Origin of the sequence: Streptomyces cellostaticus, from assembly GCF_023630175.1 — a bacterium.
GTDB classification, from domain to species: domain Bacteria; phylum Actinomycetota; class Actinomycetes; order Streptomycetales; family Streptomycetaceae; genus Streptomyces; species Streptomyces cellostaticus_A.
This window is the reverse complement of sequence record NZ_JALLIN010000002.1, coordinates 57,672-114,040: the sequence shown is the minus strand read 5'-3', so window position 1 is coordinate 114,040 and position 56,369 is coordinate 57,672. Positions and strand designations below refer to the sequence as shown.

Below are 56,369 nucleotides of genomic sequence, written 5' to 3'. Positions count from 1 at the left end.
AGGTGGTTCTCCGAGGGGATCGGCCGGTCCGGCGCCAGCTTCCCGGACGCGATCTGCCTCGCGATGACGTCGGCGAGCTGAATGTAAAGCGGCCTCGCGCTCATCGGGTCGAGAGCCGGCTTCGGCTCCTCTGTATCGCTCATACGTCCAACGTAGGCATGGCAACACCTACACGTTCGGATGGATCCCTCTGTACTTGTATGTAGAGGGCTACATGCTGGTATACGTTCTGGAGGGTAAGACCCCGGCGAGGTGGCTAGACCTCCCGGGGCGCGGCCAACGCTTACCAGGAGCGCCGACATGAACGACCTTATCCGCCGCCTCACCCATTGGCTGGCCCTTCTCCTCGGCCCGGGCACCGGAGCCCACCGAGCCGGCGGCCCCCGCCCTCACCGTCCCCCGGTCAGGCGCCGTACCGACTCCGTCCGCCTTCCCGTCCACCGCTCCCCGTACTGCCTCCACCTCTCCCTGGACGGCTCCGAGTCCCGGCTCGTCCGCCCCTACCTCACGGCCCACGAGCAGGAAAGGGCACGTCAACGGCATCGCCGCCGCACCCTCGTCCTCGCCGCCGACTTCGGTATCGATCTCGACCGACACGTGATCGGCGCGGAGAGGACGGCGGCCTGATGGACCCCCGCACCACGCTCAGGCTGCTCCCCTGGTCGTCACCGGAGGGCAAGCCCTGTTTCCTCGCCAACGCGAGCGAGGGCGGCTACCTCTCACGGCTGGCCGACGAGACGGAGGATCTGCAACTGTCCGAAGGCCTGGAGGTGCTGGTCGCTGCCCGGAAGCTGCTCGGTGACCCCCTGTCCCCGAACGTCGAGGTCCGCTACACCGCGATCCGACTGTCGGAATGCCTGGCCGACGCCCTACGCGTAGCCGAGTCCCGCGGCCGCCGCCTCCCCGCGCCGAGCGACATCCACCCTGGGGACGGCATCGGCGACGAGGCCGACCACGCCGCCCGTGCACTTGCTGCCGACCACTCCGCCGACTCTCCATCGGTACCGGGCCGTCCAGCACGCCCTGCGTGACTTGCAGTGGGCAGAGGACCAGCCGAATGGTGCGACGTGCTGCGTCCACCCGGCCCGGATGTTCGGGCCGTCCAGGGGTGACCTGTGACGGCCACGGACGACCGACAACGACCGTGGGGGTGCGGCCGGCAGCCACACCCCCATGTCACGTTTCCCCGGCTAGACCCAGGTGTCCAGCCATCTCATGGGTAGGCTGACGCCCAGCAGCGAGGCCGGAAGCGACACCGACATTCAGCCGTTGCCAATCACGAATCTCACCCGGTAGGTCAGAGGCGAGTCCCACTCCACCTCAATCAAACAATCGATCCTGCCGTTTCCCGGGATTATGTTCGACACCCGGATTGGCGCCTGGCCCTTGACGGGTGCATTGTTGAGAAGCTCCTCAGCATGTGCGACCACGACTGACGAGGTCGTGGTGAAGGGATCGGTGAATCCGACCCACGAGCGCCCCTCATGCCGAGCCGTACCAAACCGAAGCTGCACAGAGGCCGCTACAATTCCCGGCTCAGCCCCAGAAGATGACTCCGGCGTTGCCGCAGTAGTCGGCGAGTCAGGGAGCACACGGACCTCAGACGCGATACTCATGACAACTCCTTGCCGAAACAGCCCGGCGCAAGAGGGCGCCGATCTCAGGGAGCGTTCAGTGCTTCAGCGCTCTTCACTTCGCAATGCGGACCGCTGCCGAGATGTTCCGGCTCGGAAAGCTGCGGCGGTGTCAAATCCCCATTTCCCCCTGCCTTTTAGGCTACGCCGACGCCGTATCGCTCGCCACTCGTACGCTGAGCACGGTCCGGGATGACGTGCCCCACGACCACCGGCGCCGCCGCCCGTACGCTGGCGACGCATCAGCGGGTAGACGGCCCTCTCGACACGACCACCACGCCGGATGGCGGGCCCACGAACCCGGCCGATCGAGTCAATGAGATCGCTGGACGGTACAGACCGAGAAGCTTGATCGAGCAGTTCATCCGACGGGCCGATCCGGGGATCCGTGCTTAAGGCCGCGGGTCGCGTGGGAACTGGCAATCGAAGTTCTTTCATTGCCCGCTGCGGCCTAAGGCGGCGCCAATCGTTGAGACTGAGAGCGGCCCTTCATCCAGTCGGCCCACCCAACGCGCGCACTGATATCTGCCCGTCATAGGCTCGTTGCGCCAGACTCACGACACCGCAGAAAGGGCCTCGACATGGGTACAGACATAGGTGACTCCCTGGAAATTGGCGAATCGAACTCTGTGCGTCGCACCACTTACCTGCGAGGTAAAAGGCAGGACGACGCGCACGAGTACGTCGGAACTCAAATCTTGGTCGTTGAGCCAGCATCAGCTACCCCCGAGGGGAGCCTCGACGCAATAACCGGGACGGGTTTGCGCAAAGGAAATGGAGTCACTGGAAACGGGGGAAATGAAGGTGGATATGGCGTGGCGGGGATCGGAGGTGCTGGAAGCAACAGTGGCATAGCAGGGACAGGTGTTAGCGGGAAGGGGGGCAGCGGAAGGCAGAAGGGGGCGGACCTTGACTACCGTCCGGGCGTCGGCGCCTTCGCCCGCGGAGGTGAGCACGAAGTAACACCGCTGGGACCCGATGACATCAACCTTCGGCAGATGAATGGCGGCGGCCTTGTTGGTGTGGCTGGAGGGAAAGCCGACGCTCCAACTTGGGACGTTGTAGCCGGGGTCGGTGTACTGGGGCAGGGCGGTCACGAGTTCGCGCACACGGTCCCCGTTGGGCCCGTCGGCAGTACCGACACTGCCATCGTAGGCCCTCCGTCCCCAGGCGCTGGCGTCATTGGTCATGGTGGGGGGCGGAAGACCCAAAAGGGAACCGGTCCAGTGAAGACCGAACCCGGCGGTGGCCCGGGCGTTGTGGGCGTAGCTGGCGGGTCAGACCTGGGCGATGCTGCGCTGCAGCGCGACGTTGGCGTGGTTGGTTTTTCTGCTGTCGAAGATACTGGGCGAGGCGGAATTTTCATGACGACCGGCACGCCGCAACTACGGCTGCGCCCTGTGCGCATTACCAACCTTGATCAGCCCGAAGTGCCCGCCGTGCCGGGAGATTTTCTCGTCACGGTCTTTGGGGAGGGAGGTCGACAGCTTTTCAATCTGTGGTTCTGTAGATTGGAAAACTTCTGGACTAAGATCGTCTAACCTCGAAATTTCGTGACGGTCCGCCGACGGAGTTGGCGGGCCGTTTTCGTGTCGTGGGCTGAGGCTGTGCAGGCCGAAGACCCGAGTGCCGCCTCGGGATGGCGCCGGATTCCACTGCTCCGGGTGGTGAGGTGCTGTCGAAGGGCCGGGGAATCCGCTGGTCAGCCGGAGTCGGGCAGTTGGGTGAGCCGGTCGAGGGCTGTGGTGATGTGACCGGTCCAGGGCCAGTACCGAGCCAGGCGGAGGATTCGCCGACGGCCGGTGGTCACGAACTGTCCGGCCCCGGTGAACAGGCGGAGCCGTAGGCGGCGGGGCTCCCAGAGCCTGGCCTTGCCGGTCAGGGCGAGCATCGGCATCCAGGCCAGCAGGTCGAGAGCGATCTGCACGATCTCCAGCCAGATCCGGTTCTGGGCCGTGCGGTGCAGGGGCAGGTTGCGCAGGCCGGTGGCCCGGGCGGCGCGGATGCGGTCCTCGGCCCGTGCCCGCAGCCGGTGACGGAGCTCGAGCTCGGCGATCGGCCGGCCCAAGGTGTTGGTGGCGAAACAGGTCAGCCGCATGCCGTCCGCATCTGTGAGCCTGGGCCTCGGGGTGCGGCCGTTCCTTCCTGACGATCAGCCGCATGCCCTTGGGCCAGCCGTCCAGAACATCGCCGGTGAGTTCGGCGACCCAGGCGCCGTCACGGATCTCGCCGTCCGTCTCGACGGCCGCCGTCCAAGCCGATGCCGGAACCTTAAGCACATGCTGGTGGACCTGCTCGGTGATGACCAGGCCGACCGAGTAGGACAGCCACCGTCCCCGCCGGGCGAGCCAGGCGACGAAGTCGTGGGTGCCGCCCGCGGAGTCGGTTCGGATCAGGGTCCGGCGCCCGCGCCGGTACTTCTTCGGCAGCTGGGCCAGGGCCAGTTGGGCGACCGTGACGTGATCGGTGGCCGTGTTCGAGCCCGCGTTGCCTGGTCTGAGCAGGGCCGTGACCGGTTCACCCGTGCCGCCCGGTCCGTGGTCGACGAACCACGTCAGCGGGTGGTGGCCGTAGGTTCGCTTCCACGTGGGTGCGGCGTCCTCCTTGTCCGAGTGCGCGATCACCAGCACCCCGTCCAGGTCCATGGTCACCGTCCCGCCCGCATCAGGCGCTTCCCGGCGGGCCAACCGCCAGACATGCCGGTGGACTTCAGCCCGCGCGGCACGGATGGCCCGCAGGGCCTTCTCTCCGGAGGTGGCGAGGGTATCGATGAGGCGGGAGACCGTCGGGTCGGAGGCCACCGGCCCGAACACCGCCGGCTCGGCCCGCAGCATGGCGACATCCGCGAGGCAGTCCCCGCCCAACGCGACCGCCAGGGCCACGTCCAGCAGGATCTTGCCCGGATCGTGCACCGTCCGAGCCTTCCGCCACGGCGTCAGCGCCGCTGATATCGCGGTGTCCAAGCCGGCCTTGCGGACGGTCTCGACCAGCAGCACGCTCCCGGCCTGCGAGACCACTGCCCGGCCGCCGCCCTCGATGCGGGCACGCGGGTACGACCCGATACGCTTCTTCACCTGGAGAGTGCTTCTTCCGTGCAGCCAACAGGACCCTAGACAAGTCCCATCGTTGCGGGTCAGGAGCACTCTCTGCTTATTTGATCAAGCCTCGGACACCCCACCTCGTGAAAGCGCGAGGCTAGGGGTGAGTCGTTCCAACGAAGCTAAAGTGCTTCCCCCGGACATCCCCCAGAGGGGAGTTGGTACGGGGAATGACCTGTTCAGGGGTGGCGTACTCGGCCCGCTGTAAATCTGCCGCAGGCCTCCTCCGGGCCGTGCCTGGGCCGTCCGAGGGCGGCCAGCTATGACCGCCAACGACCACGAGGGCACGGCCGCCGGCCGTGCCCTCGTAGCGTGTCTTCCCAGCTAGACCCACGTGTCCAGCCACATCCGCGATCTCCAGTCGTCGATCGGGATCGCCGTGCCCGTGTACAGCGGCCAGAAGTAGATGAAGTTCCAGGCGATCAGCAGCACCAGCACGCCCGCCGCGGAGGCACCGATCATGCGGCGGGTGTCCGTGGAGCCCGGGGGGCCGATGATGGCGCCGACGAGCATGGCCAGGGCCAGGCAGAGGAAGGGGAGGAAGACGACCGCGTAGAAGAGGAAGATCGTCCGCTCCTGGTACATGAACCAGGGCAGGTACCCGGCCGCGACGCCGCAGGCGATCGCGCCGGCCCGCCAGTCGCGGCGGAACGCCCAGCGCCACAGCATGTACAGGAGCGCGGCGCAGCCCGCCCACCACAGGACGGGGGTGCCGATGGCGAGTACCTCGCGGGCGCACTTCTCGCCCGCGTCGGCCGGGCAGCCGTCGGCGCCGGGAGCGGGGGACTCGTAGAAGTACGAGACCGGGCGGCCCAGGACCAGCCAGCTCCACGGGTTGGACTGGTAGGTGTGCGGCGTCGACAGGCCGACGTGGAACTTGTAGACCTCGTGCTCGTAGTGCCACAGACTGCGCAGCCAGTCCGGCAGGAAGGTGAAGTGGCCGCCCCTGCCGTCGGTCGCCGCCCAGTTGCGGAAGTAGCCGCCGGTGCCGTCGGCCGGGGACAGGATCCAGCCGAGCCAGGAGAGCAGGTAGACGCCGATCGCCACGGGGACCGTCGCGAGGAACGTGATGCCCGTGTCGTGCCGCAGCGCCGCCCGGTAGGGGTGGTGCGCGCCGGCCACCCTGCGGGCGCCGACGTCCCACAGCACCGCCAGCACGCAGAACGCGGCCAGGATGTACAGGCCGTTCCACTTGGTGCCGATGGCCAGGCCCAGCATCACCCCCGCCCCCCAGCGCCAGGGCCGCCAGCCGAGACGGAGCGTGTCGGCCACGTCCGCGTCCGGCCGGGCCCGGCCGTCCGCGTCGACCGGCAACGCGGCGGCCAGCCGCGCGCGGGACCTGTCCCGGTCGACGACCAGACAGCCGAACGCGGCCACCACGAAGAACATCAGCACGCCGTCCAGCAGCGACGTACGGCTCATCACGAAGTGCAGGCCGTCGACCGCCATCAGCGCACCCGCCAGGCAGCCGAGGAACGTCGAGCGGAACATCCGGCGCCCGATCCGGCAGATCAGCAGCACGGAGAGCGTCCCCAGCAGGGCCGTCATGAACCGCCAGCCGAACGGGTCGAACCCGAACACCAGCTCGCCCAGGCCGATGACGTACTTCCCGACCGGCGGGTGCACGACGTACGCGGCGTCCGTGGGGATCGCGAGGTGCCCGTGCGTCTGCAGCACCGCGTCGTTGGCGTTCTTGTCCCAGTTGACCTCGAACCCGCGGTGCACGAGTGCCCAGGCGTCCTTGGCGTAGTACGTCTCGTCGAATATCACCGCCCGCGGGCTGCTCAGGTGCCAGAACCGCATCAGGCCCGCCATGAGCGTCACCAGCAGCGGGCCGACCCAGCCCGACCAGCGGGTGAGCCGCTCGGCCAGGACCGGCGGCACGCCCAGCGTCTGCCACAGGCGCGGGCTCGGCTCGTTGTACGGCGGAACCAGCCGGTCGCGCACGTCGCCCGCGGGCGTGTCCCCTGTCGGTGCGTACCCGAATCGGCGCAGCCGCTGCTGCCACGTCGGCCGCTGGTCGTGCGGTGCCTGGCCCGGCCGGAGGTCCATGGAGGACGCGGTACTGGTCACCGCGCCATCGTAGGGAAACGTTCTGTGTGAGTCCCGTGCATGGCGGTACCGGTCGGGACACGGTCGCCTTCCCGCCCGCTCCGCGGACCCTGCGAGGATGGGGACGTGACTGGAACCCTTGTCCTCGCAGGTACCCCCATCGGCGACACCTCGGACGCGCCGCCCCGGCTGGCCGAGGAGCTGGCCGGCGCCGACCTCGTCGCCGCCGAGGACACCCGGCGGCTGCGCCGCCTCACCCAGGCGCTGGGTGTCACGCCCAAGGGCCGTGTCGTGTCGTACTTCGAGGGCAACGAGTCCGCCCGCACGCCCGAGCTGGTCCAGGAACTGCTCAACGGCGCGCGCGTGCTGCTGGTGACGGACGCGGGCATGCCGTCGGTCTCCGACCCGGGATACCGGCTCGTCGCCGCCGCGGTGGCGGAGGACATCAAGGTCACCGCCGTGCCGGGGCCGTCCGCCGTGCTCACCGCCCTCGCCCTGTCCGGGCTCCCCGTCGACCGGTTCTGCTTCGAGGGCTTCCTGCCGCGCAAGGCGGGCGAGCGGCTGTCCCGGCTCCGGGAGGTGGCCGGTGAGCGGCGCACGCTCGTCTACTTCGAGTCCCCGCACCGGCTCGACGACACCCTGGCCGCGATGGCCGAGGTGTTCGGCGCGGACCGGCGGGCCGCGGTCTGCCGCGAGCTGACCAAGACGTACGAGGAGGTGCGGCGCGGCCCGCTCGCCGAGCTGGCCGAGTGGGCCGCCGAGGGCGTCCGCGGGGAGATCACCGTCGTCGTGGAGGGTGCCGCCGAGACCGGTCCCGAGGAGCTCGACGCGGGGGAACTGGTCCGCCGGGTGCGCATCCGTGAGGAGGCGGGGGAACGGCGCAAGGAGGCGATCGCGGCGGTGGCGGTGGAGGCCGGACTGCCCAAGAGGGTGGTGTTCGACGCGGTGGTCGCCGCGAAGAAGGACGGCGCCGTCTGACCGGGGCGGCCGGACGGATCGGCCTTGCGGGGCGGCGGTCCGTCCGGGAGCGGCCCGGCGGGCGGTCGGCCCAGGGGCGCGTTCACCCTCTGAGCAGGTCTCTTCTCCGCTGAGCGCGCGCCCCAACGCGGGGCAAAGGGGCGGCACGCCAGGCAAAGCCCCGGGGCCCCTCCGACCCCGTTCCGGCAAGGACAGTCCAAAACGCCTCCAACACTCGACAGGCCTGATGCGTCCGTTCCGGTGAGGGCGTCCACTGGTCGCGGGGACGCACCCGTCCCGCACCCCGGGACCACAGGGGGGAACCTCGCCGGGGTGCCTGTCCAGCGGACAACCGGAGCGGGCATGAGTGAGATCGCAGGACGGACAGGCCTTCGCGGCGCCGCCACCGCCGTCGTTCACGAGTCGTACGCCTTCGCCTGCATGAGGTGCGGGTTCGGCTGGGAGCAGTCGTACGAGATAGAGCACCACCTGGACGGCGACGGCCAGGAGTACGTGATGTACGTGGCCGACGGCCGGGTCGTGCCGTCCCCGCTGAGCCGCCCCGCCTGCCACAACTGCGACGGCCACGTCGTGCGGATCATGCGCGCCGGGCAGGTCTCGTCGGTGCGCGGCGTCGCCGCGGGACGCCGGCACCGGGTGCCGGCGGCGGGCCCCGTCGAGGCCCCCCAGGTGCCGGGGCAGGTCGCCGAGCCGCACCACTGGCACCTGTCCGACCTCTTCCACCCCTTCCAGCGCAGGGCGAGCTGAGCGGGCGGTGCCCGACGGCGAAGGCATGCCCCTTTCGTAGGATCGGTGCATGCCTTCGAACGCCGACAAGAACGCGGCACCGCCGCTCCCGCCGCCGCTGCGGGTGCCCGTGGCCGACTCCCACACCCACCTCGACATGCAGTCGGGCACGGTCGAGGAGGGCCTCGCCAAGGCCGCGTCGGTGGGTGTGACGACGGTCGTCCAGGTCGGCTGCGACATCAAGGGCTCCCAGTGGGCCGCGGAGACCGCCGCGGCCCACGACGGCGTCCACGCCACCGTCGCCCTGCACCCCAACGAGGCCCCGCGCATCGTCCACGGCGATCCCGACGGCTGGTCGCGGCAGGGCGCCCGGGGGCCCGGCGGCGACGCCGCGCTGGACGACGCGCTCGCCGAGATCGACCGGCTCGCCGCGCTGCCCCAGGTCAAGGGGGTCGGCGAGACGGGCCTGGACCACTTCCGCACCGGGCCGGAGGGCAAGGAGGCGCAGGAGCGCTCCTTCCGCGCCCACATCGAGATCGCCAAGCGGCACGGCAAGGCCCTCGTCATCCACGACCGCGACGCCCACGCCGATGTCCTGCGCGTGCTGCGGGAGGAGGGCGCCCCCGAGCGCACCGTCTTCCACTGCTACTCCGGCGACGCCGAGATGGCGGGGATCTGCGCCCGCGAGGGCTGGTTCATGTCGTTCGCCGGCAACGTCACCTTCAAGAACGCCCAGAACCTGCGCGACGCACTCGCCGTCGCCCCGCTGGAACTGGTCCTCGTGGAGACCGACGCCCCCTTCCTGACCCCGGCGCCGTACCGGGGCCGGCCCAACGCCCCGTACCTCGTCCCCGTCACGGTGCGCGCGATGGCGGCCGTGCGCGGCATCGACGAGGACACGCTGGCCGCGGCCCTGGGTGCGAACACCGCTCGCGCGTTCGGTTACTGATCACCCGGATACCCGCGTGTACGTTCGGAAGAGCGACGCTGCGTAGTCGCGTCGCTTTGGAGAGTGACGAACGCTCCGCTAGGTTCTGTGGGCCCGAACCGGACCCCTCTGGCCCCCTGGAGCGTGTCGGCGTGAGCAAGTCGCAGCATGAGACGTACGGCCCGAACAGCCATGACGCCTCCGTCCACGCGGCGGAGACACCGCCGTCCGGCGTGTACGAGGACACCTACCGGCCCGCCTACGAGGCCGAGGCACACCACGTCGACGAGCCGCCGCCGTCCCGGACGCCCACCGCGGTCGTGACGGTGAGTGACGAGGGTGCGGCGGCGCGCCGCCCGTCCGAGGCGCCCGCGCCGGGCGGCCGGCGGGCCGCCCGCCGGCGCCGGCGGCGCTTCGGCGAACGTCCTGACTCCGCCGTGCGCCGGCTGCTGCCGCAGGCCCTGGTCGTCGCGTTCCTCGCCGGCGGCACCACCGCCTTCGTCGCCGAGGACAAGGCGGTCGAGCTGAGCGTCGACGGCCGGCACCGCACCCTGCACACCTTCGCCGACGACGTCTCCGGGCTGCTCGCCGAGCAAGGCCTGCGGGTGGGCGGCCACGACGTGGTCGCGCCCGCCCCCGGCACGGCACTCGCCGACGGCGACGAGGTCGCGGTGCGCTACGGGCGCCCGGTCCGGCTCAAGCTGGACGGCCGGGAGCGCCGGGTGTGGACGACGTCCCCCACCGTGGACGGGGCGCTGCGCGAGCTGGGAGTGCGGGCCGAGGGCGCCTACCTGTCGTCCTCACGCTCCGGGAGCATCGGACGCGCCGGACTCGCCCTGGACGTGCGCACCGAGCGCGCCGTCACGGTCATGGCGGACGGCCGCGCCCGCCCCATCCGCACCAACGCGGCCACCGTGAGCGAGGCCGTCGCGGAGGCCGGCGTCGCCCTCCACGGCCAGGACACCACCTCGGTGCCGCCGGACAGCTTCCCGCGCGACGGGCAGACGGTGACCGTGCTGCGCGTGCACGGCTTCCGCGAGGTGCGCGAGGAGCGGATCCCGTTCCAGGTGAAGCGGGTGAAGGACCCCTCCCTCGCCCGGGGCACCGAGGTCGTCGAACGGCGCGGAAGGCCGGGGCTGCGGCAGGTCACGTACTACCTGCGCACCGTCAACGGCGTCCGGGAGGAGCCGCGCCGGGAGTCCTCGGAGGTGGTGCGCCGGCCCCGCACCCGGGTGGTGAAGGTGGGCGCCAGACCCCGCTCGCGCTCCGGCCGGGGCGCCGGCGGCCTGAACTGGCGCGCCCTCGCCGCCTGCGAGTCCGGCGGCCGGCCGCACGCCGTCGACCCCTCGGGCACGTACGGCGGGCTCTACCAGTTCGACACCAGGACCTGGCGCAGCCTCGGCGGCAGCGGGCGCCCGCAGGACGCGTCCGCGGCGGAGCAGACGAGCCGCGCGAAGAAGCTGTACGTGCGCCGCGGCACCAGCCCCTGGCCGCACTGCGGCCCCCGGCTGCACCGCGGGTGAGGACGCGGCCGCACCACCGGTGAGGACGGGGAGCCGGGCGTGGGGGCCCGGCGGCCCCGTACCCTTGTCCCGTGACCAGCCCCACCTCCGACGCCCTCCTCGGCCCCGCCGACATCCGCGAGCTCGCCGCCGCGCTCGGTGTCCGTCCCACCAAGCAGCGCGGCCAGAACTTCGTGATCGACGCCAACACGGTCCGCCGTATCGTCCGCACCGCCGGGGTCCGCCCCGACGACGTGGTCGTCGAGGTCGGACCGGGACTCGGCTCCCTCACCCTCGCGCTGCTGGAGGCCGCCGACCGGGTCACCGCCGTCGAGATCGACGACGTGCTCGCCGCGGCCCTGCCCGCGACCGTCGCCGCCCGCATGCCGGAGCGCGCCGACCGGTTCGCCCTCGTCCACCGCGACGCCATGCACGTCACCGAACTGCCCGGCCCCGCCCCGACGGCCCTGGTGGCCAACCTGCCGTACAACGTTGCCGTCCCCGTGCTGCTGCACATGCTCGACACCTTCCCCGGTATCGAGCGGACGCTGGTGATGGTGCAGGCCGAGGTCGCCGACCGGCTGGCCGCCGCGCCCGGCTCCAAGGTGTACGGCGTGCCCTCCGTGAAGGCCAACTGGTACGCCGAGGTCAAGCGGGCCGGGGCCATCGGACGCAACGTCTTCTGGCCCGCGCCGAACGTCGACAGCGGACTGGTGTCGCTGGTCCGGCGGACCGAGCCGATCCGGACGACGGCGTCGAAGAAGGAGGTCTTCGCGGTCGTCGACGCGGCGTTCGCGCAGCGCCGCAAGACCCTGCGGGCCGCGCTCGCCGGCTGGGCGGGCTCCGCGGCGGCCGCCGAGGCGGCCCTGGTCGCGGCCGGGGTCTCGCCGCAGGCGCGGGGCGAGTCGCTGACGGTGGAGGAGTTCGCGCGGATCGCCGAGGCCGCGCCGACGCGGGAGACGGCCCCCGCGGCCCGGAACGAGGAGTCCGGCAAGTGAGCGTCACCGTCCGCGTCCCCGCGAAGGTCAACGTCCAGCTCGCCGTCGGCGCCGCCCGCCCCGACGGCTTCCACGACCTCGCCAACGTCTTCCTCGCGGTCGGCCTGTACGACGAGGTCACCGTCACCCCGGCCGAGGAGCTCCGCGTCACCTGCGAGGGGCCGGACGCGGACCAGGTACCGCTGGACCGCACCAACCTGGCAGCGCGCGCGGCGGTCGCGCTCGCCGGACGCCGGGGCATCGAGCCCGCCGTGCACATCCACATCGCCAAGGACATCCCGGTCGCCGGCGGCATGGCGGGCGGCAGCGCGGACGGCGCGGGCGCGCTGCTCGCCTGCGACACGCTGTGGGGCACGGGCGCCTCGCGCGCCGAGCTGCTCGCCATCTGCGCCGAGCTGGGCAGCGACGTGCCGTTCAGCCTGGTCGGGGGCGCCGCCCTCGGTACCGGACGCGGCGAGCGGCTCACGGTCCTGGAGACCGGCGGCACCTTCCACTGGGTGTTCGCGATGGCCGCGCGGGGCCTGTCGACCCCGGCGGTGTTCCGCGAGTTCGACCGGCTCGCGGAGGGACGGCGCATCCCGGAGCCGGTGGCCCGGCCGGAGCTGCTGGACGCGCTGGCCAAGGGCGACACCGAGGCCCTGGCCGCCTTCCTCGGCAACGACCTCCAGCCAGCCGCCCTGTCCCTCTTCCCCGAGCTGGCCGACACCCTGGAGGCGGGCCGCGGCGCCGGCGCGCTCGCCACCCTGGTCTCCGGCTCGGGCCCGACGACGGCGTTCCTCACCCGTGACGCCGCCGCCGCGGAGAAGGTGGCCGAGGCACTGCGCGCTTCGGGGACGTGCCGGACGGTACGGACGGCGGCGGGGCCCGCGGCCGGTGCGACGGTGCTCTGAGACGGGCCGCGCCACCGTCCCCGCAGACCCGAAAGCCCGTCCGGCCGCCCTCCGGGCGACGACGCGAACGGTCGGACAGGCCCTAGGCTAGAAGGCTGACAGGCGGCGCGGCCGCGTGTCGACACAGTCCCGCGCACAGGAGTGAAATGGCCGTCAACCTGGTCAATGTCGAGAACGTCAGCAAGGTGTACGGCACCCGTGCCCTGCTGGACGGCGTCTCGCTCGGTGTGTCCGAAGGGGACCGGATCGGGGTCGTCGGGCGCAACGGCGACGGCAAGACCACCCTCATCCGGTTGCTGGCCAAGGTGGAGGAGGCCGACTCCGGACGAGTGACCCACTCCGGCGGGCTGCGGCTCGGGGTGCTCACCCAGCACGACTCCCTCGACCCGGCCGCCACCGTCCGCCACGAGGTCATCGGCGACATGGCCGACCACGAGTGGGCCGGCAACGCCAAGGTGCGGGACGTGCTGACCGGGCTGTTCGGCGGGCTCGACCTGCCGGGCTTCCCCAAGGGGCTGGACACCGTCATCGGACCGCTCTCCGGTGGTGAGCGGCGCCGTATCGCGCTGGCCAAGCTGCTCATCGAGGAGCAGGACCTCGTCGTCCTCGACGAGCCCACCAACCACCTCGACGTCGAGGGCATCGCCTGGCTCGCCCGGCACCTGCGCGAGCGGCGCTCGGCGCTGGTGTGCGTCACCCACGACCGGTGGTTCCTCGACCAGGTCTGCACCCGCATGTGGGACGTGCAGCGCGGCGACGTGTACGAGTACGAGGGCGGCTACTCCGACTACGTCTTCGCGCGCGCGGAGCGCGAGCGGATCGCCGCCACCGAGGAGGCCAAGCGGCAGAACCTGATCCGCAAGGAGCTGGCCTGGCTGCGGCGGGGAGCGCCGGCCCGCACCTCCAAGCCGCGCTTCCGGGTGGAGGCCGCCAACGAGCTGATCGCGGACGTACCGCCGCCCCGGGACAGCGGCGAGCTGATGAAGTTCGCCTCCTCGCGGCTGGGCAGGACCGTCTTCGACCTCGAGGACATCACCGTGCAGGCCGGCCCCAAGGTGCTGCTCAAGCACGTCACCTGGCAGCTCGGACCCGGTGACCGCATCGGCCTGGTCGGCGTCAACGGCGCCGGCAAGACCTCGCTGCTGCGGGCCATGGCCGAGGCCGCGCGCACCGAGGGCGAGTCCCAGCCCGCCGGCGGGCGGATCGCCGTCGGCCGGACCGTCAAGCTCGCCTACCTCTCCCAGGAGGTCACCGAACTCGACCCGACCTGGCGGGTCCTGGAGGCCGTGCAGCGGGTCCGTGAGCGGGTCGACCTCGGCAAGGGGCGTGAGATGACCGCAGGTCAGCTCTGCGAGACCTTCGGCTTCGGCAAGGAGAAGCAGTGGACGCCGGTCGGGGACCTGTCCGGCGGTGAGCGGCGGCGCCTGCAGCTCCTGCGCCTGCTCATGGACGAGCCCAACGTGCTCTTCCTCGACGAGCCCACCAACGACCTCGACATCGAGACCCTCACCCAGCTGGAGGACGTCCTGGACGGCTGGCCCGGCTCGATGATCGTCATCTCCCACGACCGGTTCTTCGTCGAGCGCACCACGGACCGGGTGTTCGCGCTCCTCGGCGACGGCGCCCTGCGGATGCTGCCGCGCGGCATCGACGAGTACCTGGAGCGGCGTCTGCGCATGGAGGAGGCGGTCGCCGCCCAGGCCGCCGCGGCGCCCAGGCCCGCATCGCAGGAGAAGAGCGCCGCCGACCAGCGCGCCGCCAAGAAGGAACTCCAGAAGATCGAGCGGCAGTTGGACAAGGTCTCCGAGAAGGAGTCCAAGCTGCACGCGCAAATCGCCGAGCACGCCACCGACTTCGCCAAGGTCGCCGAACTGGACGCCCGGTTGCGCGACCTGGCGGGCGAGCGCGAGGAACTGGAGCTGCGCTGGCTGGAACTGGCGGAGGACGCGTAGGCCGCGGGCAGGCGCTCTCCGGCGGCGCGCGCGGCGTGAAAGCACCGCGCGCGCCGCTGTCGCGTGCGCTGGGTGAAGAGGGCGTGAAGGCGCGTAACGGCGGCATCACGGCCCGGTTCTCCCTTGGGAACAGGCGTGGATCCAGGCCCCTGCGCCGTCGGTACCGGGTGATAGAAAGAGCCGTCTGAGAACCGTATGAGTACGACCTGGGTCCGTGAGCGAACCTCGGGGCGTGGCTAAAAATCAGTGAACGAGGGGGAAGAGCGCTGATGACCCAGCCGCCCGACCAACCGCCGCAGGGCGGCTTCGGAGCACCGCAGGACCAGCCGCCGCAGGGCGGGGGGTTCGGCGCCCCGCCGCCGCAGGCACCGGCCCAGCCTCCTCGGCCCCAGCCCGGTCACGGCTACCCGCAGCAGCCCGGACCCTATGCCCAGCCGGGCCCCTACGGCGCGCCCGGCGCCCCCGGCCCCTACGGGCAGCCGCAGCAGCCGGGCCCGTACGTCCCGCAGCCCGGCTACGGCTACCCGCAGCAGCCGCCCCAGTTCCCCGGCGCCCCCGGCGGCGGCCTCCAGGGCGGGCCGCGGCCGCCCGCCGGCAGGAGGAGGACCGCGCTGATCATCGGCGCCGCGGCGGCCGCACTGCTCGTCATCGGCGGCACCGTCTACGCCGTCACCGGCGGCGACGACGACGGCGGGAAGAAGCCGGTCGCCCAGCGGAGCGACGACGGCAAGAAGTCCGCCTCGGACGCGCCGGTCAACCCCGGTGACGGCAGCGGCGACGGCGGCGGGGACCCGGAGAACCTCAACGAGGGCCGCAAGCCCGGCGAGGCGAAGGTGCTCTGGTACAAGACGGCACCCGACGCCCCCGGCTCGGGCGCCGACGCCCCCGGCATGTGGATCACCGGCAGGACGGCGGTGAAGGCGGCGTACAAGCAGCTCTTCGCCTACGACGTCGGCGACGGCAACCCCACCTGGGCCCCGATCACCTTCCCGCAGAAGATCTGCTCGGTCACCCCGCGCAAGTCGGCCGACGACAAGATCGTCGTGGCCTACATGAGCGGCGTCAGCGACCGCGCCAAGTGCAACCGGCTCCAGCAGGTCGACCTGGCCACCGGGAAGAAGGGCTGGAGCACCGAGGTCGCCGACGGCGCGCTGTTCGACAGCGCGCGCAGCGTCGAGCTGACCGTCAGCGACAAGACGCTGATGGTGGGCCGCTCGCAGTCGGGCACGGCGTACGACCTCGACAGCGGCAAGAAGCTGTACGACAAGAAGAAGTACGGCGACGCCTGCTTCCCGACCGCGTTCGCGGGCGGCACCGGCCGGCTGGTGCAGGTGGCGTCCTGCAACGCCGGCGGCAGCGACGCGCACGAGGAGATCCGGGAACTCGACCCGGCCACCGGCAAGGTCAGGTGGACGCAGCCGGTCAAGAAGGGCTGGCGGGTCGCCCGGGCGTACTCCCTCGACCCGCTCGTGGTCTATCTGACCAACGAGAGCAAGAAGGCCTGGAACATCTCCACCTTCACCAAGGACGGCGAGTTCCGCTCCGAGGTCGAGGTGAACGAGAAGTTCGCCCCGCAGTGCGGCTGGGCGGTCGTCGAACGCGACCTACAGGGCTGCCAGGGCGTGGCCGTCGACTCCGACACGCTCTACCTGCCCACCAGCGCCACCGGCAGCGCCAACGAGATCGTCGCCATCGGCCTGGCCGACGGCAAGGAGAAGTGGCGCGTGAAGTCGCCGACGGACGAGTCGATGTCCCCGCTGACGGCGGAGGACGGCAGGCTCATCGCCTACGTGGACCCGTCCTACGACGCCGGCGGCCAGATCGTGTCCGTGCCCACCACCGGCGGTTCGCACACGACGACCAAGCTGCAGCAGAACCCCGCGGGCACGGCCCGGATCGAGAACGGCTTCTACGACGGTGCCATGAGCTGGACCGACGGGCGCTTCTACATCTCCACCACCCGGCTGTCCGGCAACGACGACTCGAAGGAGAAGCTGATGATGGCCTTCGGCAAGTGAGCCCCGGCCCTTCTCCCACCGTCCCCTCGCCGCCAGGCCCCGACAGCTTCACCGAGGTACCCCCGTCATGACCCAGCCGCCCCCGCCGCCGAACCAGCCCCCGCCGCAGGGTGGTTTCGGTCCGCCCCAGGACCAGCCGCCCGCCGGCCCGGAGACCCCGGGCGCCCCGGCCACGCCGCCCCCCGCCCCGGAGACCCCGGCCACGCCGCCCGCCGGGCAGGGCACCCCGGCCACACCGCCCGCCGGCCCGCAGGGTCCCCCCGCCCCGGAGACCACCCCTGCCGCCCCGCCGGCGCCCGCGGCCCCGCCCGGTCTGCAGAAGGGCCCGCAGCCCGGCTACGGCTACCCGCAGGCGCCCCAGGCGCCCCAGGCTCCGCAGCCGCCCCAGCCCCAGCCGGGCTACGGCTACCCGCAGGCCCCGCAGCCGGGTTACGGCTTCCCCCAGGCTCCGCAAGCTCCGCAGCCGCCCCAGCCGGGTTACGGCTTCCCCCAGGCTCCGCAAGCTCCGCAGCCGCCCCAGCCGCAGCCCGGCTACGGCTACCCCGGCGCGCAGCCGAACCCCTACGCGCAGCCGGCCCCGCCCATGGGCCCGTACGCCCAGCAGCCGGGCTACGGCTACCCGGGCGGCCCCACCGTGCCGATGCCGGCACCGCCCGGGCGGTCCGGCGGCGGCCGGAACACCACCGCCCTCGTCATCATCGTCGCGGCGGTCGTCGCCATCGCGCTGATCGTCGGCGGCGGCGTCTGGTACGCCAAGTCCACCGGCGGCGACGGCAAGAAGGACGAGACCGCCAGCTCCAGCGGCGGCAAGGGCGGCAAGGACGACACCACCGGCGGCACGTCCGCGGGCGGCACGGAGAAGGTGCCCTCGGACCCCGCGTCCAAGGTGCTCTTCCAGGTCGACATGCCCCAGACGAAGGACACCGTCGTCACCTCGGGCTCCTGGCTGACCGACTCCGTGTACGCCAAGAGCGGCGTGGCGGAGATCGTCGGCTACAACCCCGCGGCGGGCACCGAGATGTGGACCGTCAAGCTGCCCGGCCCGGTGTGCACGGCCAGCAAGCACGTCACCGAGGACAACAAGACCGCCGTCGTCTTCCAGCCGAGGATGCCCAAGAAGGGTTCCAGCGAGGGCTGCAGCCAGGTCGCCGCCATCGACCTCGACAAGGGCACCAGGCTCTGGACCAAGACGGTCAAGAACGGTGACTACGAGGCCAACCTGCACAACGTGACGGTCTCTCAGCACACCGTCGCGGTCGGCAGCAGCAACGGCGGCGCCGCGTTCGACATCGGCACCGGCAAGGCGCTCTGGCAGCCCAAGCCGGAGGACTCCTGCGTGGACGCCGGGTACGGCGGCGGCCCCAAGCTCGTCGCGGTGCGCAAGTGCGGCAGCTACGGCGACCGCCAGCTCCACATCCAGACCATCGACCCGACGTCCGGGAAGGTCATCTCGGACTACAGGATGACCGCGGGCATCGAGTACGCCGGCATCGTCTCCACCGATCCGCTGGTGGTGGCCGCCGACGTCGGTGACAGCGCCGACGACGGCAGCGGCATCTCGGACTACTTCTCCATCGACAACAAGACCGGCAAGCTGCTCACCCGGATCTCCGCGCCCTCCGACACCTACGCCGGCCGCTGCGACAGCATCACCCGGGTCGAGGACTGCCGGGAGGTCGTGGCCGGAAACGGCAGGCTGTACGTGCCGACCGAGGAGCACGACGGCGACGGCGACTACAGCAAGACCAACGAGATCGTCGTCTTCGACCTGGCCACCGGCAAGCAGACCGGCCAGCGCGCCGAGGCCGGTGACGGCTACACGCTCTCCCCACTGCGCATGGACGGCGGCAACCTGATCGCCTACAAGCACCCGCCGTACAACAAGGGCGGCCGGATCGTCACCCTCGGCGGTCCGTCCTTCAAGGCGACCACGCTGCTGGAGAACCCGGCCACCGAGAGCGTGCGGCGGGCCGAGGTCACGATGCTCCCCGAGTACGCGGAGATCCTGTACGGCAAGGGCCGCCTCTACATGTCGGCCGTGTACGCGCACAAGTCCACGTACGGCAAGGACTACCTGCTGCTCGCGTTCGGCGCGGGCGGCTGACCGTCCGTCCCGGCGCGCGCACCGGCACCGGGACGAATGCGAGGGATTACCAGGGAGTGCCCCGGATTTCACTATCCGGGGCACTTCTCCTTCATACGGGCAGCGCGACGTCGAACAAGCGTGTAGCTTCCGGGGGCATGAAGGGCGGGGTGCCGGGGGGCCCTCTGTCGTGGTGGACCGGTGGGCGTCCATAGTGGGGCATCCATGGGGGAGGGCTGGGGGGTTGCTCAATGGGAGTGCGGCTCATGGTCGTCGACGACCATCGCCTGCTCGCGGAGGCGCTGGCGTCGGCACTGAAGCTGCGCGGGCACCGGGTGCTCGCGGCGGCGGCGCCGGCCGCGGGCGCGGCGGACCTGGTGATCTCACGGGCGCCCGAGGTGTGCCTGCTGGGCACGGCGGCTCCCGCCGAGCCGGGCGCCTTCGACCCGGTTGTGAAGATCAAGCGGGACCGGCCGCAGGTGGCGGTCCTGGTGCTGGGCCCGGTTCCGTCGCCGCGGGGCATCGCGGCCGCGTTCGCGGCGGGGGCCTGCGGTTACGTACGGCACGACGAGCGCATCGAGGGTGTCGAGCGGGCGATCATGAAGGCCCGGGCGGGTGAGGCGGCGGTGGCACCGCAGCTCCTGCAGGGGGCCTTCGGCGAACTGCTGAACCCGGCGGCCCAGCCGGACGACGAGGGGCAGCGCCTGCTGGAGCTGCTGACACCCCGTGAGGTGCAGGTGCTGGTCCGGGTCGCCGACGGGGAGGACACCCGGGTGATCGCGGCCGGCATGGGCATCGCGCCGAGCACCGCGCGCACGCACGTCCAGCGGGTGCTGATGAAGCTGGGCGTCGGCTCCCGGCTGGAGGCGGCGGCCCTGGCCGCTCGCACCGGCCTGCTGGACCGGGCCGGTGCGTATCCGGACGCCGGTCCTGCCTGAGGACTTGTGCCGACGCACGGCTCGGCCGCGTGGGCGCGACCGGCTCCCACGCGGCCGCGGACGGGCGCGGCGGCCAGTGCTGCGACCGGAAGGGTTCACCGGCTCGCGGCGCCCGGCACGGCACCGCGCCGCGTTGTCGCATCACCCGAGTACGTCCGGTACGCGGGCGATGCTCCGCCTTGCGCTGCACCGCACCGGACGCCGCGAGCCTTCCGGTAGACCTTTCCGGTCACAGCACTAGGCCGGCTCCTCCTCCTCCGGCAGCCCCTCCGGGGGCGGCGGTGGCGTGGGCCGCAGCTTCAGCCAGGCCAGGAACACGCCGCCCAGCAGCAGCATGCCGATCCCGGTCCACAGGTTGATGTTGACGCCCTGGGCCTTGTCGATGGCGGACTGCGAGTCGGTGATGCCGACGACGGTCACGATGACGCCGTAGACGACGAACAGGCCGCCGATGATGCGGCGCAGGTCGAAGATGCGGGCGGCGGTCGCCGACTTGGCCTCCAGGTCGGTGACGTCACGCGCGACGTCGTCCTCGGTGTAGTGGTGGTGCCGGCCGGGGTGGTCGGGCTGTCCGGGCTGTTCGGTCATGATTTCCTCGGTCCTCCCGCGTCAGAACGAGAACGGGATGTAGCAGGCGGCGGCGAGCACGACCGCACCCCAGCCCAGCAGGGCCGGCTTGCGGTACCAGGCGTCGTCGCCCGGGGCGGGCGGCTCGGCCATGCCGGGGGAGCGGGTGCCGTAGACCAGGCCCCGCAGCTCCTGCGCCGGCTTGGGCCTGGTGAACAGGGACACGGCGAACATGACGATGGCACCGGCGACGAAACCGGCGATCGCGGAGACGAAGTTCGCGCCCTGGTCGGTGGGCAGGGAGACGATGCCCTTCTTGTAGAAGACGAAGTAGTTGACCATCGCGGTCACGGTGCCGGCGAGCAGCCCCCAGAAACCGGACTTGGCGGACGCGCGCTTCCAGAACATGCCGACGATGAAGACGACGAACATCGGCACGTTGAAGAAGGAGAACAGTGTCTGCAGGTACGCCATGATGTTGGAGAACGAGGACGCCAGGAACGCCGTGCCGACGGAGGCGCAGACCCCGATGACGGTGATCAGGCGGCCGAAGCGGACGTAGTACCGGTCCTCCCGGCCCGGCACCACGTACTTCTCCCAGATGTCGGTGGTGAACACCGTGTTGAAGGACGACACGTTCGCCGCCATGCCCGCCATGAACGCGGCCAGCAGACCGGTGACCGCGATGCCGAGCACCCCGTTGGGCAGCAGTTCCTGCATCAGGTAGGGGATGGCGTCGTTGTACTGGTAGCCGGAGCCCGAGGCGCCGAAGTTCGGGATGAGCGCCGCGGCCACCAGGCCGGGGATCATCACCAGGAAGACGATGAAGATCTTCGGGTAGGCGGCGATCAGCGGTGTCCGCTGCCCCGCCGAGAGGTTCTTCGCGGACAGGGCGCGCTGCACCTCGGCGAAGTTGGTGGTCCAGTAGCCGAAGGAGAGCACGAAACCGAGGCCGAGCACGATGGTCAGCCAGTTGGCGCCCAGCGGGTTGGTGCTGCCGATGCCGGTGCCGCCCCAGGCGGTGGTGAAGTTCTCCCCGTGGGAGGCGGTGAGCTTGTCGGTCAGGCCGCCCCAGCCGCCGACCTTCTTCAGGCCGAGGACGGTGATCGGGATGAGGGCGGCCAGGATCACGAAGAACTGGAGCACCTCGTTGTAGATCGCCGAGGACAGGCCGCCCAGCGTGATGTACGCGAGCACGAAGGCGCCGGCGACCACGATGGCGACCCACTCCGGCCAGCCGAGCAGGGCCTCCACCACGATCGCGAGGGCGTAGAGGTTGACGCCCGCGATCAGGATGGCGGCGAAGGCGAACAGGATCGAACTGAGCAGGTGGGCGGCCCGGTCGAAGCGCAGCAGCAGGAACTCGGGGACCGAGCGGACCTTGCTGCCGTAGTAGAAGGGCATCATCACCAGGCCCAGGAAGACCATGGCGGGGATGGCGCCGATCCAGTACCAGTGCACGGTGTACGCGCCGTACTGGGCGCTGTTGGCGGCCATGCCCAGGATCTCGGTGGCCGCCAGGTTCGCCGAGATGAAGGCGAGGCCGGTGATCCAGGCGGGCAGGGAACGTCCGGAGAGGAAGAAGTCGAGGCTGGTCCTGACGGACCGACGGGCCGCGAAGCCGATGCCGAGAACGACGATGAAGTAGATCGCCAGGATCGTGTAGTCCAGCCAGTTGGTGGGGAGCCGTAGCTCCGCCGCCAGATAGGTGGGGGCGTCTGTGGGGGTTTGCATGAGAACTCGCTTCGTCGCGCGAACTGATCCAGAGCGGAACCTACGCCTCTGTGCTCAGCAATTGAACACTTCTGATGGTGCTCTTTGTTTGATTGTGATCGTGCGAGGTGATGTCGGGTTGTGATCTGTTATGTTTGATTGTGTTGAGTGCATGGGACCGGGACGAGAAGGAGTCCGGCGTGAAGAAGACCTCGACCCGGCTGGCCGACGGCCGCGAGCTGATCTACTACGACCTCCGGGACGACACCGTGCGGGACGTCGCCGACCGCCGCCCGCTGGACGCCACGGTCACCACCTCCGAGATCCGCCGCGACCCGCTGCTCGGCGACTCGGTCGCCGTCGCCTCGCACCGCCAGGGCCGCACCTACCACCCGCCGGCCGACCAGTGCCCGCTGTGCCCGACCCGTGGCGAGCGGCTCAGCGAGATCCCCGACTCCTCGTACGACGTGGCCGTCTTCGAGAACCGCTTCCCCTCGCTCGCCGGCGACTCCGGCCGCTGCGAGGTGGTCTGCTTCACCTCCGACCACGACGCCTCCTTCGCCGGCCTCACCGAGGACCAGGCGCGGCTGGTCCTGGACGCCTGGACGGACCGCACCTCCGAGCTGTCGCATCTGCCCTCCGTCGAGCAGGTGTTCTGTTTTGAGAACCGGGGTGCCGAGATCGGCGTGACCCTGCAGCACCCGCACGGACAGATCTACGCCTACCCCTTCACCACGCCGCGCACCGCGCAGATGCTCCGCTCGCTCGCCGCCCACAAGCAGGCCACCGGCGGGCGGAACCTGTTCGACGACGTCCTGGCCCGGGAACTCGCCGACGAGCGGGTCGTCCTTGAGGGTGAACACTGGGCCGCCTTCGTGCCCCACGCGGCGCACTGGCCGTACGAGGTCCACCTGTACCCCAAGCGGCGCGTGCCCGATCTGCCGGCCCTGGACGAGGCGGCGCGCACAGAATTCCCCCAGCTCCATCTGGAACTCTTGCAGCGCTTCGACCGAATCTTCGGCGAGGGTGAACCTCCGACGCCGTACATCGCGGCCTGGCACCAGGCCCCGTTCGGCGCGCTGGAGGAGTTCGACGGCGTGACGCGGGACGACTTCGCCCTGCACCTCGAGCTTTTCACCGTCCGCCGCACTTCCGGCAAGCTGAAGTTCCTCGCGGGTTCCGAGTCCGGCATGAACGTGTTCATCAACGACGTGCCGCCGGAAGCCGCGGCAGAGCGACTGCGAGAGGTAGCGAGTTCATGAAGTACCTGGTGACGGGCGGAGCGGGGTACGTCGGCAGCGTCGTGGCCCAGCACCTGCTGGAGGCGGGCCACGAGGTCACCGTCCTCGACAACCTCTCCACCGGCTTCCGCGCGGGCGTGCCCGCCGGTGCCACGTTCGTCGAGGGTGACATCCGGGACGCCGCGAAGTGCCTCGACCCCTCCTACCGGGGCGTGCTGCACTTCGCCGCGTCCTCGCAGGTCGGCGAGTCGGTGACGAGGCCGGAGAAGTACTGGGAGAACAACGTCGCCGGCAGCCTGGCGCTGCTCGGCGCGATGCGCGAGGCGGGCGTCCGCAAGCTGGTCTTCTCCTCCACGGCCGCCACCTACGGTGAGCCCGAGCAGGTCCCGATCGCGGAGACCGCCCCGACGCGGCCCACCAACCCCTACGGGGCCACCAAGCTCGCCGTCGACCACATGATCACCAGCGAGGCGAACGCCCACGGCCTGGCCGCGGTGTCCCTGCGGTACTTCAACGTCGCCGGCGCCTACGGCGCCTACGGCGAACGACACGACCCCGAGTCGCACCTCATCCCGCTGGTCCTCCAGGTCGCCCAGGGCCGCCGCGAGGCGATCTCCGTCTACGGCGACGACTACCCGACCCCCGACGGCACCTGCGTGCGCGACTACATCCACGTCGCCGACCTCGCCGAGGCCCACCTGCTGGCCCTCGGCGCCGCCCGGCCGGGCGAGCACCTGATCTGCAACCTCGGCAACGGCAGCGGCTTCTCCGTCCGCGAGGTCGTCGAGACCGTCCGCAAGGTCACCGGACACCCGATCCCCGAGGTCGTCGCGCCGCGCCGCGGCGGCGACCCGGCGGTGCTGGTCGCCTCGGCGGACACGGCCCGCGAGAAGCTGGGCTGGAACCCGTCCCGCGCGGACCTCGCGGGGATCGTCGCGGACGCCTGGGAGTTCGCGCAGCACGTCTCGAGGGAGCGGTAGATGGGGGCAGAGCAGGTCACCGGGCGTTTCACCGAGCTGTACGGCGCCGCCCCGGAGGGGGTGTGGGCGGCGCCCGGCCGGGTGAACCTCATCGGCGAGCACACCGACTACAACGACGGCTTCGTGATGCCGTTCGCCCTGCCGCACCAGGCCACGGCCGCGGTCTCCCGCCGCACCGACGGCGTGCTGCGCCTGCACTCGGCGGACGTCGGCGACGAGGTCGTGGAGCTCAGGACGGACGCGCTCGCACCGCGGAGCGACCAGAACTGGACGGCGTACCCGGCGGGTGTCGTCTGGGCGCTGCGCGAGGCCGGCCACCAGGTCACGGGCGCCGACATCCATCTCGCCTCCACCGTCCCCACCGGCGCCGGCCTGTCCTCCTCCGCCGCCCTGGAGGTCGTCGTCGCCCTGGCCCTGAACGACCTGTACGACCTCGGCCTGCAGCGCCGGCAGCTCGCCCGCCTGTGCCAGCGCGCCGAGAACGTCTACGTCGGCGCGCCCACCGGGATCATGGACCAGACGGCCTCGGCCTGCTGCGAGCGGGGCCACGCCCTGTTCCTCGACACCCGCGACCTCTCCCAGCGGCAGGTGCCCTTCGACCCGGCCGCCGAGGGCCTGCGCCTGCTGGTGGTGGACACCCGGGTCGAACACGCCCACAGCGGCGGCGAGTACGGCAGGCGCCGGGCCGGCTGCGAGAAGGGCGCCGCCCTGCTCGGCGTCGACGCCCTGCGCGACGTCCCGTACGCCGACCTCGACGCGGCCCTCGCCCGTCTCGGTGACGACGAGGAGGTGGTCCGCCTGGTCCGGCACGTGGTGACCGAGGACGAGCGGGTCGAACGGACCATCAGCCTGCTGCGCTCCGGTGAGACCCGGGCCATCGGACCGGTCCTCACCGAGGGCCACGCCTCGCTGCGCGACGACTTCCGCGTCTCCTGCCCGGAGCTGGACCTGGTCGTCGACACGGCCCTGGCCTCCGGCGCCCTGGGCGCCCGGATGACCGGCGGCGGCTTCGGCGGCTCGGCGATCGTCCTGGCGGAGGTGGCGGACGTGGACACGGTGACGAAGGCGGTGCACGAGGCCTTCGCCGCGGCCGGCCGCACGGCCCCGCGGGTCTTCGAGGCGGTCCCCTCGCCGGGAGCGCGCAGGCTGGGCTGACGGCCGGCCGGGGCGGCGGCACCGGCCCGGATACGATCGGCCGGTTCCCACCCCGAGGAGCCAAGAACCGGTGACCGCCGTCCTTCCCCCGTCCGCCACGACCACCGGACCGCGCAGCGTGCGGCTGCTGACCCGCTTCGAGGACGGTGAGCGGCTGCACGCACTGCTGTGGCGGGCGGGCCCGGGGTGGCGGATGATCAGCAGCGCCGTTCTCGGCGGCGGCATCGGCGAGCGCGACTGGGTCCTCAACGCCCAGGTGGCGCACGGCTACCGGCGTACCGACCCGGACCGCCACCTCGCCGAACTGGCCGCCGGTGCGGGTGCCACCGGACCGGGCGTCGGCCTGATGACGGCCGCCGACGTCTCCCGCCCCGGCCGTGCGCGGGACGGCGGGGCGGAAGCGGTCGTCACGGCCGGAATCAGCGTGCGCGGCTGGGCCGCGACCCCGGCGGAGGGCACCGCGCTGCCCGCGCAGCCCGGCACCATCAACATCGTCGCGGTCCTCCCCGTGGCACTGACCGACGCCGCCCTGGTCAACGCGGTCGCGACCGCCACCGAAGCCAAGGTCCAGGCCCTGCTCGACGCCGGCCACGACTGCTCCGGCACCCCCACGGACGCCGTCTGCGTGGCCTCCCGCACCCCGGCTCCCGGCACCCCCCTCCACCCCTTCGCGGGCCCCCGCTCCCTGTGGGGCGCCCGCCTGGCCCGGGCGGTGCACCGGGCGGTGGGCGAGGCCGTGGCGACCGGGTGACGCCGACGGCAGCCGCCGAACCGGCCCCGGCGTTCACACCGGGGCCGGCAGGCCCCGTGACATCAGCGGCCCCTGCACCGGCGGTTGCGGGACCACCGTCACCGCATGACCCCGCCGCGGGGCTCCGCCCGGTCCGGGAGTCTTGACGGACGGCTCGTGACGAGGAGGCGGGGCGGCCGTCGTTGCGGCCGATCTCTCCACGGACCGGGGCGCCCGGAAGAGCGAATCCGCCGGCTTGCCCGATGCTGCGCCTGGGACGGGGGGACTGCTCATGAGCCGGGGCGGGCCGACTTTCGGCCATCGCGACTCGGCGCCGAAGCACGCTGCCCGGCCCGGCACTTGGGGCCGGTAAAGTGCACGGCCGTCACATCAGCCGGTGTGCGTGGGGAAGAACGGGGAGACCGGACATGGCTTGGGAGGAGTGGGACGACTTCGCCTACCAGCTCGCCGTGCACGCGTACGACCTGGCCGAATGCCGAACGCCCCGCCGTTTCCCCGCCGCGTTGCCGCGTTATGTGGACCGCGGATGAGGAACGACGAGATCCGGTCCCGCTTCGACGGGCAGGGGCAGGTCGAGATCAGTGGCGGGGCTTCGCTGCGGGCGCGGGCCGAGCCGATCGCCCACGCGCTGGGCTACGAGCTGATCCGCGCCGAGCGGACCCGGGGCCCGGGCCTGGTGTTCGGCCTTCCGGCTCCCGTCACCGTGCGGCTGGTCTTCCGGCGCGACGACGACCCCCGGGCCCGGCGCCGGGCCGAGCTGACCGTTGAGCGGCTGCGGGCGGGTGGGCCGGTGCTCGCGGACGGTGAGCCGCTGCCGCCTCCGCCGCCCCCGCCGGGTCCGCCGCCGCCCCTCGTCCACCGGCCGGCCGCGCCCCGGCCCAGGCGGTCGCTGGAGCCGCGGCCGCCCGGGCCGGTGGGGCCGCCCCGGCCCAGGATCCCGCCCCGGCCCGCGTATCCGCCTCCGCCCCCTCCGCCGCCGTCGGCCCACGGGTGACCCGGCGTCAGGCGAGCCGTTTCGTCAGGGTGTACTCCGTGAGGCCCGGGGGATAGCCGGGGATCACGCACACCACGTCGTAGCCCTGCTTCCGGTAGAAGTCCGGGGCCTGGAAGTCCCAGGTCTCCAGGCGGGCGGCGGCGCAGGCGCGGTCCGTGCGGGCGATGAGTTCGGCGTGGGCCAGCAGGCGGGAGCCGAGGCCCGCGCCGCGGTGGCGGGTGTCCACCCACAGATAGGTGACGTGCAGCCAGGTGGCCCAGGTGTGGCCGACCAGGCCGCCGGCCAGCTCCCCCGCCTCGTCCAGCGCCCACACGTGCAGCGGGGTGTCGCGCTCGCCGGGAGTCCCGCGCAGGGCCGCGAGGACCGGGGACGCCGCCGTGTTGGTGTCCCGCAGCCGGGAGCGGAGCAGATCGCGTCGGCCTTTGTCGACTTCCGCCTCAATACGAAACATGCGGCACACCATAAACGTGCCGGACGGCCAGTTCTGCAAATCCACTTCCGCTGCGTGCCCGCATCCGTACTCTGTGGAGCAAGCGCCGGTGGGGGCCGGTGCCGATCAGGGGGCGAGACGGACGGGTACGGCGCCCGCGGTGGGGGTAGCAGTGTCCGCAACGGCGGCGGCCGTGCGGTCGGCGTTTCGCACCACAGGTGTCGGGTCCGCGCGGGTCGTCGTTCTCCGGACCTTGGTTGTCCCCTGCTCCGAGCGGAGCCTGGGGAAGGGGGTTTCGTGGTTCGCATCCGAGTGCTGGTCGTCGACGACCACCGTATCTTCGCCGAGTCGCTCGCGGCCGCGCTGGCCGCCGAGCCCGACGTCGACGTCCTCGCCGCGGGCAGCGGCCCGGCCGCGCTGCGCTGTCTGGAGCGCGCGGCCGCCGAGGGCCGCCGCTACGACGTCCTCCTCGTGGACGCCGACCTGGGCGGCACCCTGACCGGCGGCCGCCCGGCCGTGCCCGTGCACGACGGTGACGCCGACGGGCTGGTCGACGGGATCACGCTGGTCGCGGGCGTCCGCTCGGCCCAGCCGGGGGTGCGGACGGTGGTCCTCGCCGAGAAGGACGATCCCCGGCGGGCCGCACTCGCCCTGCAGGCCGGTGCCTCCGGCTGGGTCGCCAAGGACTGCTCGCTGTCCCGGCTGCTGACGGTGATCCGGGGCGTGCTGCGCGGCGAGACGCATCTGCCGCCGGCGCTGCTCACCGGCGTCCTCAAGGAGCTGACGGCCACCCGCAAGCACCGCACCGAGAGCGAGCGGCTGGTGGAGTCGCTGACCCCGAGGGAGCGGGAAGTGCTGCGGTGCATGGTCGCGGGACTCGGCCGCAAGGCCGTGGCCGAGCGGCTGTTCCTCTCCCCGCACACCGTGCGCACACACATGCAGAACGTCCTGGGCAAACTCGGCGTCCACTCGACCCTCGCCGCCGTCGCCCTCGCCCGCCGGGCGGGAGTGGGGCCGGTCGACCTGGCACCTGCCGGGCGGATCGGGGTGGAGGAGAGCAGCAGTGCCTGATCGACTCGGGTGAGTCGATCCGCCCGGCGGGCCCTCAGCCGGGGATGTTGTCGAACGGGGCGGTCAACTGGCGGAGCAGGCCCGTGAGTTCTGCGCGCTGGGTGCGGGAGAGCTCGGCGAGGATGGCCCGCTCCTGCTCCAGCAGGCCCGCCAGTGCCTGGTCCGCGCGGTCCCGGCCGGTGTCGGTGAGCCGGACCAGCACGCCCCGCCGGTCGCTCGGGTCGGGCAGCCGCTCCACCAGGCCCTTCTTGGCGAGCCGGTCGATCCGGTTGGTCATCGTGCCCGAGGTGACCAGGGTCTGCGTCAGCAGTTGCCCGGGGGAGAGCTGATAGGGGGTTCCCGCCCGCCGCAGGGCGGTCAGCACGTCGAACTCCCACGGTTCGAGCTGGTGCTCGGAAAAGGCGAGCCGGCGCGCGCGGTCCAGGTGCCGGGCCAGTCTGCTCACCCGGCTGAGTACCTCGAGCGGCTCCACGTCGAGGTCCGGGCGCTCCCGGCGCCACGCTGCGACCAGCCGATCGACCTCGTCCTCCATGGAGATCAGTGTAGTGGTTGTGTCGACGTGAAGTCTCTTGATGTCGAGTCTCTTGACATCGAGACAAACTTCCCGGAAGAGTGAGGCGTATGACGACACCCGCCTGGGACCCCGCCCAGTACCTCCGTCACGCCGGCCACCGCGCCCGGCCCTTCGCCGATCTCCTCGCCCGTGTCCCGGACCTCCCCTCCCACCGGCCCCGCGTCGCCGACCTCGGCTGCGGCCCCGGCAACGTCACCACCCTGCTCGCCGGACGCTGGCCCACCGCCCACATCACCGGATACGACAACTCGCCCGAGATGCTCGACAAGGCGCACGTCGACCACGAGGGCCCCACGGCCGGTGGCGGCCGGCTCGACTTCGCCCACGCCGACGCCCGCACCTGGACACCCGGGGAGCCGTACGACCTGATCGTCTCCAACGCCACCCTGCAGTGGGTGCCGGGCCACGCCGACCGCTTCGCCGACTGGATCGCGGGCCTGGCGCCCGGCGGCACCTTCGCCTTCCAGGTGCCCGACAACATCGACGCCCCCCTGCACGCCCTGATGCGCGAACTCGCCGCCGGCCCCCGCTGGAAGCCCCTCCTCGGCGGCGTCCTGCGCCACGAGGACTCCGTGCACACCCCCGGCGCCTACCTGGACCGCCTCGCCCGCCTCGGCTGCGCGGCCGACGTGTGGCAGACGACCTACCTGCACGTCCTGACCGGGGAGGACCCCGTCCTCGACTGGGTCAGGGGCACCGGACTGCGCCCCGCCCTGACCGCGCTCGCCGACGACCCCGAGGCCCGCGACGCCTTCGTCACCGAGTACCGCGACCTGCTGCGCGCGGCCTACCCCAGCGCGCCGTACGGCACGGTCCTGCCGTTCCGCAGGCTGTTCGCGGTCGCCGTGAAGAAGGGGGAGTGACACCTGCTCGTCGCGGTCGTCCACGTCCACCGCGGTCCTCCGCGGGCCCCCGGGCCGCGCCGCGGGGCACGGCGGTCGGCCGCCGGGCGCTCCCGCCGGCCGGCGGGGCCGGGCGGGGCGAGGCCGGCACGGGGGCGGACGGGCAGGAAGGGGCCGCCCGCCCGCGCGGTGGCCGGTCACGGCCGGCGGCGGCCCGGAGGGGGAGTGCACCACGCGCGGGAAGGGCGCGCCCACAGCCGGTCACGTCACGCGGCCGACCCCGCCCGGGCCGGTGTCCACCGGCAGGTTCAGGGAGAACACCGCGCCGCCTTCGGGGCCGTGCGCCAGAACGGTCATCGTGCCGCCCAGCCGGCCGGCCAGGCGGTGCGCGATGGCCAGCCCCAGTCCTGTGCCGACCGGGCGCAGGCCGCGGTAGCGGTCGTGCAGCACGCCCCGCTCGAATGCCACCGCGACGTCGTCCTGCGTCAGGCCGGGCCCGCCGTCCCGCACCTCCACCCGCACACCGCCCTCCCCGGAGTGCAGCGCGAGCACCACGGGACTCCCCTCCGGAGTGAGACGAAGGGCGTTCGCGAGCAGGCAGTCCGCGAGCTGGCGGACCCGGAAACCGTCGGTCCGCAGCGTCACCGGCCGCCCGGGGTGCTCCAGCCGGAACTCGACGCCGTGCCGTGCGCAGCGCTCCTGCCAGGCCGTCGCCGCCTCCCGCACCAGCGCGTCGAGATCGACGTCCGCCACATCCAGCCGGAAGTCCCCGGCCTCCAGGCCCGCGAGGTCCAGCAGGTCGCCCAGGAACCGGTCGAGGCGCCGCGCCTCGGCCCGCAGGATCCGGCCCACCTCAGGCAGCCGCTCCGGCGGTACGACGGTGTCGGCGAGCGCTTCGGCGTATCCCAGGACACTGGTCAGCGGCGTGCGGATCTCGTGGGAGATCGACAGCAGGAAGTCCCGCTGCCGGCGCTCCTCGTGCTCCAGCGCCGAGTCCAGCACGCCCAGGGCGCGCCCCAGCTCCACCACCTCGGCGGGACCGGGAGCGCCGGCGGGGTCGGGGTCGGTCACCCCCCGCTCTCCGGCGGCCAACCGGGAGGCGATGCCCACCGCACGGCCGAGCGGCCCGGCGAGGCGGCGGGCCAGCGCCGCCCCCGAGACCACCGCGCCGACCAGTCCGACACCGAGCGGCAGGAGCAGGTTCCGGCGCATCCGGGCGGTCGCCGCGTCGACGTCGGTCAGCGGCCGCGTGAGCACGATCGCACCGCCGAGGCGGGCCGGACGGCCCTCGACGAGGACCTCCTCCCCGTCGAGTTCGCCGCTCGACGACAGCGGCCTGCCCGCCAGCAGGACGTCACGCTGGGCCGAGGTCAGCGCGGGGGCGGCCGGACCGCTCAGCACGCCGGTCCGGTCCAGCACGGCGATCTGGCCGTTGACCCCGGCGATCTGCTGCTCCTTCTCGTACAGGAGCGTCGACAGGGCGGGTACCCGGCCGAGCACCTTCGCCTGCCGGGCCATCTGGTCACGTTCCTGGGCCTCGGCGGCCTCCCGAAGCGTGTGCCAGGCCACCAGAGCGGTCAGCAGGACGGCCACCGTGGTCACGACCGCCGCCAGAGCGGCCAGTTCCCCGGCGAGCCCGCTCCTGCGGCGGATCCGTGAGCGGGTTCCGGTCATCCGGCGGTGTCCGTGGCGCCGTACCCGACCCCGCGTACGGTGCGGATGGGGCTCGCGTCGCCGAGCTTGCTCCGCAACTGGGAGACGTAGACGTCCACCACGCGAGGATCACGGTAGGAGTCGTCGCCCCACACCTGCGCCAGCAGTTGCCGCCGGCTGAAGACGCGGCCGCGGCGCTCCAGGAGGTACTCGAGCAGGTTGAACTCGGTGGCGGTCAGTTCCACCTCGTCCCCGGCGCGGTGCACCGTGCGCCGCGCCGCGTCCACCCGCAGGACGCCGACCACATGGGTACGGCCGCCGGGCGGACCCTGGGTGCGGCGCAGCACCGTGTGGATCCGTGCCACCAGCTCGCCCGGGGAGAACGGCTTGGTGATGTAGTCGTCGGCGCCGAGCTGCAGACCGAGTATGCGGTCGGACTCGTCGCCGCGCGCCGTCACCATCAGCACGGGCGTCCAGTCGTCGCGCTCGCGCAGCCGCCGGCAGAAGGTCACGCCGTTCAGCCCGGGCAGGGCCACGTCCAGGACGATCGCCACCGGACGCAGGCGCTCGACGGCGTCCAGGCCCCGCAGGCCGTCGGTCTCGACATGGGTGCCGAAGCCGTCCCGGGCCAGGTAGAGCTCCTGGAGCGAGGCGATGCTCCGGTCGTCCTCGACGATCAGCACGAGTCCGTTGTCAGCGCGCATGCCCGCCTCCGTCCGCCGCCGATCGTCTCCGGGCCCGCGCGCGGGGTCGGCCTGACGGCATCCTAAGCGGCGGGGCCCGTGTCCTCCCGGGAGCCGCCGGGCGGGGCGGGCCGCCCTAACAGTCCCCTAACACGGCGCCAACGATCCCCACGTATCCGCGGCCCATGATCGAAGCCGTACCCGGTGCGGTCCGCAGCCCGGTGCCGGAGCCGCGCAGCGTCCTCCGGCGCGGCGCGACGGCTGCTCCCCTCCCCCATCCCCGGGAAGAAGGCATGCGACTCTCCTGCAAGGCCCCCACGGCACAGCGCACCGGCGCCGGCCCGGCACGCGGCGGGCTGCTGTACGGCGTGGGCCGTGCCTGCGCGGCCCGCCCCTGGCGAGTGATCGCCGTCTGGCTCGTCGTCCTGCTGGCCGCGCTGGCCGCCGACCGCTCCTGGGGCGGTTCCTACGCCGACGACTTCAACCTGTCGGGCACCCCGTCGAGCACCGGTGCCGACCTGCTCGACGCCCACGGCGGGGCAGGACTGCGGGGCGTGGCCGCGCAGATCGTGGTCCGCTCCGACGAGGGCACGCTCACCGCGCACCGGGAGGAGCTGTCCGCCGCCGGACGGCGCCTCGCCGACCTGCCCGACGCCGTGTCCGTGGCGTCACCCCTCGACGTGCCCGAAGCGGTCACCGACGACGGCCGGACGGGTTACTACACCGTCCGGTTCCGGGAGAACCCCGCGCAGTTCGAGAAGTCGTACGTCGACCGGGTCGACGACGCGGTGCGGGGCCTGCGCGACGACGGCGTCACCGTGGAGTACGGCGGTCCACTCGGCCAGCTCGCCAGGCCCGCGGCCGCCGACCGCACCTCCGAACTCATCGGTGTCGGCACCGCGGTGGTCGTGCTGCTGCTCGGCTTCGGCAGTGTCGCCGCCGCCGGCTTCCCCTTGCTCACCGCGGTCGTCGGGCTGCTCACCGGGCTGAGCGCGCTCGCCCTGCTCGCCGCCGAGTTCTCCTTCGGGACGGCCGCGCCGACCCTCGCGGTGATGATGGGACTGGGCGTCGGCCTGGACTACTCGCTCTTCCTCGTCACCCGGCATCGCAAACTGCTGCACACCGCCGACAGCCCCGTCGAGGCGGCGGCACGAACCGTCGCCACCAGCGGCCGCGCCGTACTGGTGGCGTCGCTCACGGTGACCCTGTCCCTCGCCGGGCTCTTCGCCTCAGGGGTGCACTTCATCGGTGCGATGGGGGTGGCCGCCGGGACGACCGTCCTCGCCGGCGCGGCGGCCGCGCTCACCCTGACGCCCGCGCTGCTGGGGCTGGCCGGCCGGCGCGTCGACCGCTGGCACGTACGCACGCCCGTGGACGAACCCGACGACGGCGACGTGTGGCACCGCTGGGCCGCCGTCATCCGCCGCCGCCCGTGGACGTTCCTGCTGCTGGGGCTCGTCCTCCTGGGCGTCCTGGCGGTGCCCGCCGCGTCCATGCGGCTCGGGCACGTCGCCGCCGGCGCGTCTCCCACCTCCTACACGGAACGCCGCGCCTACGACCTGATCGCCGACGGCTTCGGGGCGGGCGCGAACGGGAAACTGACCGTCGTCGTCACCCTGGACAAGGACCGGGCCACGACCGGCCGACGGCGCGACGATCTCGCCGACGCCCTGTACGACAAGCTCGTCCACACGCCGGGGGTCGCCTCGGCCACTCGGCCGACCTCCACCCGGGACGGCGCACTGCTGGTCGCGGGCGTCACCCCGGACACCGGGCCCCAGGAAGAGGCGACCACCGACCTCGCGCACCGCCTGCGGGACGACGTGCTGCCCGAGGTCCTGTCCCCCGAGGGCGCGACGGGATACCTCACCGGCACCACCGCCGCCCAGGAGGACTTCCGGGACATCCTCGCCGGCCGGCTGCCCGTGGTGGTGGGCGTGGTGGTCGCGGCTGCCCTCGTGCTCCTGCTGACGGTGTTCCGCAGCCCTCTGGTCGCGCTCAAGGCGGCCGTGCTGAACCTCCTGTCGATCACCGCCTCCTTCGGTGTGCTGGTCGCGGTCTTCCAGTGGGGCTGGGGAACGGCACTGCTCGGCGTCGACCAGGCCGTGCCGGTGGAGTCGTACGTCCCGATGATGATGTTCGCGATCGTCTTCGGCCTCTCCATGGACTACGAGATCTTCCTCCTGTCCCGGGTACGGGAGACCTGGCTGGAGACGCGTGACAACCACCGCAGCGTGGCCATCGGCCTGGCGAGCACGGCACGGGTCATCACGTGTGCCGCGCTGATCATGACGAGCGTCTTCCTCGCCTTCCTGCTGTCGACCAACGTGATCATCAAGATGCTGGCCCTGGGCCTGGGCGTCAGCGTCGTCCTGGACGCCACCGTGGTGCGGCTGCTGCTGGTACCCGCCGCCATGTACCTGCTCGGCGAGGCCAACTGGTGGATCCCGCGCCGGCTGGACCGGATCCTGCCGCGCCTCGATCCGGAGGGTCCGCGGAGCACGCCCCGCCCGGCCGGGGCGACGGCACCCTCCCCGGGGCGGTCGCGGTGAGGGCCCCGTCGGGACCGGCGGCCGCGGCGCCGGGCCGCGGCGCGCGTGACCCGTCCACGCGCGGGCCCCGGGCGCGGGTACCGCGGCGGCGGTCCTGGACCAGGTGGCTGGCGCTGGGCGCGGTCGTGCTGGTCCTCCTCACCGGCAGCGCGGAGCTCCTCGCGGCACGCCTGGTCGAGGAGCGGATCTCCGACCGGCTGCGGGCTCGGATCGGCGACAACGAGGTGGACCTGGACGGCTCGGCGCTGCTCGCGCTCGCGCGGGGCAGGCTGAACGCGGCCACGGTGACGGGCGACTCGGCACGACTGGGCCGGATCGACGGAGCCACCGTCGACCTCCGGCTGACCGGCCTGGAACTGGGGGGCTCACCCCACGCCGACCGGATACGGGGCAGCATCACCGTTCCGCCGGAAGCCGTCGCGCGTGCCCTGCAGCAGTCCGCGCCGGGGCTGGCGGTGTCCGGGGTGCGGCCCGATCCCTCGTCCGGCACCCTGGTGATCACGGTGCAGGGCGGGCTGGGCACCCTGACCGTCCGGCCCGCCCTCTCCGGCGGCAAGGTCGTCCTCACGCTGGACGACGCCCGGATCATGGGACGGCCCGCGCCCGCCGGTATCACCAGCAGGATCGAGGAAGCCCTGCGTGGGCAGTCGGCGCGGCAGACCGCGACCGCCCTGCCGCTCGCCGAGCTCCGGGTTACCTCCGGCGGACTGGTGGTCGTCCTCAGCGCGGACGACGTGGCCCTGCGCTGACGGACCGGTTCACCGGACCGCCCGCGCCCGATCCTCCGGAGCACACCGCCGCCGGGACACCCGCCCGGCGACAGCGGAACCGGACCCCGGTGCCGCGTCGGCCGGGGTGCGCCCCCCGCGGGGACCTCGGGCGACGGCGGCACCGGGGTCGAGCGCCCTCAGGCCTTCCGGTGTCCGATCAGCCGCGGCTTCTGCTCCAGGCCGTCCAGTCCGTGCCAGGCCAGGTTCACCAGGTGCGCCGCGACCTCCGCCTTCTTCGGCCGGCGCACGTCCAGCCACCACTGGCCGGTCAGCGCGACCATGCCGACCAGGGCCTGGGCGTACAGCGGGGCCAGCTTCGGGTCGAAGCCGCGGGACTTGAACTCGCGGCCCAGGATGTCCTCCACCTGAGTGGCGATGTCCGAGATGAGGGAGGCGAAGGACCCGGTCGACTGGGGGATGGGGGAGTCGCGGACCAGGATGCGGAATCCGTCCGTGTACTCCTCGATGTAGTCCAGCAGCGCGAAGGCCGCCTGCTCGCACAGTTCACGCGGGTGCCCGGCGGTCAGCGAGCCGGTCACCATGTCCAGCAGCCGCCGCATCTCGCGGTCGACCACCACCGCGTACAGCCCCTCCTTGCCGCCGAAGTGCTCGTACACCACCGGCTTGGACACCCCGGCCTTCGCCGCGATCTCCTCCACCGACGTGCCCTCGAAACCCTTCGCCGCGAACAGGGTGCGACCGATCTCCAGTAGCTGCTGGCGGCGCTCGGCGCCGGTCATCCGGGTCCGGCGGGTCCGCCGCTGCTTGTCGTTGCTGGGAGTGCTGCTGGAGTCGGTCGCCACGGCGTCAATCATGCCGCCTCGGCTGCTTCCTTCCGGAGCCGGGAGTCGCCCTCACCGGTGTTGCGCCGCGAATCGATACGCGAGCGTGACGGCCAGCGCACGTCGTACGCCCAGCCGAGCAGTTCCAGCCAGCGGATGATCCGCGCGGAGGAGTCGATCTGGCCGCGCATCACGCCGTGCCGCGCCGAGGTCGGGTCGGCGTGGTGCAGGTTGTGCCAGGACTCGCCGCAGGACAGGACCGCCAGCCACCACACGTTGCCCGAACGGTCGCGCGACTTGAACGGCCGCTTGCCCACCGCGTGGCAGATCGAGTTGATCGACCATGTCACATGATGCAGCAGCGCCACCCGGACGAGTGAACCCCAGAAGAACGCGGTGAACGCGCCCCACCAGGACATCGTCACCAGACCGCCGATCAGCGGCGGCAGCGTCAGCGACACGGCCGTCCACAGCACGAACTGGCGGGAGATCGCGCGGATCGCCCCGTCCTTGATCAGGTCCGGGGCGTACTTCTCCTGCGGTGTCTGCTCCTCGTCGAACATCCAGGCGATGTGCGCCCACCACAGGCCCTTGATCAACGCCGGGACCGTCTCCCCGAACCGCCACGGCGAGTGCGGGTCCCCTTCCGCGTCGGAGAACTTGTGGTGCCTGCGGTGGTCGGCCACCCAGCGCACCAGCGGCCCCTCGACCGCCAGCGACCCCATGATCGCCAGCGCGATCCGCAGGGGCCGCTTCGCCTTGAACGAGCCATGGGTGAAGTACCGGTGGAAACCGATCGTGATGCCGTGGCACCCCAGGAAGTAGAAGAACACCAGCAGGCCCAGGTCGAGCCAGCTCACCCCCCAGCCCCAGGCCAGCGGCACGGCCGCCACCAGCGCCAGGAACGGCACCGTGATGAACAGGAGCAGCGTGATCTGCTCGATCGAACGCTTCTGCTCACCGCCCAGCGTGGCGGAGGAGGTGGAGGTGTCGTTGGCCTTGTGGGCTTCGTCGATCACATCGGAACTAGAGGTCATGCGCGTCCCCTGTGGGGTCTAGGGTCGAGGCAGATGCCGGGCCGCCGGAACCGGCGGGAGATGGAGCCACCTTCCCTACGGTCCCGTAACCTACGGCGTCGTAAGTATGTCAGCGTGCCGTGCCGCGGCAAGAGCCCGAGAGCCTGCGCGTCCGAGTGGACACCTATCCTGGAAGTCGGTCGGACAGCGCGGTCCGCTCTGATTCCTTCCCGGACCCCTCGGCCCCTAAGCGGCACCCGCCGCGCGGCGGGCGGACGTCCGGGTTCCCTCCAGACGAGCTTCAACACTGCAAGGAGCCGCACCTGTGAGCAGTGCCGACGACCAGACCACCACGACCAGCAGCGAGCTGCGCGCCGACATCCGCCGGCTGGGTGACCTCCTGGGCGAGACCCTCGTACGCCAGGAAGGGCCCGAACTCCTGGACCTGGTGGAAAGGGTCCGCCGCCTCACCCGGGAGGACGGCGAAGCCGCCGCCGAGCTGCTGCGCGGCACCGAACTGGAGACCGCCGCCAAGCTGGTCCGGGCCTTCTCCACCTACTTCCACCTCGCCAACGTCACCGAGCAGGTCCACCGCGGCCGCGAGCTGCGTGCCCGCCGCGCCGCCGAGGGCGGCCTCCTCGCCCGCACCGCGGACCGGCTCAAGGACGCCGATCCCGACCACGTGCGGCAGACCGTCGAGCACCTCAACGTCCGCCCCGTGTTCACCGCGCACCCCACCGAGGCCGCGCGCCGGTCCGTCCTCAACAAGCTCCGGCGCGTCGCCGCGCTCCTGGACACCCCCGTCCTCGACTCCGACCGCCGCCGCCACGACATCCGGCTCGCCGAGAACATCGACCTCGTCTGGCAGACCGACGAGCTGCGCGTCGTCCGTCCCGAACCCGCCGACGAGGCCCGCAACGCCATCTACTACCTCGACGAGCTGCACGCCGACGCCGTCGGCGACGTCCTCGAGGACCTCACGGCCGAACTCGAGCGCGTCGGCGTCAGGCTGCCCGACGCCACCCGCCCGCTCACCTTCGGCACCTGGATCGGCGGCGACCGCGACGGCAACCCCAACGTGACCCCCCAGGTCACCTGGGACGTCCTCATCCTCCAGCACGAGCACGGCATCAACGACGCCCTGGAGATGATCGACGAACTGCGCGGCCTGCTCTCCAACTCCATCCGCTACGCCGGGGCCACCGAGGAGCTGCTGGAGTCCCTGCACGGCGACCTCGAACGGCTTCCCGAGATCAGCCCCCGCTACAAGCGCCTCAACGCCGAGGAGCCCTACCGGCTCAAGGCCACCTGCATCCGGCAGAAGCTGGAGAACACCAAGCAGCGCCTCGCCAAGGGCACCCCCCACGAGGACGGCCGCGACTACCTCGGCACCGGCGAGCTCCTCGCCGACCTCCGCATCATCCAGACGTCCCTGCGCGAGCACCGCGGCGCCCTCTTCGCCGACGGCCGGCTCGCCCGCACCATCCGCACCCTCGCCGCCTTCGGCCTCCAGCTCGCCACCATGGACGTCCGCGAACACGCCGACGCCCACCACCACGCCCTCGGCCAGCTCTTCGACCGCCTCGGCGAGGAGTCCTGGCGCTACGCCGACATGCCCCGCGACTACCGGGCCAGACTCCTCGCCAAGGAGCTGCGCTCCCGCAGGCCCCTCGCCCCCAGCCCGGCCCCCGTCGACGCCGCCGGCGCCAAGACCCTCGGCGTCTTCCAGACCGTGAAGAAGGCCCTGGAGATCTTCGGACCCGAGGTCATCGAGTCCTACATCATCTCCATGTGCCAGGGCGCCGACGACGTCTTCGCCGCCGCCGTCCTCGCCCGCGAGGCGGGCCTCGTCGACCTGCACGCCGGCTGGGCCAGGATCGGCATCGTGCCGCTGCTGGAGACCACGGACGAGCTGCGCGCCGCCGACACCATCCTCGAGGACATGCTCTCCGACCCGTCCTACCGGCGCCTGGTCGCGCTGCGCGGCGACGTCCAGGAGGTCATGCTCGGCTACTCCGACTCCTCGAAGTTCGGCGGCATCACCACCAGCCAGTGGGAGATCCACCGCGCCCAGCGCCGGCTGCGCGACGTCGCCCACCGCTACGGCGTGCGGCTGCGCCTCTTCCACGGCCGCGGCGGCACCGTCGGCCGCGGCGGCGGCCCCTCCCACGACGCCATCCTCGCCCAGCCCTGGGGCACCCTGGAGGGCGAGATCAAGGTGACCGAGCAGGGCGAGGTCATCTCCGACAAGTACCTCATCCCCTCCCTCGCCAGGGAGAACCTGGAACTGACGGTCGCCGCCACCCTCCAGGCCTCCGCCCTGCACACCGCTCCCCGCCAGTCCGACGAGGCCCTCGCCCGCTGGGACGCCGCGATGGACGTCGTCTCCGACGCCGCCCACGCCGCCTACCGCAGGCTCGTCGAGGACCCGGACCTGCCGACCTACTTCCTCGCGTCGACCCCGGTCGACCAGCTCGCCGACCTCCACCTGGGCTCCCGGCCCTCCCGCCGCCCCGGCTCCGGCGTCTCGCTCGACGGTCTGCGGGCCATCCCGTGGGTGTTCGGCTGGACCCAGTCCCGGCAGATCGTGCCCGGCTGGTTCGGCGTCGGCTCCGGCCTGAAGGCCCTGCGCGAGGCGGGCCTGGACACGGTGCTCGACGAGATGCACGAGCAGTGGCACTTCTTCCGCAACTTCGTCTCCAACGTCGAGATGACCCTCGCCAAGACGGACCTGCGGATCGCCCAGCACTACGTCGACACCCTCGTCCCCGACGAACTCAGGCACGTGTTCGACACCATCAAGGCCGAGCACGAACTCACCGTCCGCGAGGTCCTCAAGATCACCGGGGAGGGCGAACTCCTCGACGCCGCCCCCGAACTCAAGCAGACGTTCGCCATCCGCGACGCCTACCTCGACCCGATCTCCTACCTCCAGGTCACCCTGCTCAGGCGGCAGCGCGACGCGGCCGCCGCGGGCGCCACGGCCGACCCGCTGCTCGCCCGCGCCCTGCTCCTCACGGTCAACGGCGTGGCCGCGGGCCTGCGCAACACCGGCTGACGGCACCGGCGCACACACGGGTGCCCCCGCGGTCGCAGCGACCGCGGGGGCACCCGTGTATGCGCCACCGGGTCAGCCGCGCCGCACCCGCCGGGCCACCAGATAGCCACCGGCGCCGACCAGCGCCGCAGCGCCGGCCGACAGCAGGCCCACCGGAGCGCCGTTGCCCGTCTCCGCCAGGTCGCCACCGGCGCCCTGAGCGGACGGCGACGACGACACCGCCGGGGACGGCGAACCGGACGAGGACGACGGCGCACCCGGCTCCGAGCCGGACGAGGACGACGGCGACGCCGAGGCCGAGGCGCCCGGCACCGGAGCGGACGGCGACGCGGCCCCGGACGGCGCGCCCGCGCCCCCCGCGGAGTCCGCGCAGTCCGTCCAGAACACCTTGTGCTTCGCCGCGCCCTTCTCGCCCTCGAAGTTCCAGAACAGCTTGTAGTGGCCGTCCGGCAGGGACAGGTCCTGCGTACGGCCGTGGCCGCCCGCGTCCAGCGAGAGCGCACCGGACTTCACCGTCGCGCCCTTCACGGACGCCGTCGGGGCCCAGGACTCGATGTGCCAGTCGACCCGCTGGACGCCGTCGAAGCCGAAGGCGTCCAGGTAGAACGTGCACACGTGCGGCTCGTTGCGGCGCGGCTCCTCGCCGGTCCGGGCATCGTGGATCTTGACGGTGCCGTTGTCGCCGGGAGCGGCGGCGTGAGCGGCGGCGGGGACGGCGAACAGAGCAGCCGAGGCGACGGCGGTCAGTACGCCGACGCGAAGGGGGGTGGGCATAGGGCAGTCCATCTACGCGACAGGGACGGGACGGTGTGGAGGGGGCGGTTCAGCTTCCGGCCCGGCCCGGCGCCCGGTCAATCACGAACGCACAACACACAGGGCTCCTACAACTGTGAAGAACGCCCCGCCCCGGTCACAGCGACACGAACGCCACCGTCAGCAGCGCCGCGCCGGCCCCGGCCAGCACCCATGCCGCCCGGGTCGACCGCAGCCCGCCCGCCACCACGACCGACGCCAGCAGCAGCGCCCCGCCGAACGGCACCCAGGCGTACAGCACGCCCGCCGGACCCGACCGCACCACCTCGGCCGACCCCGGCTTCACGACCACGTCGTACGTCCGCCCCTCGCGCACCGCTACCGTCCGCGCGATGTCCACGCGGCGTGCCTCGGCGCCGGCGGAGGTGGGCGTGAACGGACCGGTGCAGACATCCCCCGAGCAGTGCGCGACCCGGATCGTGCCCTGCTCACGTCCCTTGGTCAGCATCACGTGCTGCGCGGTTCCCCAGGACCCCCACACCCCGGCGAACAGGATCAGCGCGGTGACGGCGCCCATCGCCGCGACCCGCCCGAACCGCAGCGCGGTCACGGAGGCCTGGCGGGCAGTGGTGGCTGAGGCAGGCATGGCGGGGATCATTGGCCATACCCCTACTGCCGGTCAACTCCGGTGGGGGCCAAGAGCGGACAAGTCACGAGTTGTAGGCGCTCTGCGCCCGTTCGAGCCCCTCCGTCACCAGGCACTCCACCGCATCCGCCGCCCGGTCGACGAAGTAGTCCAGCTCCTTGCGCTCCGACGAGGAGAAGTCCTTCAGCACGAAGTCCGCCACCTGCATCCGCCCGGGCGGCCGGCCGATCCCGAACCGCACCCGGTGGTAGTCGGCGCCCATCGCCTTCGTCATCGACTTCAGGCCGTTGTGGCCGTTGTCCCCGCCGCCCAGCTTCAGCCGCAGCACCCCGTAGTCGATGTCCAGTTCGTCGTGCACCGCGAGGACGTTCGCCGGCGGAACCTTGTAGAAGTCCCGCAGCGCGTTCACCGGGCCACCCGACAGATTCATGAACGACATCGGCTTGGCGAGGATCACCCGGCGGCTCGCCGGTCCCACCGGACCGATCCGGCCCTCCAGTACCTGCGCCTGCGCCTTGCCCGCCCGCTTGAACCTCCCCCCGATCCGCCCGGCGAGCAGGTCCACCACCATGAAACCGACGTTGTGCCGGTTCATGGCGTACTCCGGCCCGGGATTGCCGAGCCCCACGATCAGCCAGGGGGCACCTGCGGGAGTGCTCACGTCCATGTCTCCTTGATACGCGCCAGCCGCCGTCCCCCTCGGGGAACAGCGGCTGACGAAACGACGACTACGAGGATCAGGCCTCGGCGACCTCTTCGGCGCCCTCGGTCTCCTCGCCCTCCGGGGCCTCCTCGGCCTGCGCGGCCAGGACCTGCAGGACGACCGCGTCCTCCTCGACGGCGAGGGACACGCCGGACGGCAGGGCGATGTCCTTGGCGTGGACGGAGGCACCGGCCTCCAGGCCCTCGACGGAGACCGTGACGACCTCGGGGATGTGCGTGGCCTCGGCCTCGACCGGCAGCGCGTTCAGCACGTGCTCGAGCAGGTTGCCACCGGGGGCCAGCTCACCCTCGGCCTGCACCGGGACCTCGACCGTGACCTTCTCGCCGCGCTTGACCAGCAGCAGGTCGACGTGCTCGAGGAAGCCCTTGAGCGGGTCGCGCTGCACGGACTTCGGGATCGCCAGCTCGTTGGTCTTGCCGTCGATGTCCAGCGAGATCAGGACGTTCGGCGTACGCAGCGCCAGCAGCAGCTCGTGGCCCGGGAGGGTCAGGTGCAGCGGCTCGGAGCCGTGACCGTAGAGGACACCGGGAACCTTGTCGTCACGACGGATACGACGGGCGGCACCCTTGCCGAACTCGGTGCGCGTCGCGGCGGTGAGCTTCACCTCGGACATGTTGATCACTCCTCGGAAACAGAGACGGACGTGGTCACCCGGCCACGAACGGCCTGCTACGAAGAGCGCGTCGATAACGGATCGCCGAACCCCGTCAGAACGGGAACGGCCTCCCTCGCCGAGCAACTGCAGCAGTCTACTCGGCGGGGGAGGCCGCATCCAAAAGGATCTTCCGCAGCCCGCCGGGGCGGACCGCGGAAACCTCACTGCTCGTCGAAGAGGCTGGTCACCGACCCGTCCTCGAAGACCTCACGCACCGCACTCGCGATCGTCGGAGCGATCGACAGAACCTTGATCTTGTCCAGGTCCCCGGCCAGCTCACCCGGCGTCGGCAGCGTGTTCGTGAACACGAACTCACTCACCCGCGAGTTCTTCAGCCGGTCCGCCGCCGGACCCGACAGCACACCGTGCGTCGCCGTCACGATGACGTCCTCCGCACCGTGGGCGAACAGCGCGTCCGCCGCCGCGCAGATCGTGCCACCGGTGTCGATCATGTCGTCCACCAGGACGCAGATGCGGCCCCGCACGTCACCGACGACCTCGTGCACCGTCACCTGGTTGGCGACGTCCTTGTCCCGCCGCTTGTGCACGATGGCGAGCGGCGCTCCCAGCCGGTCGCACCAGCGGTCCGCCACCCGCACCCGGCCGGCGTCCGGCGACACGACCGTCAGCTTCTCCCGGTCCACCTTGCCGCCCACGTAGTCGGCCAGCAGCGGCAGCGCGAACAGGTGGTCCACCGGACCGTCGAAGAAGCCCTGGATCTGGTCCGTGTGCAGATCCACGGTCAGGATCCGGTCCGCGCCCGCGGTCTTCATCAGATCCGCGATCAGACGCGCCGAGATCGGTTCACGGCCCCGGTGCTTCTTGTCCTGGCGCGCGTAACCGTAGAACGGCACGATCACGGTGATGGAGCGGGCCGACGCGCGCTTCAGCGCGTCGATCATGATGAGCTGCTCCATGATCCACTTGTTGATCGGCGCCGTGTGGCTCTGGATCAGGAAGCAGTCGGCGCCACGGGCCGACTCCTGGTAGCGCACGTAGATCTCGCCGTTGGCGAAGTCGAAGGCCTTCGTCGGGACAACCCCGACACCCAGCTGCTGGGCGACCTCCTCGGCAAGCTCGGGGTGGGCGCGGCCGGAGAAGAACATCATCTTCTTCTCGCCGGTCGTCTTGATCCCGGTCACAGCACAGTCTCCTCAGAGGTCTCTAAAAGCCAGCCGGCTGCCCAGGCCACCACTCGGCTGGGCGCGAGAGGCCGAATCGGCTGGTAGGGGTGCGGTCGTCCACTTATCACGGTACGCCGTGTTCGGCGCACCCGTTTCCCGTCAGTCCTCGTCAGGACCCTGCCGGGACGCCGCCTCGGCCGCCTTCGCGGACGCGCTCCCGGGACGCTTGCGAGCCACCCAACCCTCGATATTCCGCTGCTGACCACGGGCCACGGCCAGCGAACCGGGCGGCACGTCCTTCGTGATCACGGACCCGGCGGCGGTGTAGGCGCCGTCCCCGACCGTGACAGGAGCCACAAACATGTTGTCCGACCCCGTCTTGCAGTGCGACCCGACGGTCGTGTGGTGCTTGCTCTCGCCGTCGTAGTTCACGAAGACGCTCGCCGCACCGATGTTCGAGAAATCGCCGATCGTCGCGTCCCCGACGTACGACAGGTGCGGGACCTTCGTCCCCTCGCCGATCGACGAGTTCTTCGTCTCCACGTACGTACCGATCTTGGCCTTCGCGCCGAGGCGCGTACCGGGCCGCAGATAGGCGAACGGCCCCACGGACGCCCCCGCGCCGATCCGCGCGCCGTCCGACACCGTGTTGTCCACCCGCGCCCCCGCGCCCACCCGGGTGTCGCTCAGCCGGCTGTTGGGACCCACCTCGGCACCCTCGCCGATCAGCGTCGCACCCGACAGCTGCGTGTTCGGGTGCACCACCGAGTCCCGCTCGAACGTCACCGTCACGTCCACCCACGTCGACGCCGGGTCCACGACCGTCACACCGTCCAGCATCGCCCGCGTCAGCAGACGGTCGTTCAGGATGCGGCGCGCCTGGGCGAGCTGCACGCGGTTGTTGATCCCCGCGATCTCCCGGTGGTCACCGGCCACCGACGCGCCGACCCGGTGCCCCGCCGCGCGCAGGATCCCGAGCACGTCCGTCAGGTACTCCTCGCCCTGGCTGTTGTCCGTCCGCACCTTCCTCAGCGCGTCCGCCAGCAGCCGCCCGTCGAACGCGAACACCCCGCTGTTGATCTCCCGGATCGACCGCTGGGCCTCCGAGGCGTCCTTGTGCTCCACGATCGCCGTCACCGCACCCGACGCCTCGTCGCGCACGATCCGGCCGTAACCGGTGGCGTCCGGGACCTCCGCGGTCAGCACCGTCACCGCGTTGCCGTCGGCGGCGTGGGTGTCGGCGAGCCGCCGCAGTGTGTCCGAGGTCAGCAGCGGGGTGTCCCCGCACACCACGACCACGGTCCCGTCGACCGGTCCGCCGAGTTCCTCCAGGCCCATCCGCACCGCGTGCCCGGTGCCGTTCTGCTGCTCCTGCACGGCCGTGCGGACACCGGGGTCGATCCCGCCCAGGTGCGCCGTGACCTGCTCGCGCGCGTGCCCGACGACGACGACCAGGTTCGCCGGATCCAACTCGCGGGCGGCGGCCAGCACATGGCCCACGAGGGAACGGCCGCAGATCTGGTGCAGGACCTTCGGTGTGGCCGACTTCATACGGGTGCCCTCACCCGCTGCGAGAACGACGACGGCTGCCGGGCGAATGGCGCTCACGGGGTTGCCCTTCGGCTCTGGATGGGTGGGGGTGACAGCCGCAGGATACCGGGGCGGGTGGTGGCGGATATGAGTGCGGGCCCCGACGGTACTGTCAGGGCCCGAACCGGGGCAGCTCCGCCAGCTGGATTCGAACCAGCACTACAGGGCTTCAAAGGCCCGCGGGCTACCAGTTACCCCATGGCGGATGGCTGCCTCAGACCATACCCGAGGAGGGCGGTGCCGTGATCCCGGAGACACCGTTCACGATGCCCCTCCACCAGCCGTCGATACGGCGGTACAGCTCCGCTCCCTGCAGAACGCCGATCACAAGACAGCCCCGGTAGTCCTCACCCACGTTCTTGCGGACGGTCCTCGGGTTGTGCTTCTCGATGGTGTGAATGTGCCGCGGGCATACCGTCCGGGCGGAATGATCGGGTCCGGGTTTGAACGGCTGAGGTTCAGTCGTTCGAGGGATTGCTGGGGGTTCAGGTGTCATTCGATTGCGGAGTGTGGTCTGTGGTGGTAGGCGAAAGTCACCGGAAATGGCACGGCCGCCGCCCGTAGGCTGGGGGCATGACCACGACGGGGGAAGAGCGCACCAGGGCCCTGACCGGCCCGTGGTGGTGGGCCAGGTGGCGCAGCGCGGTGCTCGACGGGAGCCTCGCGCTGGTGTCGTCGGTGGAGTGCGGCGCGGAGGGCATCCCCTTCGCCCGGGACGCGGGTGTCCCCGTGTCCGTGGGGATCGTGTTCGGGTTGATCGCCGGCTCGGTGCTGCTGGTGCGCAGGAAGTGGCCGATCGCCGTGGTGCTGGTCGCGATCGCGATCACGCCGGCCCAGATGGGTTTCCTGATGGGCATCGTCGGGCTGTACACGCTGGCGGCGTGCGAGCTGCCGCGGCGGATCATCGTGGCGCTGGCGGGGATGTCGCTGGTGGGCACGATGATCGTGACGTTCGTTCGGGTGCGGCAGGACATGGCGCGGGGCGATCTGACGCTGGGCGACTGGTTCGTGCCGTTCGCCTCGATCGCGACGTCGCTGGGGCTGACGGCTCCGCCGGTACTGCTCGGTCTGTACGTGGGCGCGCGGCGCCGGTTGATGGAGAGCCTGCGGGAGCGGGCGGACTCGCTGGAGCGGGAGCTCCAGTTGCTCGCGGAGCGGGCGGAGGAGCGGGCCGAGTGGGCGCGCAACGAGGAGCGGACGCGGATCGCCCGGGAGATGCACGACGTGGTCGCGCACCGGGTGAGTCTGATGGTGGTGCACGCGGCGGCGCTGCAGGCGGTGGCGCGGAAGGACCCGGACAAGGCGGTGCGGAACGCCGCGCTGGTGGGGGACATGGGGCGGCAGGCGCTGACCGAGCTGCGGGAGATGCTCGGGGTGCTGCGGGCCGGGGAGGACGCGGGCCGGCGGGCGGCGGTGGTGCCGCGGGCGGCGGTGGGGGTGGCCGTGGTGCGGGCGGCCGCGGGTACGGCCGAGGAGGAGGGGCCGTGTCTGTCGGAGCTGGAGGAACTGGTGGGGCAGTCGGCCGCGGCGGGGATGGTGGTCGATCTGTCGGTGGAGGGGGAGGTGCGGTCGTACGCGGCGGAGGTGGAGCAGACGGCGTACCGGGTGGTGCAGGAGGCGCTGACGAACGTGCACAAGCACGCGGGCGGCGCGAAGACGTATGTGCGGCTCGCGCACCGGGGCGGGGAGATCGCGATGCAGGTGGAGAACGGGCCGCCGCCGGAGCCCGGGTCCGCGTCCGCGGCGGGGCTGCCGTCGGGTGGCAACGGCCTGGTGGGGATGCGGGAGCGGGTGCTGGCGCTGGGCGGGGTGTTCGTGTCGGGGCCGACGGACGTGGGGGGATTCCGGGTGTCGGCGGTGATTCCGGCCGTGATCCCGGCGGTGTGAGGGCCGCCGTCCCCGGCCGGGCCGGGTGCCCGGGTGCCGGGTGGTGTCAGGCCGTGGTGAGGCGGGCGGGCTCGGCACCGGCGACGAGGGTCGACAGGGCCTGGTCGATGTCGGCGCCGAGGTACCAGTCGCCGGTGTGGTCGAGTGCGTAGACGCGGCCTTCGGCGTCGATGGCGAGGAGGGCGGAGGTGTCGGTCTCCTCGCCGAGGGGGCTGACCTCGGTGCCGAGGGCGCGGCCGAGGTCGCCGAGGGTGCGGGCGAGGTGGAGGCCGTGCAGGGGGTCGAGGTGCAGGGTCGCGGGGGCGACCTGGCGGCCGGGGCCGGTGGGCGCGATGCGCAGTCCGCCGAACTCGGCCCAGGCCTCGACGGCCGCGGGGAAGACGGTGTGCTGGTGCCCGGCGGGAGAGGCGTGCTCGCGCAGGGTGTCGGCCCAGAACTCCGCCTGCCGTATGTCCCAGCGCCCGGGCTGCCAGCCGGCGGAGCGCAGGGCGGCGTCGACGGGGACGGGGAAGCGGGTGGTGGAGGTGCGGTCGGGGTGCATCTGCCCTTCGATCGTCGTGCGTGCTGTGCGGGTGGCGCCGGGCGGTCCGGTGGTTCCCGCCGTGCGGGCGGTGCCGGACGGTGCCGGGCGTTCTGGTGGTCCTCGTCGTGCGGGCGGTGCCGGACGGTGCCGGGCGTTCTGGTGGTCCTCGTCGTGCGGGCGGTGCCGGACGGTGCCGGGCGTTCTGGTGGTCCTCGTCGTGCGGGCCCCGGGGGTTCAGCCCTCGGAGCCGGGGTCGACGACGCGGACACCGAAGTGGGCGCTCAGCGCGGTGCAGGCGCGGCAGAGGGCGGCGAAGTTCCCGTGCAGGGGGTCGCCGTCCTCGCGTATGCGGCGGGTGGTGAGTTTGGCCTGCTTGAGGACCTTGCGGGCTTCGCCGTTGGTCATGGGCTTGCGGGCGGCGCGCCTGCTGCGGGCGGCGTCGGCGGCGGTGATGTGCCGGGAGATGAGGATGGTCTCGGCGCAGCGGCCGGTGAAGCGGTCGCGCTGGGCGCTGGTGAGGGTGTCGAGGAAGTCCTGCACGAGGGGGTGCAGGACCGGGGGCCGGTCGCCGCGGGCGGCGGTGCCGGTGAGGGTGGTGCCGCGCACGGAGAGGGCCGCGGCGATGGTGGGGAGGATGCCGTCACGGCGGTGGTGGAGGGTGGGGGCGAGGAGTATGCGGGTGTCGCTCCAGCCGATGCGCGGGTCGCCGGACCGCACCTCGGTACCTCCGGTCTGCGTCGCGTTCATGTGCGTTTTCCCTCCCCGGGAGTGCCCCCGAAGGACACAGAGTGCCAAATGCCATGGCTGGTGCGGAAGCTGGGGCGGCGCGACACGCCCGGGTCGGGTGGCGCCGTCACGTTGGGGTGACGGCTGGTCACGGAAGTGGGGGCGGGATGCGGCGGGGCGGGGCGGCGGGCCGGTGACCGGTGTGTGCGTACCGCTTAGGCTGTCGGCATCCGCGATCGACACCGCCGTTCAGGCCAGAGAGAACGCCTCAGGGGGCAACCGCCATGACGACAGGTCGGCTCGGGCTGGGGGCACCGCCCAGCCGCCAGGCCGGGGGACAAGCCGTGCCGCCGAACGCGGCCTACGCCGGGCAGGTCGTGCACTTCCCGGATCCGGTCCGGGCGGCACGTCACCCGAGAGGGGTACGGGTCGATGAGCATGGTTACCCGGACTTCTCGGCGTACGCGCGCGCGGCGGCGGAGATCGCCGATCCGCCGGAGGGTTTCGGGGTCGACGAGCTGCGCCTGACGGACTACGTGTCGGCGAACGCGGCGTTGGCCGCGACGGGGCACGAGTTGTGGGACACGGTGCCGGACGTGGCGACGCCGCACGGCTGGACGTGGCATCACGTGGTGGGTACGCGGCGGCTGGAGCTGGTTCCGGTCGAGGTGAAGGCGCTGCTGCGGCACCACGGCGGGGTGGCCACGGCCCGGGTGGACCACGCGAAGCGTGGTACGCGGCCGTTGCAGGAGACGCGTCCGGCGCACTTCGGGCTGCCGAAGTCGGGTGTGGCGGTGACGGAGTCGCAGGTGCAGGGCGTCGAGGAGGACCTGGGGTACCGCCTGCCGGGCGCGTACCGGTCGTTCCTCAAGGCGGCGGGCGGCAGCGCGCCGGTGGGCGCGGCGCTGGACGCCGAGCTGGGGCTGCTGCTGGACCAGCCGTTCTTCACGGTCCGGGACGAGGCGGCGGTCAACGACCTGGTGTACGTCAACAAGTGTCTGCGCGACCACCTGACGAAGGACTACCTGGGCGTCGGTTTCGTGCAGGGCGGCCTGCTCGCGGTGAAGGTGCGCGGCGAGCGGGTCGGTTCGGTGTGGTTCTGCGCGTCCGACGACGCGCGGGACGTGGACCCGTCGTGGTCGCCCGCGGAGCGGGTGGAGCGGCTGCTGCTGCCGTGCGGTGACGACTTCGACGCGTTCCTGTCCCGGCTGGCGGGCAACCCGCCGGAGTTGGAGACGGTGGCGAGCCTGATGGTGGACGGCGGTTTCGCGCGTGCCGTCCCGGTGTCTTCCGTGCCGGTGGGGGAGTGAGCTGCGAGCGATGGTGACCTTTGCGCAGGCGCAGGAGCGCGCCGAGGAGTGGATCAACGGTGACGTGCCCGCGTACCAGCATCGTGAGGTGCGGGTGCGGGAGTTCGAGCTGGGCTTCGTGGTGTGGGGCGAGGACCGTGCCGAGGGGCCGCGTTCGGACGCGGGCGGGCAGCGCCTCGTCATCGCCCGGGACAGCGGTGAGGCGACGTTGTGGCCGGCGCTGCCGGTGGGCGAGGTGATCCGCCGGTACGAGGAGGAGTACGGGCGGGTCGACGAGGTGCGCGACGCGGTGCCGGCGCAGGCTCCGGCCCGGGTGGATCTGAATCAGACGTCGTTCCTGCTGAGCCCGCCGGAGTGGCTGCAGGAGGCGGCGGACAAGCTGGGTATCCCGGATCGCCGGTCGGGGGAGTCGTCGCGGACCGCGGCCGCGGCGGCGGATTCGGGCGCGGGCGAAGCCGGTTCGGCCGCGGCCGGCGGGGCGCTCGCCGAGACGCAGGCCGGGGTGCCGGCCGCGGAACCCTCGGACGCGGTGCCGGGCACGCCGGCCGGTTCCGGGAGCGGCGCCTCGTGGCCGGCCGCCGGTGCGGGTGCCACGCCGGGCGCGGGGATGCCCGGTGCGCCGCGGACGCCCGCCGGGGCCACGCCGTGGGCGGGTACGGACACCAACGCGGATTCCGGCGAGGACCGTTCGGTGCCGTTGCCGGCGACCGTGTTCGCGCCGCCGCTGAGCGCACCGGACGACGAGGGGCCGCGGCCGCCCGCCGCCACCCCGGACGCCAAGACGGCGCTGATGTCCGGGGGCAGCGCGCTGCCGCCCACCGCGGTGGCGCCGGCGCTGGGCTCGCCGGGCGGGCAGGGGGCGCCGGACGCCCCGCCGGGTGCGCCCGGTACCCCGCCCGGCGCGCCGGGCGGTCCGCAACGGCCGCTGCCGCCGCACGCCGGGGACATCGCGGACGCGGCGACCAGCAAGGCGGCGCCGCCGCGCAAGCCGCAGGCCGGACCGGGCATCCCGCCTCCGCCGCCGGGTGCTCCGGGCGTGCCCGGCGCGCGTCCGGGCGCTGCGCCCGCGCCCGGTGCCCCCGGCGCGGGCGGGTATGTGCCCACGCAGTTCGTGTCGGCGCTCGGCCCCGAGGGTCCCGCCGCCCCGGGTGCCCCGCAGCCGCCCGGTGCGCCGGATGTTCCCGGGGGTACGCCGCCGGGCGACGCCCCCCACGCGGCCACGGTGCCGGCCACCCCGGGCATGCCGATTCCTCCCGCTCCCGGCGCCCCCCAGCCCGGTGCGCCTGGTGCGCCCGGTGGAGGGCGTGGTGCGGTGCACCACGCGGAGACCGTGCTGGCGGCCCCGCCCGCGGGTGGCCCGGGAGCGCCGCCGCCTCCGCCGCCGCCCGTGGCCGGTCCGCCCGGCACGCCGCCGGGTGTCCCGGGCGTTCCGGGCCGGACGGGCGTACCGCAGCCGATGCCGCCGGGTGGCATGCCTTCGGGCGCGGTGCCGCCGCCGGGCGGCCCGCTGCCCGGGCAGCCTCCGGCGTACGGCTATCCGCAGCAGGGGCAGCCGACGGTGGGCCCGGGCTATCAGGCGGTGCTGCGCTACCGCGCGCAGGACGGTTCCGAGCAGCAGTTGATCCGGCGTTCCGCGCCGGGCACGCCGCATCCGGAGTGGCAGATCTTCCATGAGCTGCGGGCGATGAACGTGCCGCCGGACCAGGTGCTGGAGCTGCACACGGAGCTGGAGTCGTGCGAGCTGCCGGGGGCGTACTGCGCGCGGATGATCCGGGAGCAGTGGCCGCAGGCGCGGATCACGAGCATCGCGCCGTACGGCACGGACCACGCGAGCCGGCAGCAGGGCATGCAGCAGTTGCTGGCCCACCAGGGTGAGCTGCACCAGGTCGCCGACGGTCCGGCCCGGCCGGCGCCGGTGCGGGCGCCGCTGCCGCCGGTGCAGCCGGCGCCGCCGGTCCCGCCCGAGGGCGTCGCCCAGGAGCTGGCGGCGGTGTTCGGTCCGGGGGTCTTCCGGTTCGAGCAGCAGGCGGTGTCGCGGCAGGGCGTGCCGCCGGTGGTGGCCCACACGCTGGTGGTGGCCGGTCTGCCGCTGGACCTGGGTCCCTTCTTCTGGGCGCAGGCCCAGCCGGGCCGCCCGGTGCCTACGCTGGCGGAGCTGGCGGCGGAGCGCGGGGTGCAGCCGGCTCCGGACGCGGGGTCGTACCTGGTGATGGGTACGGACTTCGGCCGGGCGGTCTGTGTGCAGTACGGGACGGCGAACATCGTGGCCGTTCCGGTGGAGGCCGGGCCCGGTGGCGCTCCGGTGCCGCCGCAGTTCGTGAACACGGGCCTGCCGGAGTTCACGCGGTGCCTGGCGCTGCTGGGGCGGATGTGGCGGCTTCGGCACGGGCTGAACCAGGAGCAGGCGGGCCGCTGGACGGTCGACTTCCAGGCGCAGTTGGCCGCTCTGGACCCGGCGGCGCTGGGGTCGCCGGAGAGCTGGTGGTCGGTGCTGCTGGAGCAGATGTGGGACGGGCTGCTGTAGCCCGCGCCCGCTGAGGCCCGTCCCCCTCGTGCCCTCCACGCGTGTGCGTGGAGGGCACGAGTGTTTTCGCGCGCGCCGCCGCGTGAGATTTCGACCGTGACACATCTGCGGAGTGTCGCTTTATGCACACTTACGTCCGGTCTAGCAGGATATGCGCGAAATCATTATGTCGTGTATGTCCGGCGGAGAGGGGCTCCCAGGGTGAGCAGCGCATCGACGACGCCGTACGGCCTCGAGACCGTACGGGGGCGCGGCTACCGCCCCGATCAGGTCGACGCCTGTCTGGAGGCGCTGTCACGGGACCGGGACGCGGCGTGGGAGCGCGCCGCGCGGCTGACCGTGCTCGCCAAGGACATGGAGGCGGAGGCGGCGCGGCTGCGCGAGACGGTCGGCGAACTGGTGCCGCAGACGTACGAGTCGCTGGGTGAGCGGGCGGCGCACCTGTACGAACTGGTGCTGCGGGAGGCGGCCGAGGTCCGCGAGGACGCCCGGCGGGCGGCGCAGGAGGAGATCGCCGAGGCCGAGGCGTACGCCCTGGACGTGCACCAGGCGGCGCGGGAGACGGCGGACACGGTGCGGGCGGAGGCCGTGGAGCACGCCCGGCGGCTCGTCCTCGCCGCGCGCGCGGAGGCCGACGAACTGCGGATCGGCGCGCGGCGCGGGGTGAAGGAACGGCGCGGGGAGGCGCTCGCCGCGCTGCGTGAGGTGCGCGAGCGCATCGGCGCACTCGCGGCCGAGCAGGCCGGGGAGCAGTCGGAGCGGCTGGCGGCGGTGGAGCGCGAGGAGGCGGAGCGGCTGGTCGCGCTGGAGGCCTGCCAGGCCGAGCGGGTCGACGCCGCGCAGGCCCGGGTCGCCGCGGCGGAACGGGCCCTCGGCGAGGCCGAGGAGGCCGCCCGCCGCCGCGAGGAGCAGGCGCGGGTCCGTGCCGTCGAGATCGTCGACGAGGCGCACACGGAGGAGAACCGCATCGCCCAGGAGACCGAGCGGGTGCTGCGCGAGCACAGCGAGACCTGGGACGAGGTCCAGACGCACATGGACTCCGTGCGCACCACCCTCGTCGCCCTGACCGGCAAGGTGGAGCAGGAGCAGGGGGTGGTGCCCTCCGGGTCGGGGCTGCGTGAGCCGGAGGACACCACCCCCTGACCCGGGCGGCGGTGCTTCGCGCCGCGCCGGCTCAGCCGCCCCTGCGGACCGCGCCCGCCAGGATCCAGCCCTCCACCGCCTCGTACCGACGCCGCTGCTCCGCCGCCCTGCGGCGGCCGGAGACGACCGTGCCCAGCCAGCCGAGGAAGAAGCCGGCCGGGATGGAGACGATCCCGGTCGTGGTGAACGGGAACCAGTTGAAGTCGGCGTCGGGAAAGGCCGAGACGGGCGAACCGGAGACGAGGTTGGTGCCCGGCATGAGCAGCAGCACGGTCAGCGAACCGCCGAGCAGGGTGCTCATCAGTCCGGCGCGGGTGTACCGGCGCCAGAAGAGGCTGTAGACGAGGGCGGGCGCGAGCGCGGAGGCGCCGAGACAGAAGGAGAGCGTCACCAGCGGCTGCAGGCTGTGGTGCTGCACCAGGGTGGCCAGCAGGATCGTGGGTGCGCCGACGCCGAGCGCGGACAGGCGGGCCACGGCCATCTCCCGGCGGGCAGGCATCTCCCGCACCCGGGCGGCGAACACGTCGTGGGCGAGGGAGTTGGCGCAGGCGAGGATCATTCCGGCGACCGAGGCGAGCAGGGTCAGGAAGAGCGCCGTGGTGACCAGGGTGAACAGGAAGCTCTCCGCCGTGGACACGTCGGGCCCGAACGCCGCCCGCGAGCCCAGCAGATAGGCGGTGTTGCCCTGCTTGTCGGCCGCCGCGATCACCGACCGGCCGACCAGGGCCGTGGCGCCGAACCCGACCACCGTGACGACCAGTACGAACAGCGCCACCAGCGACACCGCCCAGGACAGCGAGCGGCGTACCTGGCGGGCGCTGGAGGCGGTGTACATGCGCATGGTGATGTGGGGCAGGCAGCCGCCGCCGAGGACGATGGTCAGCTCGGAGGTGATCATGTCCAGGCGGGCGTCGGAGTGCCCGGCGAACTGCAGCCCGGAGTGCAGGAAGGCCGGACCGGCGCCGCTCCGCGCCGCCGCCGCCCGGAACAGGGCGCCCGGGTCCCAGTCGAAGCGGTGCAGGATCAGTACGGCGACGACGGCGCCGGAGCCGACCAGCATCACGATCTTCAGGATCTGGATCAGCGCGGTGCCCTTCATGCCCCCGATCGCCGCGTAGGCGATCATCAGGGCGCCGAGCCCCACGACGCAGCCGGTCTTCAGCGACTCGCCGGAGAAGCCCAGGATGAACGCGATGAGCTGTCCGGTCCCGGCGAGCTGCACCAGCATCAGCGGCAGCAGCGAGGCGATCGTCACCGCGCACGCCGTGATCCGCACGGCGCGGCCCGGCATCCGGCGGGCCAGCGCGTCGCCCATGGTGAACCGGCCCGCGTTGCGCAGCGGTTCGGCCAGCAGGAACATCAGCAGCAGCAGCGACAGGGTGGTGCTGAGTGCGAGCACGACACCGTCGTAGCCGCACAGCGCGATCACTCCCCCGGTGCCCAGGACGGTCGCCGCGGAGATGTAGTCCCCGGCGATGGCGAGGCCGTTGCGCAGCGGGGACAGGGTGCCGTACCCGGTGTAGAACTCGTCGAGGTCGTCGCGGTCCGGGCCGGTCATCACGCACAGCAGCAGGGTGAGGGTGGCCACGGCGGAGAAGGCGACCAGGGACATGGCCTGAGCGGAGCCGCTGAAGCCGGTGACGTCCGGCGGGAGGGCGCGGGCGCTCATCGGATCGCTCCCCGTCGCGCGTCCAGTTCGGCCTCCTTGCGGATGCGCTCGGCGAGCGGGTCGACATGGCGGCGCGCGGTGTGTTCGTACAGGGCGATCGCCAGCCAGGTGACCGGGAGCTGGAGCAGGGCGAGCAGCAGTCCGGCCGGGACGCCGTCGGCGAGGTCACGCGTCATCACGTCCGGGGCGCAGGCGGACAGCACGAGGAACAGCGTGAAGTAGCCGAGCGCGGTGAGGGTCGCGGTGCGCCGCTGCCAGCGGTAGGCCCCGCGCAGCACGCGCAGGTCGTCGTGGTGCCCGATGGGTTCGCGGGCAGGGGCGCGTTGCGGGCGCGGCGGTTCGGGGGGCGCCGGCTGCCAGGGATAGGTGGGGTACGGCGGGGGAGAGTGCGGCGGGTCGTGGGACATCCCGGGGCTCCTTGCGCGGCTCGGGTCCGTGGCGGCGGACCGCAGGGAGGTAGGGGTTG

Annotated in this window: 49 protein-coding genes, 1 tRNA gene and 2 pseudogenes (1 of these 52 only partly in view); 28 read left to right on the top strand and 24 right to left on the bottom strand. The window is 72.4% G+C overall.

Annotated elements, in window-relative coordinates; genetic code table 11:
- Window positions 1-143, bottom strand: partial view of a GntR family transcriptional regulator gene (locus MXD57_RS01655; protein ID WP_250399427.1) — the 5' portion only. Its footprint begins 130 nt before the window's first position; 143 of the gene's 273 nt are visible here — the first part of the coding sequence; it begins with the start codon at window positions 141-143; the stop codon falls past the left edge of the window.
- 157 nt (window positions 144-300) lie between these two features.
- On the opposite strand from MXD57_RS01655, the gene MXD57_RS01650 reads away from it, so the two are divergent.
- A complete protein-coding gene (locus MXD57_RS01650; protein WP_250399426.1) occupies window positions 301-627 on the top strand; it encodes a hypothetical protein in 327 nt (108 codons plus the stop codon).
- Entirely contained in the window at window positions 627-1,031 is a 405-nt protein-coding gene (locus tag MXD57_RS01645; RefSeq protein WP_250399425.1) for a hypothetical protein, read from the top strand. Before MXD57_RS01650 ends, MXD57_RS01645 begins: the two co-directional genes overlap by 1 nt.
- Window positions 1,032-2,350: 1,319 nt before the next feature.
- On the opposite strand, the gene MXD57_RS01640 is transcribed toward MXD57_RS01645, so the two are convergent.
- Window positions 2,351-2,824, bottom strand: coding sequence for a hypothetical protein (locus MXD57_RS01640; protein WP_250399424.1), 474 nt, complete (start codon window positions 2,822-2,824; stop codon window positions 2,351-2,353).
- A 36-nt stretch (window positions 2,825-2,860) separates the two neighbouring features.
- On the opposite strand from MXD57_RS01640, the gene MXD57_RS01635 reads away from it, so the two are divergent.
- Complete coding sequence (locus MXD57_RS01635) at window positions 2,861-3,175, top strand: hypothetical protein (RefSeq protein WP_250399423.1); 315 nt, start codon at window positions 2,861-2,863, stop codon at window positions 3,173-3,175.
- A 161-nt stretch (window positions 3,176-3,336) separates the two neighbouring features.
- Here the strand turns inward: MXD57_RS01635 and MXD57_RS01630 are convergent.
- Together MXD57_RS01630 and MXD57_RS01625 are read right to left on the bottom strand one after the other, a co-directional pair.
- A pseudogene (locus MXD57_RS01630) lies at window positions 3,337-4,708 on the bottom strand (IS1380 family transposase).
- A gap of 348 nt (window positions 4,709-5,056) precedes the next feature.
- Window positions 5,057-6,805, bottom strand: coding sequence for a dolichyl-phosphate-mannose--protein mannosyltransferase (locus MXD57_RS01625; protein WP_250399422.1), 1,749 nt, complete (start codon window positions 6,803-6,805; stop codon window positions 5,057-5,059).
- A gap of 105 nt (window positions 6,806-6,910) precedes the next feature.
- On the opposite strand from MXD57_RS01625, the gene rsmI reads away from it, so the two are divergent.
- The 10 genes from rsmI to MXD57_RS01575 all read left to right on the top strand — a co-directional run bounded on the left by rsmI (window position 6,911) and on the right by MXD57_RS01575 (window position 19,797).
- Window positions 6,911-7,762 carry a 16S rRNA (cytidine(1402)-2'-O)-methyltransferase gene (gene rsmI / locus MXD57_RS01620; protein WP_250399421.1) on the top strand — a complete coding sequence of 284 codons (852 nt, stop codon included), beginning with the start codon at window positions 6,911-6,913 and terminating at the stop codon, window positions 7,760-7,762.
- A 342-nt stretch (window positions 7,763-8,104) separates the two neighbouring features.
- Window positions 8,105-8,509, top strand: a complete 405-nt coding sequence (locus tag MXD57_RS01615; protein ID WP_250399420.1) for a hypothetical protein — start codon at window positions 8,105-8,107, stop codon at window positions 8,507-8,509.
- Between the two features lie 49 nt (window positions 8,510-8,558).
- Entirely contained in the window at window positions 8,559-9,437 is an 879-nt protein-coding gene (locus MXD57_RS01610) for a TatD family hydrolase (protein WP_250399419.1), read from the top strand.
- Window positions 9,438-9,568: 131 nt separating this feature from the next.
- A complete protein-coding gene (locus tag MXD57_RS01605) occupies window positions 9,569-10,939 on the top strand; it encodes a ubiquitin-like domain-containing protein (RefSeq protein ID WP_250399418.1) in 1,371 nt (456 codons plus the stop codon).
- A 71-nt stretch (window positions 10,940-11,010) separates the two neighbouring features.
- A complete protein-coding gene (rsmA, locus tag MXD57_RS01600) occupies window positions 11,011-11,916 on the top strand; it encodes a 16S rRNA (adenine(1518)-N(6)/adenine(1519)-N(6))-dimethyltransferase RsmA (protein WP_250399417.1) in 906 nt (301 codons plus the stop codon).
- Window positions 11,913-12,806 carry a 4-(cytidine 5'-diphospho)-2-C-methyl-D-erythritol kinase gene (locus tag MXD57_RS01595; RefSeq protein WP_250399416.1) on the top strand — a complete coding sequence of 298 codons (894 nt, stop codon included), beginning with the start codon at window positions 11,913-11,915 and terminating at the stop codon, window positions 12,804-12,806. The genes rsmA and MXD57_RS01595 overlap by 4 nt, the downstream gene beginning before the upstream one ends.
- Window positions 12,807-12,952: 146 nt before the next feature.
- Complete coding sequence (locus MXD57_RS01590) at window positions 12,953-14,758, top strand: ABC-F family ATP-binding cassette domain-containing protein (RefSeq protein WP_250399415.1); 1,806 nt, start codon at window positions 12,953-12,955, stop codon at window positions 14,756-14,758.
- Window positions 14,759-15,027: 269 nt separating this feature from the next.
- Window positions 15,028-16,776, top strand: coding sequence for an outer membrane protein assembly factor BamB family protein (locus tag MXD57_RS01585; RefSeq protein ID WP_250399414.1), 1,749 nt, complete (start codon window positions 15,028-15,030; stop codon window positions 16,774-16,776).
- Window positions 16,777-16,843: 67 nt separating this feature from the next.
- A complete protein-coding gene (locus MXD57_RS01580) occupies window positions 16,844-18,880 on the top strand; it encodes an outer membrane protein assembly factor BamB family protein (RefSeq protein ID WP_250399413.1) in 2,037 nt (678 codons plus the stop codon).
- Window positions 18,881-19,110: 230 nt separating this feature from the next.
- Window positions 19,111-19,797 carry a helix-turn-helix transcriptional regulator gene (locus MXD57_RS01575; RefSeq protein ID WP_250399412.1) on the top strand — a complete coding sequence of 229 codons (687 nt, stop codon included), beginning with the start codon at window positions 19,111-19,113 and terminating at the stop codon, window positions 19,795-19,797.
- Window positions 19,798-20,034: 237 nt separating this feature from the next.
- Here the strand turns inward: MXD57_RS01575 and MXD57_RS01570 are convergent, their stop codons facing one another.
- Both MXD57_RS01570 and MXD57_RS01565 read right to left on the bottom strand, forming a co-directional pair.
- Window positions 20,035-20,385, bottom strand: coding sequence for a hypothetical protein (locus MXD57_RS01570; RefSeq protein WP_250399411.1), 351 nt, complete (start codon window positions 20,383-20,385; stop codon window positions 20,035-20,037).
- A gap of 21 nt (window positions 20,386-20,406) precedes the next feature.
- Entirely contained in the window at window positions 20,407-22,098 is a 1,692-nt protein-coding gene (locus MXD57_RS01565) for a sodium:solute symporter family protein (protein WP_250399410.1), read from the bottom strand.
- Window positions 22,099-22,277: 179 nt separating this feature from the next.
- Here MXD57_RS01565 and galT point away from each other — a divergent pair, with 179 nt between their 5' ends.
- The 6 genes from galT (at window position 22,278) to MXD57_RS01540 (ending at window position 27,198) form a co-directional block, all read left to right on the top strand.
- Window positions 22,278-23,339 carry a galactose-1-phosphate uridylyltransferase gene (gene galT, locus MXD57_RS01560; protein ID WP_250399538.1) on the top strand — a complete coding sequence of 354 codons (1,062 nt, stop codon included), beginning with the start codon at window positions 22,278-22,280 and terminating at the stop codon, window positions 23,337-23,339.
- A complete protein-coding gene (gene galE, locus MXD57_RS01555) occupies window positions 23,336-24,298 on the top strand; it encodes a UDP-glucose 4-epimerase GalE (RefSeq protein WP_250399409.1) in 963 nt (320 codons plus the stop codon). The genes galT and galE overlap by 4 nt, the downstream gene beginning before the upstream one ends.
- A complete protein-coding gene (gene galK / locus MXD57_RS01550) occupies window positions 24,299-25,453 on the top strand; it encodes a galactokinase (RefSeq protein ID WP_250399408.1) in 1,155 nt (384 codons plus the stop codon).
- 70 nt (window positions 25,454-25,523) lie between these two features.
- Window positions 25,524-26,204 carry an adenosylcobinamide amidohydrolase gene (locus MXD57_RS01545; protein ID WP_250399407.1) on the top strand — a complete coding sequence of 227 codons (681 nt, stop codon included), beginning with the start codon at window positions 25,524-25,526 and terminating at the stop codon, window positions 26,202-26,204.
- Between the two features lie 407 nt (window positions 26,205-26,611).
- Window positions 26,612-26,734, top strand: coding sequence for a hypothetical protein (locus MXD57_RS31440; RefSeq protein ID WP_284504954.1), 123 nt, complete (start codon window positions 26,612-26,614; stop codon window positions 26,732-26,734).
- Window positions 26,731-27,198 carry a hypothetical protein gene (locus tag MXD57_RS01540; RefSeq protein ID WP_250399545.1) on the top strand — a complete coding sequence of 156 codons (468 nt, stop codon included), beginning with the start codon at window positions 26,731-26,733 and terminating at the stop codon, window positions 27,196-27,198. Before MXD57_RS31440 ends, MXD57_RS01540 begins: the two co-directional genes overlap by 4 nt.
- Before the next feature lie 7 nt (window positions 27,199-27,205).
- On the opposite strand, the gene MXD57_RS01535 is transcribed toward MXD57_RS01540, so the two are convergent.
- Entirely contained in the window at window positions 27,206-27,661 is a 456-nt protein-coding gene (locus MXD57_RS01535) for a GNAT family N-acetyltransferase (protein ID WP_250399537.1), read from the bottom strand.
- Window positions 27,662-27,925: 264 nt separating this feature from the next.
- On the opposite strand from MXD57_RS01535, the gene MXD57_RS01530 reads away from it, so the two are divergent.
- The gene (locus MXD57_RS01530) at window positions 27,926-28,699 is read left to right on the top strand and encodes a LuxR C-terminal-related transcriptional regulator (RefSeq protein ID WP_250399406.1); all 774 of its coding nucleotides are present in this window, start codon (window positions 27,926-27,928) and stop codon (window positions 28,697-28,699) included.
- Window positions 28,700-28,733: 34 nt separating this feature from the next.
- Here MXD57_RS01530 and tamR read toward each other — a convergent pair whose 3' ends face one another.
- Entirely contained in the window at window positions 28,734-29,231 is a 498-nt protein-coding gene (gene tamR / locus MXD57_RS01525) for a MarR family transcriptional regulator TamR (protein ID WP_250399405.1), read from the bottom strand.
- An 89-nt stretch (window positions 29,232-29,320) separates the two neighbouring features.
- On the opposite strand from tamR, the gene MXD57_RS01520 reads away from it, so the two are divergent.
- Window positions 29,321-30,136, top strand: coding sequence for a trans-aconitate 2-methyltransferase (locus tag MXD57_RS01520; protein WP_250399404.1), 816 nt, complete (start codon window positions 29,321-29,323; stop codon window positions 30,134-30,136).
- Window positions 30,137-30,376: 240 nt separating this feature from the next.
- Here the strand turns inward: MXD57_RS01520 and MXD57_RS01515 are convergent, their stop codons facing one another.
- Together MXD57_RS01515 and MXD57_RS01510 are read right to left on the bottom strand one after the other, a co-directional pair.
- Complete coding sequence (locus tag MXD57_RS01515; protein ID WP_250399403.1) at window positions 30,377-31,789, bottom strand: sensor histidine kinase; 1,413 nt, start codon at window positions 31,787-31,789, stop codon at window positions 30,377-30,379.
- On the bottom strand, window positions 31,786-32,472 hold the full coding sequence (locus MXD57_RS01510) for a response regulator transcription factor (protein WP_250399402.1): 687 nt from the start codon (window positions 32,470-32,472) through the stop codon (window positions 31,786-31,788). Before MXD57_RS01510 ends, MXD57_RS01515 begins: the two co-directional genes overlap by 4 nt.
- 272 nt (window positions 32,473-32,744) lie before the next feature.
- On the opposite strand from MXD57_RS01510, the gene MXD57_RS01505 reads away from it, so the two are divergent.
- Together MXD57_RS01505 and MXD57_RS01500 are read left to right on the top strand one after the other, a co-directional pair.
- Window positions 32,745-35,003, top strand: coding sequence for an MMPL family transporter (locus tag MXD57_RS01505; RefSeq protein ID WP_250399401.1), 2,259 nt, complete (start codon window positions 32,745-32,747; stop codon window positions 35,001-35,003).
- Between the two features lie 125 nt (window positions 35,004-35,128).
- A complete protein-coding gene (locus tag MXD57_RS01500) occupies window positions 35,129-35,752 on the top strand; it encodes a hypothetical protein (RefSeq protein ID WP_250399400.1) in 624 nt (207 codons plus the stop codon).
- Between the two features lie 158 nt (window positions 35,753-35,910).
- Here MXD57_RS01500 and MXD57_RS01495 read toward each other — a convergent pair whose 3' ends face one another.
- Window positions 35,911-36,588, bottom strand: coding sequence for a TetR/AcrR family transcriptional regulator (locus MXD57_RS01495; protein ID WP_250399399.1), 678 nt, complete (start codon window positions 36,586-36,588; stop codon window positions 35,911-35,913).
- Entirely contained in the window at window positions 36,585-37,592 is a 1,008-nt protein-coding gene (locus tag MXD57_RS01490; protein ID WP_250399398.1) for an acyl-CoA desaturase, read from the bottom strand. Before MXD57_RS01490 ends, MXD57_RS01495 begins: the two co-directional genes overlap by 4 nt.
- 304 nt (window positions 37,593-37,896) lie before the next feature.
- Here MXD57_RS01490 and ppc point away from each other — a divergent pair, with 304 nt between their 5' ends.
- The gene (ppc, locus tag MXD57_RS01485; protein ID WP_250399397.1) at window positions 37,897-40,629 is read left to right on the top strand and encodes a phosphoenolpyruvate carboxylase; all 2,733 of its coding nucleotides are present in this window, start codon (window positions 37,897-37,899) and stop codon (window positions 40,627-40,629) included.
- A 72-nt stretch (window positions 40,630-40,701) separates the two neighbouring features.
- Here the strand turns inward: ppc and MXD57_RS01480 are convergent, their stop codons facing one another.
- From MXD57_RS01480 to MXD57_RS01445, 8 genes and pseudogenes are all read right to left on the bottom strand, one after another.
- Complete coding sequence (locus MXD57_RS01480) at window positions 40,702-41,403, bottom strand: hypothetical protein (protein ID WP_250399396.1); 702 nt, start codon at window positions 41,401-41,403, stop codon at window positions 40,702-40,704.
- 136 nt (window positions 41,404-41,539) lie between these two features.
- The gene (locus MXD57_RS01475; RefSeq protein WP_250399395.1) at window positions 41,540-42,040 is read right to left on the bottom strand and encodes a hypothetical protein; all 501 of its coding nucleotides are present in this window, start codon (window positions 42,038-42,040) and stop codon (window positions 41,540-41,542) included.
- Between the two features lie 52 nt (window positions 42,041-42,092).
- A complete protein-coding gene (gene pth, locus MXD57_RS01470) occupies window positions 42,093-42,695 on the bottom strand; it encodes an aminoacyl-tRNA hydrolase (RefSeq protein WP_250399394.1) in 603 nt (200 codons plus the stop codon).
- A gap of 70 nt (window positions 42,696-42,765) precedes the next feature.
- Entirely contained in the window at window positions 42,766-43,365 is a 600-nt protein-coding gene (locus MXD57_RS01465) for a 50S ribosomal protein L25/general stress protein Ctc (protein ID WP_250399393.1), read from the bottom strand.
- Between the two features lie 203 nt (window positions 43,366-43,568).
- Complete coding sequence (locus MXD57_RS01460; RefSeq protein WP_250399392.1) at window positions 43,569-44,549, bottom strand: ribose-phosphate diphosphokinase; 981 nt, start codon at window positions 44,547-44,549, stop codon at window positions 43,569-43,571.
- A gap of 141 nt (window positions 44,550-44,690) precedes the next feature.
- On the bottom strand, window positions 44,691-46,139 hold the full coding sequence (gene glmU / locus MXD57_RS01455) for a bifunctional UDP-N-acetylglucosamine diphosphorylase/glucosamine-1-phosphate N-acetyltransferase GlmU (RefSeq protein ID WP_250399391.1): 1,449 nt from the start codon (window positions 46,137-46,139) through the stop codon (window positions 44,691-44,693).
- 115 nt (window positions 46,140-46,254) lie between these two features.
- Window positions 46,255-46,327 (bottom strand) — tRNA-Gln (locus tag MXD57_RS01450).
- A gap of 8 nt (window positions 46,328-46,335) precedes the next feature.
- Window positions 46,336-46,515, bottom strand: a pseudogene (locus tag MXD57_RS01445) (hypothetical protein); the annotation flags it as partial.
- Window positions 46,516-46,694: 179 nt separating this feature from the next.
- Between MXD57_RS01445 and MXD57_RS01440 the strand changes: the two are divergent.
- Window positions 46,695-48,008, top strand: coding sequence for a sensor histidine kinase (locus MXD57_RS01440; protein WP_250399390.1), 1,314 nt, complete (start codon window positions 46,695-46,697; stop codon window positions 48,006-48,008).
- Between the two features lie 46 nt (window positions 48,009-48,054).
- Here the strand turns inward: MXD57_RS01440 and MXD57_RS01435 are convergent, their stop codons facing one another.
- Entirely contained in the window at window positions 48,055-48,549 is a 495-nt protein-coding gene (locus MXD57_RS01435) for an SUKH-3 domain-containing protein (protein ID WP_250399389.1), read from the bottom strand.
- A 216-nt stretch (window positions 48,550-48,765) separates the two neighbouring features.
- A complete protein-coding gene (locus MXD57_RS01430; protein WP_250399388.1) occupies window positions 48,766-49,278 on the bottom strand; it encodes a YwqJ-related putative deaminase in 513 nt (170 codons plus the stop codon).
- Window positions 49,279-49,541: 263 nt separating this feature from the next.
- On the opposite strand from MXD57_RS01430, the gene MXD57_RS01425 reads away from it, so the two are divergent.
- The 3 genes from MXD57_RS01425 to MXD57_RS01415 all read left to right on the top strand — a co-directional run bounded on the left by MXD57_RS01425 (window position 49,542) and on the right by MXD57_RS01415 (window position 54,234).
- The gene (locus MXD57_RS01425; RefSeq protein ID WP_250399387.1) at window positions 49,542-50,567 is read left to right on the top strand and encodes an SMI1/KNR4 family protein; all 1,026 of its coding nucleotides are present in this window, start codon (window positions 49,542-49,544) and stop codon (window positions 50,565-50,567) included.
- Window positions 50,568-50,577: 10 nt separating this feature from the next.
- Window positions 50,578-53,091, top strand: a complete 2,514-nt coding sequence (locus MXD57_RS01420; protein WP_250399386.1) for an SUKH-4 family immunity protein — start codon at window positions 50,578-50,580, stop codon at window positions 53,089-53,091.
- A 201-nt stretch (window positions 53,092-53,292) separates the two neighbouring features.
- Window positions 53,293-54,234: a cellulose-binding protein gene (locus MXD57_RS01415; protein ID WP_250399385.1), complete on the top strand. Its 942-nt coding sequence runs from the start codon at window positions 53,293-53,295 to the stop codon at window positions 54,232-54,234.
- Between the two features lie 31 nt (window positions 54,235-54,265).
- Here MXD57_RS01415 and MXD57_RS01410 read toward each other — a convergent pair whose 3' ends face one another.
- Together MXD57_RS01410 and MXD57_RS01405 are read right to left on the bottom strand one after the other, a co-directional pair.
- The gene (locus tag MXD57_RS01410; protein ID WP_250399384.1) at window positions 54,266-55,903 is read right to left on the bottom strand and encodes a sodium/solute symporter; all 1,638 of its coding nucleotides are present in this window, start codon (window positions 55,901-55,903) and stop codon (window positions 54,266-54,268) included.
- Window positions 55,900-56,310: a DUF485 domain-containing protein gene (locus MXD57_RS01405; protein ID WP_250399383.1), complete on the bottom strand. Its 411-nt coding sequence runs from the start codon at window positions 56,308-56,310 to the stop codon at window positions 55,900-55,902. Before MXD57_RS01405 ends, MXD57_RS01410 begins: the two co-directional genes overlap by 4 nt.
- Window positions 56,311-56,369: the final 59 nt, after the last annotated feature.

What these genes read in the sequence shown, in the direction of transcription:
- MXD57_RS01650 (WP_250399426.1), top strand. Translation starts at nt 301, where the DNA reads ATGAACGACCTTATCCGCCGCCTCACCCATTGGCTGGCCCTTCTCCTC.
- MXD57_RS01645 (WP_250399425.1), top strand. Translation starts at nt 627, where the DNA reads ATGGACCCCCGCACCACGCTCAGGCTGCTCCCCTGGTCGTCACCGGAG.
- MXD57_RS01640 (WP_250399424.1), bottom strand. Translation starts at nt 2,824, where the DNA reads ATGACCAATGACGCCAGCGCCTGGGGACGGAGGGCCTACGATGGCAGT.
- MXD57_RS01615 (WP_250399420.1), top strand. Translation starts at nt 8,105, where the DNA reads ATGAGTGAGATCGCAGGACGGACAGGCCTTCGCGGCGCCGCCACCGCC.
- MXD57_RS01610 (WP_250399419.1), top strand. Translation starts at nt 8,559, where the DNA reads ATGCCTTCGAACGCCGACAAGAACGCGGCACCGCCGCTCCCGCCGCCG.
- MXD57_RS01590 (WP_250399415.1), top strand. Translation starts at nt 12,953, where the DNA reads ATGGCCGTCAACCTGGTCAATGTCGAGAACGTCAGCAAGGTGTACGGC.
- MXD57_RS01585 (WP_250399414.1), top strand. Translation starts at nt 15,028, where the DNA reads ATGACCCAGCCGCCCGACCAACCGCCGCAGGGCGGCTTCGGAGCACCG.
- MXD57_RS01580 (WP_250399413.1), top strand. Translation starts at nt 16,844, where the DNA reads ATGACCCAGCCGCCCCCGCCGCCGAACCAGCCCCCGCCGCAGGGTGGT.
- MXD57_RS01575 (WP_250399412.1), top strand. Translation starts at nt 19,111, where the DNA reads ATGGGAGTGCGGCTCATGGTCGTCGACGACCATCGCCTGCTCGCGGAG.
- MXD57_RS01570 (WP_250399411.1), bottom strand. Translation starts at nt 20,385, where the DNA reads ATGACCGAACAGCCCGGACAGCCCGACCACCCCGGCCGGCACCACCAC.
- MXD57_RS01565 (WP_250399410.1), bottom strand. Translation starts at nt 22,098, where the DNA reads ATGCAAACCCCCACAGACGCCCCCACCTATCTGGCGGCGGAGCTACGG.
- galE (WP_250399409.1), top strand. Translation starts at nt 23,336, where the DNA reads ATGAAGTACCTGGTGACGGGCGGAGCGGGGTACGTCGGCAGCGTCGTG.
- galK (WP_250399408.1), top strand. Translation starts at nt 24,299, where the DNA reads ATGGGGGCAGAGCAGGTCACCGGGCGTTTCACCGAGCTGTACGGCGCC.
- MXD57_RS31440 (WP_284504954.1), top strand. Translation starts at nt 26,612, where the DNA reads ATGGCTTGGGAGGAGTGGGACGACTTCGCCTACCAGCTCGCCGTGCAC.
- MXD57_RS01540 (WP_250399545.1), top strand. Translation starts at nt 26,731, where the DNA reads ATGAGGAACGACGAGATCCGGTCCCGCTTCGACGGGCAGGGGCAGGTC.
- MXD57_RS01535 (WP_250399537.1), bottom strand. Translation starts at nt 27,661, where the DNA reads ATGGTGTGCCGCATGTTTCGTATTGAGGCGGAAGTCGACAAAGGCCGA.
- tamR (WP_250399405.1), bottom strand. Translation starts at nt 29,231, where the DNA reads ATGGAGGACGAGGTCGATCGGCTGGTCGCAGCGTGGCGCCGGGAGCGC.
- MXD57_RS01520 (WP_250399404.1), top strand. Translation starts at nt 29,321, where the DNA reads ATGACGACACCCGCCTGGGACCCCGCCCAGTACCTCCGTCACGCCGGC.
- MXD57_RS01515 (WP_250399403.1), bottom strand. Translation starts at nt 31,789, where the DNA reads ATGACCGGAACCCGCTCACGGATCCGCCGCAGGAGCGGGCTCGCCGGG.
- MXD57_RS01510 (WP_250399402.1), bottom strand. Translation starts at nt 32,472, where the DNA reads ATGCGCGCTGACAACGGACTCGTGCTGATCGTCGAGGACGACCGGAGC.
- MXD57_RS01505 (WP_250399401.1), top strand. Translation starts at nt 32,745, where the DNA reads ATGCGACTCTCCTGCAAGGCCCCCACGGCACAGCGCACCGGCGCCGGC.
- MXD57_RS01495 (WP_250399399.1), bottom strand. Translation starts at nt 36,588, where the DNA reads ATGATTGACGCCGTGGCGACCGACTCCAGCAGCACTCCCAGCAACGAC.
- MXD57_RS01490 (WP_250399398.1), bottom strand. Translation starts at nt 37,592, where the DNA reads ATGACCTCTAGTTCCGATGTGATCGACGAAGCCCACAAGGCCAACGAC.
- MXD57_RS01480 (WP_250399396.1), bottom strand. Translation starts at nt 41,403, where the DNA reads ATGCCCACCCCCCTTCGCGTCGGCGTACTGACCGCCGTCGCCTCGGCT.
- MXD57_RS01475 (WP_250399395.1), bottom strand. Translation starts at nt 42,040, where the DNA reads ATGATCCCCGCCATGCCTGCCTCAGCCACCACTGCCCGCCAGGCCTCC.
- pth (WP_250399394.1), bottom strand. Translation starts at nt 42,695, where the DNA reads ATGGACGTGAGCACTCCCGCAGGTGCCCCCTGGCTGATCGTGGGGCTC.
- MXD57_RS01465 (WP_250399393.1), bottom strand. Translation starts at nt 43,365, where the DNA reads ATGTCCGAGGTGAAGCTCACCGCCGCGACGCGCACCGAGTTCGGCAAG.
- MXD57_RS01440 (WP_250399390.1), top strand. Translation starts at nt 46,695, where the DNA reads ATGACCACGACGGGGGAAGAGCGCACCAGGGCCCTGACCGGCCCGTGG.
- MXD57_RS01435 (WP_250399389.1), bottom strand. Translation starts at nt 48,549, where the DNA reads ATGCACCCCGACCGCACCTCCACCACCCGCTTCCCCGTCCCCGTCGAC.
- MXD57_RS01430 (WP_250399388.1), bottom strand. Translation starts at nt 49,278, where the DNA reads ATGAACGCGACGCAGACCGGAGGTACCGAGGTGCGGTCCGGCGACCCG.
- MXD57_RS01425 (WP_250399387.1), top strand. Translation starts at nt 49,542, where the DNA reads ATGACGACAGGTCGGCTCGGGCTGGGGGCACCGCCCAGCCGCCAGGCC.
- MXD57_RS01420 (WP_250399386.1), top strand. Translation starts at nt 50,578, where the DNA reads ATGGTGACCTTTGCGCAGGCGCAGGAGCGCGCCGAGGAGTGGATCAAC.
- MXD57_RS01410 (WP_250399384.1), bottom strand. Translation starts at nt 55,903, where the DNA reads ATGAGCGCCCGCGCCCTCCCGCCGGACGTCACCGGCTTCAGCGGCTCC.
- MXD57_RS01405 (WP_250399383.1), bottom strand. Translation starts at nt 56,310, where the DNA reads ATGTCCCACGACCCGCCGCACTCTCCCCCGCCGTACCCCACCTATCCC.